Below are 53,055 nucleotides of genomic sequence, written 5' to 3'. Positions count from 1 at the left end.
CACTCTTTACATCCGTAAACAGCCGCAGTGAAGTGTAAGCGACACCGGATGCGATAGCCATCAGCAAGATTCCCGGCAATAAATAATTGACGTAGTTGTCCGTGCCTGTCTCTATGGCGCCGCCAAATACGTAGACAAACAGCAGCATCATCATAATCGGCGTAATCGCCACCGTGATAATCGTATCCGGGCTGCGCATGATGTTCCGCATTAAACGCCCTAGTAATACCCCTGTTTTGCTTTTCATTTACATCTCCTCCTTTTTGCCGATAATCGCGAGGAAAATTTCCTCCAATGTCGGCTGCTTCTCGATGTACTCCACTTTTGCTGGCGGGAACATCTCTTTGAGTTCAGTAAGGGTACCAGTCGTGATAATTTTTCCGCCATGCAGGATAGCGATACGGTCCGCCAGTTGCTCGGCTTCCTCCAGGTACTGGGTTGTCAGCAAGATGGTTGTGCCGCCGCCGGCAAGCTCCTTGACGGTATCCCAAACTTCAATCCGCGCTTCGGGATCAAGCCCTGTCGTCGGTTCGTCGAGAAAAATGACTGCTGGCGTCCCGATCAGGCTCATTGCGATGTCAAGCCGGCGCTTCATCCCGCCGGAATATTTGTCCGCCCGGCGGTTGGCCGCATCGGTCAGGCTAAATCTTGCAAGCAGATTGTCAGCGACTTGAGCGGGATTGGAAACTCCACGCAACTTGGCAATCATCATCAGGTTTTCCCGCCCGGTGAGCATGCCGTCTAAAGCTGCGAACTGCCCTGTCAGGCTGATGTTCTGGCGAACATGATCCGGTTGACGCTGGACGTCAAAGCCACAAATACCTACTTCGCCGCCATCGGGCCTCATCAGCGTCGAGAGGATGTTGACCGTCGTCGTCTTGCCCGCTCCATTTGAGCCCAGCAGTGCGAAAATCTCGCCACGCCGCACCTCAAAATCCACCCCCTTTAAGACTTCCTTGTCTTTAAAGGATTTTTTTAACCCTTTTACAGAAATCGCTGCATTGCTCATACTTTTTTCCTCCTTATAAAAAGCGCCTTGCGGAGCTAGATTGCCTATACTCTTCTATTTAGTCTGACTGATAATCTGTATAACTTACTACCGGATTGAAAATATAACTGAATAGCGAAGGTGGCAATTCACATTTGTAACCAGCTATTCAGTCGGTATTATCTATTGCATTTATTTTTTTCCCAATCGTTTCATGATACTCTGATTCAAATCTTCACGATACTTGGCGACATAGGTTTTAGCGTTTGCCACTAGTTCGTCGGCAAATGACGCCACGTCGTCCCCAGTGATTTCCAGCACTTGTCTGCCTTCCGCCGCACCGGCTTCGAATAACTCGATTAATTCATATTGTATGTGCAGCATATCCATCCCGTTGCCCGCTGAGAAATTCCACATGTAGTTTTGAATTTTCTTAAATACAAACTGGTAGTCCTCTGGAAGGGCTTCAACCCGTGCCATCATCATTTTGTACTCTTTTTTATCACCAATCATTTTTTTAAACATTTCCAACATGTTATTTTTCCTCCTTTTTTATAAAGCTGAACAAGACACTCCAAAAATATCGGACGGAATATCTTATGAAGCTAGATTGACTTCAAGACGTTGATTTTTGATGATACAAAATCCCATTTTCTCCAAAACAATTCAAGTTCCTGGCGGCCAGCCTCATTAAGTGAGTAAAACTTGCGGGGCGGGCCCATATCTGACGGTTTCTTTTCTATGTTCACAAGTTTTTTCTTTTCTAATCGCACGAGGATGGTATAGACCGTCCCTTCCACGACTTCGGTGAACCCAAGCTCGTTCAGGCGGCGGGTAATCTCGTAGCCATAGGTTTCATGGCGGCTGATGATTTCCAGCACGCAGCCTTCCAGCGAACCCTTCAGCATTTCAGTTAAATTTTCCATGTTTAGATCCTCCTCTCCCTCCTCTATTTTGTCTGACTTATATTCAGTATAACAGAGTACTAAGGTAAATTTTTACTGAATAGCTTTTGGGAAATCACACTATTCAGTATTACTTATTACATGTATATTGTATCACCGAGTAGAAGGTGTCAACTATTTTTCTTAAAAATATTTTTGCAACCTCACTATTCAGTGTGACCTACTACAGGTATATCGTAACACGCAGTAGATGAACTGTCAACTGGATTTTCTAAATATTTTTAAAACCGGCTATCTTCATTGGATACAGCCGATTTTCTTTACGGAGCTTTTACTTCCTCCTATGCTTCTTTCACAATGATTATACCGCGGATCATCCCCATCCAGCAGCTGTACATTTAGGTTCCCGGTTTCTCTGGTGTGAAAACGATGAGGTTTTCTCCTACTTCCAGTGACCAATTCCTTCCGAAGAAATGTTAAAGAGTATTCCCGAAATGAAAGAAGAACTTCGTAGACCTATGTTCTTAATAATCTCAGCAGAAAAGTAAATGTTTATTATGCGTTCCTGCACGATGTGGGGACGTTTTTTCTTTTTGGGTTCACGGGAGCTTAGTAAAATAACTGCGGATTATTAATGTAACTCCTTCGCGTTCTTCACTTTTCCACTATCGAGCGCGATTATGAAATAACTCTTAGATTTAAACAACTTTATTGTTATATTTTTAAGTGCGGTGAAGTAATCTACATCAAAAATTAAATAACTTTATTGTCACTCTACAAATAAAAAAACTTGATTTTTTTACACTAAGCAGAATAATCAAGGTTTTTACTTCCAAAAAATATCTTAGCCTATAAAATTCGTGTTTCTTTATTTTTTGTATATCGTAGATATGGAAAAAAATAAAGCTTATGGCCCGTTTTTACACGTATCTCGGCTGAACCCCGTATACATCTGAAGTTTACATAACCCCACTTCTCGGTAGCTAAGTTCTATTAATAATCCAAAAGGATTTATGAAATAAAAAGATGAAAATATATTTAAATACAAATTCTATCTAAAGAAAGGTGATAAGAAAAAATGGAATATCTAACAGTCCCTGAGCTTTTTTTCTTACTATCTGTAGATGATGATACTCAAACTATACAACCTCCTTTACAATCAAATATAGAAATATTCATTATAATAAACATATTGCTAGAACTTTACCTTCAAAAGTATATTTATATAGATCATAAATTTATTGTACATAGGACTAGTAAGTCATCTGATATCCCTTATTTACAACATACCTTAGATTTAACACAACATTTAGATGACAATCACAATATAAGAATGTGGATACTAACAATTTGCGGAAAACAACGATCAAGTCACAAACTATATAATTCTGTTTTAGATTGTATACAGCGAAAAAAACAAATAAAAGTAATTGAAAGACGAATATTAGGTTTATCATTTCAAAAACGTTACATATGTCTTCAAACCAAAGAGCAAATCCTTACATTCTTACGAAAAAGAGCTTCAAAAGGAGGAACACAATACTTATCTATGTTAACCCTTTTCCTAGCCATGGATTTGAACGAACTTTTAAAAGATACAATGTTTCAAAATGATTATGAATATCTAATTCAATTAGAAGAATACAATAAACAATTATCTGAAATTCAATTCATACAAAAGCTAATAACAAACATTAAAAAGACTTTGCCTACCCTTTTAATATGGAAACATGCCCCATTTTCAGGTATATAAAAAAGGGAAACCTCTGATTATCTAAATCAGAGGTTTCTTATAGTTCACATAACCCATCATTATCAGTAGTCAATAATGAATAGAATTTTCGTTTTGGGGGTGTTTTTCTTTTTTAGTTTGATGGGCATGTTGCCGTGCCCCTTTTTCGAATTTTATAGGTGTATTTTTCAATATATTGAACCCAACGGCGTATTGTATGCGCCTTTTATAAGAAAAGGACAGGATTAGTTGTAGAACTTTATTGGCATGTATTTGTTTTTATTAATAACTACGGTACGTGAATTTTTTTAGATATAACTTAAAAAAGCTCCCCTAAAAGGAGCCAATTATTTTACAAGATTCTTCTGTAATTCCTCTATTATAAGTTCTGCACCTGCTGGGCTTAGCGTAATCTTTCCGTCTGCTAAAGAAATATTTTTATCAGATACTTCTCCTGTTATTGCACAAGCACCATTCGCTTCATATTTTTTCAAGATAATCTTTTCACCTTCTACATAAATCTCTAATGGTGTCTTTTCTTCAATTGCCAGCGTGCGTCTTAACTCCATTGGTATAACTATACGTCCTAATTGATCTAATTTTCGAGTTACTCCTGTTGATTTCATGAAACCTCTCCCTTATATATTCTATAGCTCTCTATTTCATACCCTATGTCATTTTCTCATTGTAACAGGCTTTCTCTATACATGAAAAACATAATGTTCCAAAAACTCTCAAGCCACAATATAGTTACGTGATTTCTCAATATATCTCTTGTATATAAATCGATCTAAAGATGTAAAATATCCAAGTAATTACTTAATAATTACATTACATCTAAATTTAAATTAAAGAAGGAGCTATATACCATGGATAAAAAAGATTTAGTAGGTCTTCAAGTCAACAACATGCCGTCAGATGCTCTGAATACTCCTAGTAAGTCCCAAGAGCAAATGCAAGATTCAGCTCAAAAGCTATCTAACGGAATAAAAATAGATTCATCAGAAAACGAAACTGCAACTCTAAATAAAGACGAATAGAGAGTTTTTGGCGTGAAAATAAGCTAAAAAATCGAAATGAAGCAATTCGACAGATCGTAGAGAAAGGGCTAGGTTGCAATTAGCGACTGCCCTTTTTTATTTCACTTAAAAATCTGCATATCAAATTTAAACCTATTATCTCCCCAAAAATCCAATCATCCATTATTTAAGACCTATTGCATTACCAATCCGTCAAAAACGTAGTACAAACAAATCTGAGAAGTCATTTTCAAATAAGAATAGGGCTTTTAAAAATATATTCATGAAAATAACAAAAGAGCTGGATTTTCATCACAGCTCACTTATTAATTGGTTCTTTATGTGTACATGTAGGATATTGAGAACATCTAAAGAACTTGTTTCCAGTTTTATTTGAATTTCGTACCACTCAATGATTTTTACATAACGGGCATTTCCTTTCTGCAGGATCTACACCACGATACACATCTTCAGCCGAATACTCTGGATTTACTTTGTTAATCAATTTTTGAAGCTCTATACGATCTATTAGTTTTACATGACATGCTTCACCTAATCCTTTCGCCTGCTTTGTATATACGCTGTTCGTGACAACCCACGCCTCATGAGCCTTGTAATAGGCTTTTGCTGCATAAATCTCCTGTACAGCACGAATACCAACTCGATTTTTCACACCATATATTTTCGCTTGAATTACAATACGATTGTTCCCTTTTAATCCGAGATCGGCTGTTGCTTTAAAATAAAGTTTGATCAAATTGATACTAATAACCTTGATAAATGTTCATAGAAAAGAGCGTGTTTTCAGTTGGTTCATTCTTTTATAAAAAAGTTTGATCATTTCCTATCTATGTTGCTCCACAATCGCGCCCGATAGTTGAAGAATGAAATGAAAACTTTCCCTTAGGTGAGATCCGTTCTCAAATTCAATTTTAGCTGTCTGTGCAAAATTTAGACCCTTAGCGAGCCACGAAAACCCCTGGCGGCATAGTAGGATTCTGCTCCATTGTGATACACGAAGACGTGCCCGAAGCGACAATCGCAAAAAAGGGCACCGCCGAGTTCTCTAATATCAGAGGGTGTTTGCACCCAACTCGACGTTTTCATATCGAAATTTTCAAGATTCTGCAACGTCCGATATTGTTCTTCCGTTAATAGTTCAATGCCCATGGCAGTTGCCATATCAATAGCGTTATTTTCTGGTTTATGTTTTTTTCTTGACTCTAACCCTTCACGATCGTAACAAACACTTCTGCGACCTTTAGGACTTTCCGCTGAACAATCATAAAAAATGTATTCGTCCTTCTCTTTATCATGACCAACAACATCCGGTTCGCCGCCAGTTCTTTCCATTTCATTGAGCGACCACAGTTTTTCAGTATTAGCATCCAGCTTTGCTTGGACTTTAGCCCATTCAAGACCTTTATGGCGGTTCATGTTTTTCTCAAAACGGGCTTTCAATGCTCTGAGTAATTCTTCACGTTGTTCTAGTGACAACTCCTCTTTATTGTTGATTTTATTTCCCTTTGTCATGTCAGTTCCCCCCTTATTGTTTTTACTCATAATGGTTTAAGTATATATAAATATTTGTTTTATAATAAATCGTTTAAATAATCGTGTGAATTCAGTTTACAATAAATTATATGATTTAGTAAATCCATTTCTCTACAATCTGGCCCTTTAACGGAACAACTTATTGTCACTCAACAGTTCCTTAATCGTTCTTTCAATTTCAGATGTTCTTTTCCTTTTCACTATAAATACACTCCTTTAGATAATCTAAAGGAGGAGTTTACGCTAGTTTGACGAATTTATATTGATATAATTATAAAAGGGTGGTCTAATTGAACATTTTATGGGATTTTGATGGAACTTTGTTTGATACGTATCCTGCGTATACAAACATACTCTCTTTGGTACTGGGAGAAGCAGTAGATAAACAGGAAATTTATGAAAAGCTAAAAATTTCGTATTCGCATGCAATTGATTACTATAACATTTCCAGGGATCAAGAAGAAGAGATAAAAAGATTAAAGAAAACATTATCTCCAAAAGATATAAAACCATTTGATGGTGTAGAAGAAATCTTAAAATTTGCAAATAAAAATGTAATTATGACACACAAGCATAGGGACGGAGTTTTAGCCATCTTAAAATACTATGGATGGGATAAATACTTTGTGGATATGGTTACAATTGATGATGGTTTCCCTCGTAAACCTAATCCATTAGCATACATTCATTTACATACAAAACACGGAATCGATCTAGTTATTGGAGACCGGGAGTTAGATTTATTACCTGCAAAAGAATTAGGAATTGCAACGTGCATGTTTCAAAGTCAAGGTGATGTTGCTGATTATCATTTACAAGACTACTCGAAATTTTTTAATACGGATATTCCATTAGCGAAACGGGTGTTCAGTTAGTAATAACTACTGTAAATGGACCGAATTTTGATTTTCTTATTTTTATAATTATCAGCATAATTGTTTAACACAGCCAAAAAATAAAGACACTTCACATATTAGTCATTTTTATATTTAGGTTGTAGAGGCTAAAGTCAATAACGAAAAGGCAGGGACATATTTAATATGTAAAATATGTCCCTGCCTTTTCATTATTGTAGACTTGAAATAAGTTTTGATTAAATAAACCCTATAAAAATTGATAAAAGCGTAAATAGAAAAAGCTTGTTTTGAAAAAAGAATGATCAAAACAAGCTCTTAATATATTCGATTGAATCATTCTTTTATAAAGAAATTTGATCATTCCTGTAATCTTTATTTCATTAGAGTGCCCTTTAGTTGAACAAAAAAATATTCTCATAATATCGTTATGATTTAGTTGTCATAATAATTGAACGTGGATAGAATCCCAACTTCTGATAAAACGATACAGCTTCATTCCCGTACACTACTGTTAATTCGATTTCATATATTTGTTTTTCTTTAAACCATTCCACTGCACTATTCATTAATTTCAAACCCAATCCGTTTCTTCGATAATTTTCATCAACAAATAGAACCTCGATCTTCCCGCTTACTTTTTTACTATATGCTATACAAAATCCTAATATATTGTCTGTTTCTGACTCAATCAATAATTCAATTCTGTATTCTCCATACTTTGAATTTTTTTTATATTCTTCAATACGTTCCTCAAATGTAATTCTTGGATAATCACCAGAAAAAAATTTTGATTTACTGTTATGGTATTCATGCAATTTATCTAATGAGTTTCTTATTATCTCTATTTCATCGAGAGTGATATGTTTATTAATAATTCTCATACTTCAACATCTCCAATAATATATATTTATTTAAGCATAAGTATAGCGGTGTAGGGAATTTAATACTTATCATTACATTGTTAAAGAAGTTACTATTATAGCAATACCGTTACATAGCAACCAGGCAACTATGTTTTATATCATGCTCACAAAAATAAACTGTTGGCGATTCGTAATTTTTTAGGGCTTCAAATTCAACGTATTTCACGTATAATCCTTCCTTTCAGTGGGTATCAAATCAGTTAGCATTCCCCTAGTTCTTATAGTGTAAAATCTTCCATCGTTTTCCGAATTTCATCCGCTTCAATTCCAATGTATCGTAACGTTTACCCTTGTGATGTATGGCCAAACAATTTCATCAAATAGTACACGTCTTTTTTTCGTTGGTAGTAGTGATATCCAAAAGATTTACGCATACAATTATTTATTATTTTTTGTACTGTGCTTTGTAATCTACATATTCTTTTTTAGCATCTTGCTCATTATCTTTTTTACTATTAAAATATGTGTGTGTCTGCAATGTATATTTTACTAACTTTCCTTCATCATTCTTCTTCTTATAATTCATAACAATACTTACTTGCAATATCTGCATTGGACCGTTTGCAGCGTCAAGATGAAGCACAATTGTCGCCCCATCATATTCATCATATTGTATTTTTAGCTTGTCATTAATAATACTTTGAAACTCTGATTCAGTTAAGCTATATCCAACTGTTTTAGGCTGATCAAATTTTTTTGTGTCATCACCTGGCTTCATTTTTAATTTTCCTATTCCTTTTAAACGATCCACAATTAAGTTAACGTAAGAAACATCAACATTGGAATCACTTTGTACCTGCCCATTTTTATACATAATATTTGTACTATAAATGGTTTCGTTTTTATAATTTTTATTTGTCTTTTTTTCGTTTTTTTATCTATATTAGTAGCAATTTCTTGTGTTGTATCGCCATATAAACTTTTAGCTTTCGTATTATATACACCTTCCGTAGTTTGACGGATTGTTTTACTGTGCTCTCCATCTTCTTTTTCCTCGTACGCACTGTATATACCTCTTTGTGTCACATGCGCATACCCATCATCACTAGCAGACATAACCGTCTTCATATCCCCTTCATCCAACGCTTTTACAAATCTCTCATATTCTATTTTCGTTTCCCCAAAACTACACCCACTAAGTAAACCCGCAACTATCGTCATAACAATCATTACCTTAGCTTTCTTTTTCAGTTTCATATTAATTAACCGTCCCTTTTAATACTACGATTTTCTCTCCCATTCTCTGTCTCTTTTTTTCTAGTTGACGAATCCGATCAATAAAAGCATCACGACGTGTTTTCCCTTGCAAGTTGCTATCAATGCTGCTTTCTAATCTTTTAATATCACTCGTTAAAGCTGATGCTGCTTTTTCGAGTTGCATGACCACGTTCATAATTTGATCGCGTCCACCGTTATCTGGAAATGTACTATGAACTTTATTTGTTATCGCAATATTGTTTTTTATAATTTAAATATTCTTTTTTAGCATTTTTAGTGTTTTCTTCTTTACCATTAAATCTAACTGCTATTTGTTGAATATGTTTCAACATCTTGCCTTCCTCATTCTTTTTATCGTACGTTATTGAGATCGTAATTTCACTTATTCGCATCGTTTTTTCTTTTCTGTCTTTGGCAGAATTAAAATCTATAACAATCGATGCATCTTGAAATTTATCATATTGTAGTTTTAATTTATCATTTATCATGTCTTTAAATTGCACTTCTGTTAATCCAATACCAATACTGTTCGGTTCATCAAACCCCTTTGTATCTTTATCTGTTTTTAATTTCCCTATTCCTTCTAAATTATCTATAACTAGCTTAATCGAAGAAACGTCTAAGCTTGGATTCAAACTTTGCACTTGATCATTTTTATAAATAATATAGGTATTATATTTTTCTTCTGATTTATAACTATTGTTCTCCTTATTTTTATCATTAGTTGTTTTATCAGCTATTTCTTGTGTTGTAGTTCCATATAAACTCTTATCATTCGTATTGTATATACCATCAGTAGTTTGATATCTTGTTCTTCTATATTCTCCATCTTCTTTTTCTTCTATAATGGAGTGTATGATTTGTTCTTCTACATGCGCATACCCTTCATTCCCCGCAGACATTACCGTTTTCATGTCCCCTTCATCCAACGCCTTTACCAATCTTTCATACTCAATTTTTGTTTCCCCCACACTGCATCCACCGAATATTAAAATTAAGGTCAACATCTTAATTGTTAATTTCATTAACTTTCTCATTTTATCCCCCATGTAATATTCACGCTTATCCATTATTTTCATACTGCTTTTTATACTTTTCATAATCTTTTAACGCGTCTTGATTATTGTATTTTCTCCCGGCAAAATATGTATTAATTTGTAAAATACTCGTAACCACTTTCCCCTCTTCATTCTTTTTCTTATAGTTTACAGAGACACTCAGCTCTGATAACTCCATTGGTTTTTCTTTCGAATCTTTTGCAGCATCGAAATTAAGTACAATTGACGCACCACCATATTCGTCATATTGTAGCTTCAATTTATCATTTATCATTTGTTGGAATTCCGCTTCAGTTAATTCATATCCTACTAAATTAGGCTCATCAAACCCTCTTTTATCATCACCCGGTTTCATCTTTAGTTTTCCTACTCCATGAAGACGATCCATAAGAAGCTTCACTTGAGAAACTTCTAAGCTTAGATTTGTACTTTGTACTTGGCCGTTTTCATACTTAATATTTGTACTATATACTTTTTCTTTGTTATAGTTTTTAATTTTATCTTTTTCTTTTCTTTTATCAATATCAGTAGTTACTATTTGCGTTGTACTACCATATAAGTTTTTTCCTTTAATGTTATATACTCCATCAGTGGTTTGATAGATATTTTTTTCGTGTATGCCATCTTCTTTTTCTTCAAATGCACTATATATAACTCGTTCTTCTAAATGCGCATACCCATCATCACTAGCAGACATAACCTTCGTCATATCCCCTTCATCCAAAGCTTTTACAAATGGTTCATATTTAATTTTCGTTTCAAAAAAGCTACACCCACTAAGTAAACTCCCAACGATCGTCATAAGCATCAGCACCTTAGCTTTCTTTTTCATACTGTCACCTCATTCGTTACTCTTGGCATTTTAAGTTTCATAATGCTTCCTTTTTGGTAGTAATACACTTCGTCTTTCCCTAAAGATGCTTCGTTACTTACGTATTTCACATTGAAAACACTTTGGTCGTTTAATGGCATTGCGATGATGCCCGCTGTTAGTTTACTTCTCATTTTCAAATTGAAGTCTGCCAACATCTACATAATAATAATAATATACCTACTTAGCTTATTGTTACTGATCTTAGCAAATGCATATAAAGAAAGAGCATATTTTGAAAAAAACGATTAAAACATGCTCTTACACTCTTAATACAAATGATTCATTTTACAAACTGATATCATGCTTTCACACCAAATAATAAACGTAAAAAGTGCTTTAGATTTATTCTTTAGAAGACCGTTATTTTATAAGTTCTTCGATGTTATTACTTTTTTTGATTGTTTCTGATGATAGCCAGAGTGAATATCTTGTTCCATCCTTGTTGGTTAAAAATATGTCAAATTCTTCATTATATAGTTCTTCTTTAAGGATAGTGACCACCTTTGTCAGATCCTCAATTACAGGAGGCTTGTTGTTATATTGCATCTTACTGTCCTTAAAAACTAAAGTCACCTTATACTTCGGACACTCCCCGTCTTTCGGATGTGGACAAGTAATACCTTCAATTACAAAATCGTCGTTTTGAATTTCTTTCAATCTGTCACCTACTTTTGTTTGAGTTTGAATCAAATATGTCCAATAACTTCTTACAGTGTTTTTCATAGCTAATAGCAGTTCTTCCTTCGTTATAACTTTTTGTACGTTTTCAAAAGGGAGACCTATATATTCACCATTATGATCTTTAATTTCAAGTTCTGTTATCTTTTTATTACTCTTCTGAATGAGTTGGAATAGAGCATATAAACGATCTAATTCTGCTGATTCAAATTGACTATAATCAATCTTGTTACTTGTTTTTAAAGTTAATAACAACTCATCAGTTGGTTTGTCTTCATGATAATCAACTATATACTGAAGAACATTTTCTTTTTCAAATTCCTCGTAGCCTAATTTTTTAATTTCTTTTAAAATTGGTTTAAATTTCTTATATTCCTCATATGTGTTTTTTCCGTATTGGTATTCATCACCTTTTATTTTTGAATATAAGAAGCCATCTACCTCTACTCTAAATTGAATATTTTTGTTGTTTTTTGCTTGAACAGTATGGTATGTATGTCCCATATTCCCTTCATGCATAGCGCCCCAATCTGTTACAACAACATCGATTCCATGTTTTTCTTTTATCTATTTTTTAACCTGTTCTTCATTATTACTAATACAGCCACTCAAAAATAAGAAACATAACACTAACAATATTACATTTTTCATTCTTTTCATATAACCCCTAATACCCCTTCCTTACGTAAGAAATGATTCCTGGTTGTGTAGTATATTCAAAGCCATCTTTTCCCACAATCAAAATAAGCTTTCCTCTTTCCATATAGGAAGAGGAAAGCTTATTTCCCTTTTACTTTATTGTTGCTCTTGTATTTCTACCGCTTGATTTTGTTGCTCTCTTTTATTTTTCTCTATTACTTTTTCAACAAACTCATTCCGCCATATTTTAAATTTAGCCGCAAATTGACTTTCAATTTTATTTCGATATCCTTCAAATTTCACTTCAACAATGTCAGAGTGATTAAATAGTTTATATGTTTCTGCTGTCAAGCCTACTGGATATAATACTCCTCCATAATCATAGAAAGTATTATCATCTAACAAAAGACCTCTTGTAGTGATTACATAATCTACATCTTTCTCTTCTTCCAAACTTACTCTCACTACACTACCTAAAGGTAATACTTTATCCATATAATCCTTCATATTAATTAACCGTCCCTTTTAATACTACGATTTTCTCTTCGATTTTTTGTCTCTTTTTTTCAAGTTGACGAATTCGATCAATAAAGGCATCACGTGTTTTCCCTTGCAAATTGCTGTCGATACTACTCTCTAAGCTTCGAATATCACTCGTTAAAGCTGATGCTGCTTTTTCAAGTTGCATGACCACGTTTATAATCTGATCCTTACCACCATTATTTGGAAATGTACTATGAACCTTATTCATTATCATATGTAAATCCATACCAATTCCCCTTTCTTCTTTCTCTTCCAAAGTCCGCGTATTGAAAAGAAATATATTTAGCTAGAAAAAATATTAATAATATGTTACTGCTCCTAACTCCTCATCTTTTGCAATCATAGAAAAGATTGCTTCTGAAACATCTTCATTCAATTGTTTCAAATCTTTTGAAAGCTCTTTTACATCTTTTGAGATTTCACCTAACAATGAACGGTTTATTCCTCTACTACCATCATTCATAAAGAGATGAAGCAATGAGTGTCGATGAGTTAAAATATGCTCTGCTACAATTGCAGTAACATTTGTATCTATGTGAAAATCCCCTTTAAACATATCTAGTAAATCCTGCACATAAGAACCCGCTACTTCCTTGGCAATCTCTAAAATTTCACTTGCCGCTAAGTACACAACGACACTTCCTGCTAAAAAGTCTACAGCTGCATTAAATACAGATTCTAATACTTCTAACACCTTTTCTTTACATTTAGCTAGAGTTGTTTCAATCCAATCTACAGCGGTATCTACTGCGCTCTTAATTTCTATCGTAGCTGCCATACTAAACTTAATAGCTTCTATTGTAACTTGAGACTTTAGCCCTTCATACTTTTTATTTAATCTAGAAATACTTTCTTCCACTTGACCCTTTATTTTTCTAAATTCTCCTACAGCTTGTACACTATCTGAATATGTTAACAAGGTCGCTATGAAAGGTGCAAGTGGTGTCCCTGTTAGTATAAACTTTACTGCTGAACCTCCTGCCGCTTCCTCTACTGGAGAAACCTTTCTGTCAAACACTTTATATATAGTTCCTGTATACAAAGCTCCTGACGATTGGGCCAGCTCTAAGGATCCAGGAATCCCATCAAATCCTGTATCGTTAGAACTTGGTAATTTATCACACCATACTAGCTTATCATTTTTACCATAATCTTTTTTTGTAAAAACGTAAGAATGCCATGCTTGGTTCGGGACTGTATACATTCTTCCAGGAATGGTAAAATCAGCTACTTTTATCCCAATGTGCAGTGGATCATTTTCATTAATAATGTTCCGAATGTTTTTCATATCAAATCCGTTACCGAATGTTTCAACATCTCGCTTTAGAACAGGAGCTGGATTTAATGTTAACGCTTCAATATTATCTTCTCGGTGTCTTAATGCTACCGTATCAGCTATACCACCACCTAATGAATGTCCTGTTACACTAATTTCCGCATCAGGGTTATCATGTCTCATCTTCATATAAAACAAATCACCTTGATCGTACTGCTTTACCGCAAGATCCTCGTTCCAATCTCCCAATGCTATTTTATTTGCACCCGTTATATTGTGAACACCAATTTCACCGTCTGTTTTTGCATCCGTTCCATCTTCTGTTCCTACATATGATATTACAATTTCTCCTGTGGTCTTATCTTTAAAAGCATATGCTGCAAATCCTGTCTTTTCATCTACTTCATGATACATAAGCTCTGCATTAAAATTCGCTTGTAATCTATCTGTATTATCTTGTTCAATTGAATTATTATACGGATATCTCCCCGCTTGATAATCATATATATCCTGACCAGCTAGCTCCAATTTTCCCCAATCAGTAGCTACTTTTAACCTTTTAGTTGGTTCCTGTTTCTCATTATTCTCCATACTAGGTTATCTCCTTTCTTAATTATTTATTATTTTTTATACTGTGCTTTATAATCTACATATTCTTTTTTAGCGTCTTTATTGTTATCTTGTTTTCTATTAAAATATGTTGTTATCTGTAATGCATATCTTACTAAATTTCCCTCATCATTCTTTTTCTTGTAGTTTATATCAACACTTACTTGCAATATCTGCTTTGGATTTTTTGCGGCGTCAAGATGAAGCACAATTGTCGCCCCACTATATTCATCATATTGTATTTTTAATTTGTCATTAATAATACTTTGAAATTCTGATTCAGTTAGTTTATATCCAACTGTATTAGGCTGATCAAACTTTTTGATATCATCGCCTGGCTTCATCTTTAGTTTCCCTATTCCTTTTAAACGGTCCACAATTAAGTTAACGTAAGAAACATCAACATTAGAATCACTTTGTACTTGCCCATTTTTATACATAATATTTGTACTATAAACGGTTTCTTCTTTATAATTTTCATTTGTACTTTCTTTCTTTCTATTATCTATATCAGTAGTAATTTCTTGTGTTGTACCTCCATATAAACTTTTATCTTTCGTATTATATACACCTTCCGTAGTTTGATAGATTCTTTTAATGTGCCTCCCATCTTCTTTTTGCTCGTACGTACTATATATACCTCTTTGTGTCACACTCGCATACCCATCATCACTCGCAGACATAACCTTCGTCATATCCCCTTCATCCAAAGCTTTTACAAATCTCTCATAGTCTATTTTCGTTTCTCCAAAACCACACCCACTAAATAAACTCGCAACTATCGTCATAACAATCATCACCTTAGCTTTCTTTTTCAGTTTCATACGGTCACCTCGTTCGTTACTCTTGGCATTTTGAGTTTCATAATGCTTCCTTTTTGGTAGTAATACACTTCGTCTTTCCCTAAAGATGCTTCGTTACTTACGTATTTCACATTGAAGACACTTTGGTCGTTTAATGGCATTGCGATGATGCCCGCTGTTAGTTTACTTCTCATTTTCATAGGTAAGGCATCTCGGTTTCGATCCATATAGTCATGATGTCCTGCTAGGACGAAGTAAATACCAACTGCACGAGATAGATCCATTAAAGTTGTTGCATCGTCTGTTTCTAAGTAAACGAGTCTGCTAAATTCTTCAACGTTTGTCATAATGATAAGTTGTTTTGTAAATACTGGTATTTCTCTACCTTCTTGTCTTGCCTGTGATAATTCAAGAGATCGTTCACGAATCACTTCCATCCAGTATTTCACGTGAACGTTTACTTCATTTTCTTCTACGATGTAATGAGTCACATTGTCTTTATACTGAACGAAGCTATACTCAGCTGTATCTACTAATGTTATACTCTCAAAATAGTCTTTATTCATTTGGGAGAGTATACTTGATATGACTTGTTTTCTAATACTATCATCTGCACTGTAAACCATTAAATGATCATTAACTGCAATATCATGCGCAACGACTTCTACATTTGTGAAGTCAAGTCCCAGTGGAACTTTTCCTGCTTGTAATGCTTTGGTAACGTCCTTGTTTTTACGATATGTTACAAGATCAATGATTTCTGGCATCATTGGAATTGCCTTCGGACGTTCTCCATCCCATTCTTGATCCATTTCACTTGCTTCTTGTTGCAATAATTGAATTTGTTGTAATTCATCTTCTGCTTTTGTTGGTAACACTGACTGGAATAATGTCGGTGAATCTAGTTTTATAATTGCTCGTCCTGCCATTTCTTCCACTTTTACATCAGATCGACCTACAATGCCTGAGATTTCACTTTGATCAATCATATATAGACATGTTTGCAATTTAATATTGTTATATAGCTGAATACGCAGTGCATTTTGTCGACCTGCACTGATTAGTGTATGAATACCTAAGCTTGCGCCATCGCGAACAATTTGTATCATTAACATTTCAAAGTCTTCGTAAAATCTAGCTTCTTTTACCGCATCGTAATTATCAATCGCAACGATGATATTCGGCATTTGTTTACCGCTAGCTTTTTCATACATTTCTATGCTTGCAACGTCATATTCACTTAACATACGTTTACGTTGTTTCATCTCTTGCGTTAATCTTTCAACTAATTTTAAGCACTTTTCTGCTTCGTCAATCGTAATCGTATCCGCAACATGTGGCAGTCCCTTTAATGGTAAGAGACCATTCGTACCAAGGTCTACTAAATACACATGCAAATGCTCCGGGCTATTTTGACGCGCTACATCCATAATGACTGATTGTAAGAACGTCGATTTACCGTAACCTGGACTTGAGAAGACGGCTACATGTCCATCTTTACTTATGTCTAATGTTAATGGTGTTTGTGATTGTAATTCAGGTTGGTCTAGTAAACCAACTATTGCTTGCAATGGTTTCTTTGCTTCATTCCATGCTTCTTTAAAGTGCACTGGGTGTAAGTCTTGCAGGAATATTTTTTCTGGAAGCGGTGGTAACCACGGTCTTGCGAGCGCTTCAATTTGTCTTTCTTCTGTATAATCATGAATATAATCGATAACTGCATCAAGTTCAGACGGCACCGTCGCAACTTCTTTGTTATCTCCAAGTCCACTTAAGTCTTCACTTAAGATTTCATATTGACCTAAGTCGTTGATTGCATAAATTGTTGTATCGAGACGATCTTGATCATCCTTATCTTCTACATAGTCAGCACCGCTCCATGCAGATTGGAATAATTCATAGATTTCATTATTTCCGACTTGTAAGTACGCACGTCCTGGCAATGTAATTTCTGCTGCGTCAGGTGTTTTTAATATTTCATTACTGTCTGATGTATTTTGTACTTTAAGCGCTAGTTTAAATTTCGAGTTACTCCAAATTTGATCATCGACAACCCCGGTTGGCTTTTGTGTAGCCAGTATTAAATGAATACCAAGAGAACGCCCGATACGCGCTGTTGAAACTAATTCTTTCATAAAGTCTGGCTGCTCTGCCTTCAACTCCGCGAACTCATCACTAATTAAGAATAGATGCGGCATCGGCTCTGTTACAGCGCCTTCTTTGTATAATTTTTGATATTGGTTAATATGATTCACATTATTCTCGCCAAATAAGCGTTGGCGTTTTTGTAATTCTGCCTTAATCGAAGCGAGTGCACGCATACTTTGCGCACCATCTAAGTTCGTAATCGTTCCTAGTAAGTGAGGTAGATTTCTAAATAAGTTCGCCATTCCTCCGCCCTTATAGTCAATTAATAGAAACGCAACTTCATAAGGATGGAAATTGACCGCAAGAGATAGAATATACGACTGAATAATCTCTGACTTACCAGAACCTGTAGTACCAGCAATTAACCCGTGTGGTCCGTGTGCTTTTTCATGTAAGTTTAAGTTCACAAGATCTTCTTTACCGCGAAGGCCAAGCGGAACAGCTAATGATTTATGAGCAGCATTTTTTGCCCAGCGGCTTGTAATATTTAATTCATCAATTTTTTCAACGCCATACATTTCTAAGAATGTAACACTTTCTGGAATACTATTTTTCAAGTTTTGCAGGTGATTCAGTGGCGCAAGTGCTCTAGCTACATCTTCTAAATTAAATCCTTCTGGAAAATGATCCGGTGCGAACTGACGATTTACAAGTTCCCCTTGTTCTAAGATGATATTTCCTTTTTTCGAGTCTCTTATGTCAACAACTGTCTTCACATGCTCCGGTAAGCTTTGCATCACATCTTGAACGAATACGAGTGATACACCTAAATCACTTGGATCTTCATTAAAGAATTCCATTACAACGTGATCTAAGATGAGTTTTTCATCCGTTATAAGGACAACATAATGCGGTGAAAAATGTATTTTTTCACTTGAATTGCTTTTTTCATCTACTTTCAGTTTGCGTTCTTTCAATATTTGATACAAACTATTCAGTACTTGGTCTCGGCTTCTATCATGATATACAAAACCGCGTACATTAATATCACGTACACTTGCATGAGGCAACCAGCGCATCCAGTCCCACTTCTTCTTCTCCTCTTCAGGAAAGACCGTAATAAACTGCAAGTCATAATAACTATGGAATAAAGCTGTTTGCATCACTAATAGTTGTAATTGTTCGAGCACTAACGAACGCTGCCCAATATATCCAACTGGTCCATTCATTAAATCTGTTACAACCGGAACATCGGCTTGAGAAAGATATTGCTGTCTTAGCTCACGTGCCATGGCAATAAGCTCGTCTTTAAACTGGCTAAATTCCTCTTCATTAAATTCAATTTCAAAACTAGTATCTACATTCCCTTTTCCCACTCGGTATGTTAAGAAATCATGATGCATGATTGTTTTTTCATATATACGAGGGTTCACTTCTATCGCCATTTCTCTAATTTCGGTAACATCTGGATAATGATAATGAAGTGCATGACGCTGCTTCTCACTTTCAGCATGTAAATCCTTTGTTTTTTGCATTAAGTATTCTCGATAACTCTTATCTCGCTCGGCAATATCAATTTTGTATTGCTTTAAGTTTTTTATGTACGATGTGATCGAAACAACGACAGTCACGACTGTCATTGCTAGCGATGCGAAAATAAATAAACCGTATGATTGAAATATAGATAACATGACAGTTACAACAATCATTACGAGAGATGGAACAATAATCCTTGCTAGATGCTCTGTTGGTTTTGATGGTTTTGATGATGGTTTTGCAATTATCATTTTTTCAACTGGCTCACGATAAATAATCCGTGGTGAACGATGATAATCTGGATACTCATCATGATAAAAGCTGTCCGCTTCTAGTAAACGAGGTAATGTCGATTCTACCCGTTTTTCTGCTGCGAATATTTGAACATCTTCACTTCCAATTTGAATTGTTACGCCATCAAAATACAAGTGATCTCCAGCTTCTAAATTCGCTGTACCTTCCAATTTAGAATAATTATGAAAGACGTTCCCCTCATACACGTTAATTTTAAACGGCTCATCTAATGTTTCACGAATGAACAGAAAATCTGTAGTAGCATCATGAACTGTTATATCATCGTAGTCATTTTTACTAATTGCTATCGAATATTTCGTTGATGTATCATATACAATTACTTCTTCTACAGTTGCAATCCAAATGCGCATAGCCTTGTTATTCTTTAATTGAATTGTATTCGCCTTATTAAAATAAAGGACCTGCTCTCCTATCTTCCAAGCTTCTAATTCGCTATCCCAATTTAGCAAAAGTGATTCATCTAAATCAAAGTCAGTAATATGATTTGACCATTCTTTCCCAACCGTCACTGTAGGACGTTCGGATGGATGTAAGCGGCATTTATGTAATCGATTGCCGTAACTTAGTGCAAGTAGTTGCTCCATACTTCTCCACTTCTCCTTTTGTTCGCTCTATCTGTAAGGAGTTTCCATACATATATATCCATTTTGATTTTCCAACATATAAGTCGCTGCTATGAAAAATAAAAGGTATCCTACACTCGTTTTCTCTTTTTGTTTTCACTTAGCATGGGCTCCATGGACGGACGCTCTTTCCCACCTAAAAAGAAAGGGTTTATGTCGGTTTTTCATTTTGTATTTATATAGATTGGATATATACGTACTCCCTATCTTTTCTTGTTGTTTATATATCCATTTTCATATAGATTCAGCAAAAGTCTTCATCCTTTTACTTTGCTTTTTTTGTATTAGATATATCTTTTTCATTGGATGAATCACTATATTTTTTCTTATATTCATTCAATTGTTGTTCAAATGTTTTTAGCTTTTCATCGCGCTCTTTTCCTGGTAAATCCGGATTATTTTTCACTGCTTCTATTTGTTTAATTAAGCCATACATGATTAATTGTGGATCATCCACACTTTTCGCTAAATCTAATGATTTATCAAAATTACCTTTTCCGTTGTAAATCCAGTACAATAAATACTTTTCATCACTTTTTAAAGTAACATTTTTCATAATTGCTGCTTTTTGCTCATCAGATAATTTCTCTACTTTCAAGTAGGAATACGCTAACTCATATTTAGATGCTAGCGGTAATGATTCAAACTCTTCCTCATTCAAATTACTAATTACCTTATCGTAATCCGTTGCTAAGAAATTTTTATTAGCTTCTAGAAGTGTATTTTGATACGGCACTTTCATAAATGTGTAGTAAACGACTGGTGCTGCTAAGATAACTGTAGCTGCCGCAAATGAAAATGCTAAGTATTTAAATAATTTAAACTGCTTTTTCGGAACAAGTTGCATTGTTTTTTCTGCTTTTGCTTGCTCCTTTAAAAAATTCACTTCGATAAACTGTTTCAGTTCCTCAAAGCTTTCCATATTGACCACATTCTGTTCAAATGTAGTTTCTTTTGCGCTTTCCAATAAACCAGCATATAGATCATCATAACTATGTTTTTTGGAAAACAAAGCAATAATAAAACATTTGTAGTGGAGTAAAAATTGATTTTCTGTTAGTGGTTTGGGCGGGGCAATCTCTCGAATTCCGCGATGTATAATAAAAGGCATTAAATTTGCATCAAATACTAAATTATCCGGGTGTAAAAAGAAAGTTATTCTTCTATGCAAATACTCTTGAAAATGAGATAGATTTCGGATTAAACGTAATTTCTCATTTCTTTCTAATTTCTTTACATCTTCCCATTTCAATAATTTCTTTTCTACCGTATATGTAAAAGTAAATGTATCATCATGCTCTTCTATTGTTACTGGTAGAAACATTGATGATTTTTCCGTTAATAACTCCAATTGACGGGTATCTTTTACTTGCGTTTGAGATTTAGCAAGTTCTAATTTCCAAGTATCTTCTTCTATTTCAAATCGATACTCCATTGAATCAATCTGAATTGTTTTCTCCGTCATGTTCTTCCTCTTCTCCTTTTCACCATAAACCTATTCTGATTTTACGAATTCACTTGAGTAGGTTACATGCTGCGTTCATGATTATGTAATTTATATTACTTGTAATATATCTCCATCTGTTACTTGGTGATCTACCAATCTATCATCATCTGTTAATAATAACGATTTATTCACAACTTTAATTACGTAGTTTGATGTATCGTATTTTTCAATTTTTAATGTTTCAATTAAATTTTTAAGCAAATATTTAACAGACTGATGATTGGGGATTCGTAAATCGTATGTATTTCCATTCCATTTATGAAAATCAACAGTGACGTTAATATGTGTCTGTATAGCCATTTGTGATTCTCCTTACATCCAAATTTTCCGAATGATGATTCCAAATCCAATAAAAATGAATATAACGCCAATAATAATTAATCCAATCAATGTCGGACTAATTGACTCTTCTGTTTTGGCTTGGCTATGATCCATTTCACTAGAACTTGCTCTCACGTTATAGTTTTTTGAAAACAAACTCTTCTGTGTGTCTTTCATTTTATCTATTTTTTTCGTATTCAAAAATAAAGAGTCATTCAACTCTTTCATTTCTTTCTTTTCTTTCTTTTGTTTTTCATTAATTTGTTTTTCAACTTCTTCATTAAATAATTGAATTGCTGCTTTATCGAGCTCTGTCTCTTGCTGTCCTTTTTCATTTCTTTCTTGGTTATCTTCATGTAGCCGATCTACTTTAAAATCAAGTTTACCATTATCATTCAGGTAACTGTCTGCTGCGCTACCCATGAGGGGCGCAGCAAACAAGAAAAGAAAAAAGACAAATGATAATCTAGCCAGCTGTATGCATTGTTTCATCATCGTCAATTTTTTCCTCCCACCTTTTATGCCATACAAATAGATTGATAATAAATCCAACAATTGCTATTACAAGAAGGACTGCGAAAGTGACATGACCATCATTTTTACCACTTATAAAATTATTTAAGAAATCTTCTATATATTGAAGTGGTGAAAATTCACGTAACTTACCAAGATATGATGTCTTAGTTACCTTAACTCCAACAGCTTCTGTTAAAAATAGATACAGACTTAATGATGTTAATAAGATAAACATGCCTATCATTTTTGCTTGGCGTAATAGATATGTTGAAACGAAGACAAAAGCCATCATTGTAATTGTTATAAAAGCAATCCAAATTAACCTTTGATTTCCGCTGAATTCTAATAATTTCCCAGCGATGATACCAATTATAACTCCTTCAACAATAGCTATTCCGAATGTAATTGCCGTGATTGGTAAGTTCATATCTAAAATTGATGATTTTTCTTCAAAATCATCTTGTTGATGACGCTTTCTTTCCTGATTCGCAATAGCGTATGACGTAAATAAAGAAACAATAAAACATACTAATACAATTAAATATGGTGTAAAGGCATTGCCTGCTGTAATAACACCGTCATTTTGTTTTAAAACTGGATTCGCTAAAAACTTGTATAACTGTTCATTCTGACGTTCGCCAACACGGCTATTCGCTAATACTTTACTGAAGTTTTTCGCGAATGACTTATCATCCGATACTTTATCAGTTAAATCGTTTAATAATGTATCAGCTTTTGACACCATCGTTACACCGCTGTCTTGAATTTCTTTTGCTTGATTATTAATTTGATCAAACGTTTTATATACCTCGTCAGAAGCTAGCAAAGTACCTTTCGAACTTTCAGCTAACGATTGACTCTGTGTCACTAATGATTTCAATCCAGTGTCTAATGCTAATATAGCTGTCTGTTCTCCTTCACGACTACTTACTATTGTTCTTTGTTCCTCCATCAGTTTTAGACTACCTTCACGCCACTTCATTGCACCGTTTAAATACTCAGCCAGATTCGTATTCATTACATTAGCTTGTTCTGATGTTTGTTTTAATGTTTCTGCCAAACGGTCTGAATTTTGGTTAACATTTTTAGCTAAGAGCTGCAAATCATTAATTTTTTGTTTTACTTGATTCATCTCAGATGTTACTTCCGCCTGAATTTCAGATGAAACAAGACCTGTAATGATATCTAACACATTTTGTTTATTTAACATGTAATAAAGAGATTTTGATGTGGCAAGATCTTTTAAAGCTTGTTTTTCTAACTTTCCTGATAAATCTTCTGTTTTCATATCAAGCCCATAATACAGTTCATATAAGCCTGATAATTCTTCATAATTTTTCACTGTGTTCACAGCGTCTTTTATTAACCCCTCAGATGATGCTGGAGATAAAACTTCCATTTTTTGATGAACAATATGATCATTAGTACGTTCTATTGTTTCAACTTTTTTATCTCCCTCACCCGGATTAGTTGTACCACCGCCTGGGTCTGTTGTGCCACCGCCTGGGTTTGTCGTACCACCGCCTGGGTTTGTTGTGCCACCGCCTGGGTTTGTTGTGCCACCGCCTGGGTTTGTTGTGCCACCACCTGGCTCTGTTGTGCCACCACCTGGGTTTGTTGTACCACCGCCTGGGTTTGTTGTGCCGCCACCTGGCTCTGTTGTGCCACCGCCTGGGTTTGTTGTACCACCACCTGGGTTTGTTGTGCCGCCACCTGGCTCTGTTGTGCCACCGCCTGGGTCTGTTGTGCCACCGCCTGGGTTTGTTGTACCACCACCTGGCTCTGTTGTGCCACCGCCTGGGTCTGTTGTGCCACCGCCTGGGTTTGTTGTACCACCACCTGGCTCTGTTGTGCCACCACCTGGGTTTGTCGTGCCACCACCTGGGTTTTTGTTTCCATCTTTATTTGGTTCTTTTGTTTCACTACCAGTCTTACTATCTGTCAATTGTTTAATTGAATGTACTGGCGTTTTTGTGCGATTTGTCAGTTTGACAACTTGATTACTTTGTTTATTATTTTCACCAGTTGTTTCTTGTCCCTCGGTCGGAGGATCAACTGGCTTCGTTTCCGTTGGTGTTTTTTCATGCGTATGAGTTAAATTCCATTTCCATGTTACTGGTGTAAAAACATCAATCTTTGCGTTTTCATCCGACAATTTGACACGCACACCAACAGATAATTCTCCTTCTTCTCGAGAAGGCAGCTTGACACTCCCATTACTTAAATAGTCTGCAGTATAGTCTTGTCCGTTAATCATTAATGCTTCCGTACTTGAATACAGTTCAAATCCCTCTGGAAGTTGCAAATTAAACATTTGCTCTCCATCCATTTTTGTAACTTTTTCTTTATCTTCAAAAATAATTCCATCAGTAGCTAGGCCTTTCTTAATATTCTTGATTGTATTTTCTAATGGAATATCGTTAGAGCCTTCATAATGGAAGCTATTCTCTTCCCCATACTTCTTAGAAACTTGAACTACATTTTTCAGCTGCGTCTTTGTCTCATCAGGTAATGTGAGTCTATCAATTTCTTCAACATCCATACTTGCTAACTTATTGATTAAACTTTTAATCTGTTCGTTAATTTGATTGTCTGGTTGTTGCATTAAGGTATTTAAATATATCTCTTTTGTGTTATTACCCGAAAGTTTTGCTTTTAATTTCTCATTAATTGTTTCTTGAATATTCTTCTTGAGCTTATCTGCTAGTTCTTCATCATAGCTTTTCATTTTATTTATGACATCTGCTAAATACTGTTGAATTGCTGTTGAGTCAGTTAAAGCATTAGATTGTTTATCTGAGTCATTGAAATGGCTTGCGATAACTTTATTCGCCGATTCCAATGCACTTAATTGCTTTAGCACATCATTTGTACTAAGGTCACTGTTAAATTGATTAAGCTGATTTGAAAAATTATTTGCTAACAAATTATTGCCTGTTTGCAAATTTTGAAGATTATCGAAACCACCTAAATAGGTAGCATTCGATTTCGCACCCTCATCGATTGTTTGACCAAATCTTTGTAATACCCCTTCAAACCCTTTAAAGCTATTAACAGAGACACCTGTATAATCTTGTACTGTTTTAAATTGTTGTGTATAGTTTGCCAAAGGATTATGTACATCTGTTTTATATACTTTCATGTGGGCTTGTTCTTTATCTACGATTGTCCCAATATTATCCTGCGCAGCTTGTAATTTCCCAATTATGCTAGCAAAATATACATCTATAATACGTCTATTAAAATCTTCTAAAATCGATGCGGCTGTCTTTTCCGCTTCTGTTTTTAATTCTTTATTTCCAGTTGCATTTACTTTATAACTTAATGTTAGTTTCTCTGGTGCTTCAGCATGAATTGAAACAGCCTTTCTAGAAAAGTCATTCGGAATTACAATCATCATATTATAGTTATTGTTTTTCAAACCATTTTCTGCAACTCCACGACTGACCACATACCATTGTTGATTATTGTCTTTATTAATATTTTTTATAAACTGATCTCCAAATGCTATTTTATTTCCTTCAAATACCGTCCCTTGATCCTCGTTTACTAAAGCAACCGTCATTTTTGGAGTGCTTTTTTCATCTTCTTTTTTTAACTTTTTATTTAAAGCTAAATAGGAAGTCCCTGTTGCAAATACAAGTGCTAAAATGATAAACAACAAGATACTCCACTTAATTTTTTTCAATACTTATCACTCCTGCGAATAAAAAAATCTAAAAATAGCCTATTATACATAAAAATTAAAATTCATTCTTTTCTTAAAAGTAAGTTAGCCATACAACAGAAGTCGCATGGCTAACTTTGAAACCTTCTTTTTATGTAGAGAATATCAACGTTTCTTATTTCAAGCCGAAATTACGTGATAACTCTTCATCATGAGAAGCAACAGCATCTGCAGTTTTAGTAAGTTGAACATCAATCTCATGTAATAATTGTGAGAAGCTTTCTACTTTTGGTCTTAGATCGTTGAATTGTCGATCAAAACCATCAAAAGCACGGCCTTCCCATTCTCCACGTAATTCATTTTGTAATCCTTGTAATTTTCCAAGAATATCTTTAATTTCATCAGAGCTTCGTCCGTATAGTTTAGCTTTTGATTTTAGCTCCTCAGGACTCATACGAATTTGTCCAGCCATTAAATTTTCCCCCTTAATAATGAATGAATTGGTTAAATTGATAGAATTTACTAAAATTCAATTCTACTTGGATAATTATAGAATAATAATAAAAATTTGAAAAGGGATTTTTTTCACTTTCATGGAAAAATTTTATAAATTTTATTTATTCTATTTATTTATATATACAGATATAATTCAACATTTAAGCTTCAATGTCATAACTACTTGCCTCTCAACAAATCCAAATTCTTTATACATCTCTTTGGCGAAATTCCCAGCGAATACATTTAAACGTATTTCTTTATACTTTTCTTGCAATCTATCGATTCCTGCTTTCATTAGTTTTCGGGATAACCCTTTTCCTCTATACGCTGGAAAAATATATAATTCATAAATGAATCCCAGTCTTTCTCCTGAAAAATAATCTGTATTCTCTCCAATTAAAATCCATCCTGCTAGCACATTCTCTTGTTTTACAACTGAATAATACGCTCCTTTATCTAATAGAGGCTGTGTAATCTCAATCGCCTTTTCTTGGCTTAACTGACACGTTTCTTTTGTTCCTTCAAAAAGTGATTGTGCTGCAAAATTTAATATTTGCTGAACTTCCTCTTCGTTCGCCTTTTGAATCATCCTTTCATCCTCCTATTCCTTCGCCTTCTCTTTCTACAATCGGCATTCGGATATTATTTTCTAGATTCTCTGACTCAATTACAATTGCCATAAGCCCAGTTTCAGTAGTTGTTTTATGGAATTCCCCTTTATCCCATAAAACAGCTTGACCCGGGTGCACTTTCTTTTTCTTTTTATCTGCGCCACAAACAAGTCCTTACCCTTGCACAATTAGAAGAAGCTGAGAAACAACTGCTTCATGATACCCGATTATTCCTTTTGGTTGTAAATGCATACAACCAATATGTACCTCTCCTTGATGTTTTACTATTTTTGACATAATAAAGTTAGAATGAAACACTGATATGTGATTCCCTGCCATTTCACCGAAATCGAATATCTTCATCTCTTCTCCTCCTAAACCATTTACTATACATGTAACACCATTCTTACCGTTTGCATCATGTGTCCCTCAAAGTCTTCTTCAAACTGTTCTAAAGCGGCGAAACCTTTTGCTTTATAAAACTGTTTTCCTTTTTCATTTTCCGCTTCTACACAAATATAAATCTTCTTAGCACCGTCTAAAACCGCGATACCTCTTTGCAATAAAGCTGTCCCAATTCCTTTTCCTTGATGATCCGGTAATAAATAAATGGCTCCTAATTCCGCTTCATTTTGATGTTTTACAGGTGAAAAGTTAGCAAATCCAACAATTTGGTCTTCTACTTCTGCTACGAGTAAGTATGAATGTTCTAAACGTCGTTTCATTATTTCATTTGAATATGCTTGCTTTAAAAATTCATCTTGAATTTCCTGTGGAATGATTCCTTTATATGTATCATGCCAAGCTATTTTTGCCACTTCTTGTACAGCTGTAATGTCCTCTACATTCATTTCTCTAACTACATACGTCATATCGATATCTCCACTCTTTTCAAAAAGTATTCTGCTACTATGCTACAAGAAGCTGAATTCCGATTTTCATAGTTCACTTTAATTAACTTTAAACTTTCTACAACTGCCGTTTGTGCACGAAAACCTTTATATACAAAATCCATTACACGAACAAATTGCTCCCGCTCTAAACGATTGGCAATTGTACAATGTGGTACCCACTTCTCAGGTACATAATACGACTGTGGCTGATCATGAAAATCCGTAAAATGATTATGAAACGATTGATGCAACTCTAGTAATCTTCTTGTTACTGTTGGCGCCAGAAAGATTGTTCCATTTGTAGGGAAGGTGCCAACAGAAGAGAATTCAACTAGAAAACGCTCTACACTCTCTGTAAACTTTTCAAATTCATTTCTATATGTTTCCAAATCCAAAGTATGATAATCAGCTAATGTAATATGAGGTTCTAAACCCTCGTTATGTACAACGTCTGTTAGCCCTTCCCATATCTCCTTCACACGCTCCGAAAACCTCTCATCAAATGTAGCAATAACGGCATACATCTTACTTTACTCCTCCACTTCTCTTAATGCTTCCCACTCTTCACGAATCATTCCCATTCGAATAGAATCATAATATGCCCCATTATAGTAACGACATTTTCGCATTCTACCTTCTAACTTCATCCCAATTTTTTCTGCGACTTTCATCATTCGTTCATTTCCAGACCAAGTTGTTAGTCCAACCCTACCAATCTCCATATTTTCGAATAATAAATCTCTATATAGTTGCAAAGCTTCTGTACCATAACCGCCATTCCAATATGCTGGGTCATAAATGGTGATCCCTATTTCTAACCAGCGTGACGCCTTATATTCCCAATAGAAACCAACTGTCCCTATTATTTCGTTATCGGCTTCAATAATAAGTTGCGACAAAGGTTCCTCTTTTAGCTTAGCTTGCAAACTTCCCTTATACACTGGGTATTCCTGAATAGAAAATGGAAAGTATGGCGCATCCCACTTTTTCCATTCAGGGTTTTCTTCTTTGTATATTTGTGAATATAAAGAATTTATATCTTTCTCTTCTATTTTTCTTACTATCACTTTTTTACCTTGTAAATATATCTGTTCCATATTGCCTCCTATGCTATCAAGTAGAATATTAGAATTTAATGTATCACTAATAATAACAATAATATATATTCTTCTGAAAAATCAAACAATAATTCTCACTTTGTTGTATAATATTGTAAAAAGATGACGGAGGGATTTGATGTTACACAAAACATCTCAATTTATGATAAAACTTTCATCGATTATTTTATCACTCTTACTATTATTAAATTTACCTTATTTATTTATCACTCAAGGGGGATTCACCTTTCAACCGATTCAATTTTTCAAACAGATTTTTACTATGTTAAAAGAGGTTTTCTCTCCCGAGTCTCTTATAGTTCTATCATCAGAAGCGAAGTTCGGTAATTTCAAAAAAACACCATTATTTCCAACCGTATTAGAACCTTACATATATTCATTTACTGTTTTGTTTGTAGCTTTCGTTCTTGCACTCTTTATTTCATCTAGCATGGCGTTTTTCTATTTTTCAGCAAAGGATTCTATCAAAAAATGGATTAACAGATTTATTTTTGTATTAGAAGCTATCCCTGATATGATGATGATGATTTGCTTACAAATGTTTTTCATTTGGTTACTTCAGAAATTCGGGGAATCTCCTGTCACAATTATTTCTTTTAATGAAAATCGCGCTTATTTACTTCCTATTTTATCTTTAGCGGTTTTGCCTACATTACAAATGTTCCGGATGATGATTTTATATATAAAAGAAGAACATGGAAAACAATATGTAGAAGTTGCTTACGGAAAGGGCCTTTCATCAAGATATATACTGTGCATTCATTTATTCAAAAATATATCTATTCATTTCTTCCACCACTTAAAAACAATTTTCGTTTTCTTACTTTCTAATTTGTTCATTTTAGAATTTATTTTTAATATGCAAGGTATCATTCAATTTTTATTTAGGAAGGCGTTTATTTCACCTCCCGCTACATTTATCATACTTATCATGATTATCTTACCGTTTTATATTATTTTTCAAATCACTTCTTTTATGATGAATAGGTGGCAAAAACAAATGAGAGGAGAAGTTATATGAGGTCTATTTGGAAATCAAAACGCTTTTTAATCGGATTCATTTATCTTTTTGTACTACTTACAGCTAGCTTTATTTATAGTTGGTTCTTTAAAGATAGCATACCAGAAGCACCTCTATTGCTTTACAATGACAATAATGAATTACTTGGCAAGGCACCCTTTTCACCATCTTTAATGCCACCTTTTGGCTCTGACCGTTTTGGAGAATCTATTTTCTTACAAATTTTAGAAGGAGCGAAATTTACAATTTTATTTGCTGTCGGAATTAGTTTATTACGTATTTTATTTGGGACATGTTTAGGTATCCTATTAAGTTTATACGCTGCAAAATGTAAAAGATTTTTCCAGGCATGTTCAGAAGTATTTTATTATATCCCAACTGTATTTATCGCATTTATACTCATCACACCGGTTAATATTGTAATTACATCAAATGCGGATCGGCTAAGTCCAAATATTCCATTTACACTTTATCAAGCTATCATACTCATTTTTATTGCTCTACCTACAATTTCTTTATATATTTCATCAGAAGTTGATGAGTTTATGAAGCAAGATTATATAATGAGCTCACAATTAATGGGGGCAAGCCGTTTTCATATTATAAAGAAACACTTGCGTGTCTTATTATTAGACCGAGCATTTGTTTTATTTATGGAGCATATTGTCCAAACACTCATACTTATGATCCATCTAGCATTACTTAACATTATAATCGGTGGGATACAACTGAAAGAAATGGACCAAGGTGAGTTCAAACCTGTTTCACTCTCAAATGATTGGGCAGGCCTTATTGGATTAAATCGTTATGAAATGAATCTTTCATTATGGATTATCTTTTATACACTCATCACATTCTTTATTACTATACTTTTCATTAAACTCATGACTATTGGAATACAAGATGCCCTAAAAACAAGAAGTTCACAAGCAGTAATGGTGCAACCTGTTCAAGACCAAAAAATATATGTAAAAAATAAGGATTCTTTTTCATTTGCTTCTTTAGAGGAAAGAAAACGTTCTTCGTTACATTTGTAAAAAAGTGATTAGACTAAAGTAAAAAATTAGAGGAAGTACGGAGTCGATATCAAAAACAAAGAAGAGGTAATCCTCTTCTTTATTTCAATTTCTTATGAAATGAATAACTAACTTTATCATATCCTTCACGTTCATAAAAACGATGTGCGTCAACCCGTGGAAAAGCTGATGTCAAAACAACAGAACTACATCCCTTTTCTGCTCCCCACTCTTCTATATATGATAATAACGCTTTACCATAGCCTTTTGAGCGATGGGCCCCCGCTGTAACAAGATCATATACAAAAACATGTTTCTTATTATAGAAATTCGTACATACCGCTACCCCTGCAAGGCTTACCACCTCATCTGCGTCATTACACAAAGAAAATAATTGATAGCGTTCCTCTTTCATCTGACGAAATAAAAATTGTGCTTCCTCTTTTGTAAGCGCAGTTCGTAATTGTTGTAAAACGGATAATACCGCATCTAATTGATCTTCTGATTTTATTTCCTTAACATTCATCGCGAATCTCCCCTAACTATTTATAAAATTTTCTAAATGTTATATTATTATTATAAATAGAGACTGCCCTTTCCTTAAGTGGCAGTTCATCCCTTTTTTATAAGGCCAGTTTTAAAGGAGAGCGCATGTAATGGATTTAACCATTCCTCTACAATTAGAAAGTAAAACACCCATCTATATACAAATTTATGACTACATGAAACAAGAAATCTTAAAGGGAACGCTCCCTGCCAGAACACGTCTCCCTTCTCACCGAAATTTAGCATTACAACTTGGTGTTAGCCGCATTACAGTCGAATCAGCTTATCAGCAGTTATCCGCGGAAGGCTATGTGGACAGTAAACCGAAGCGTGGTATATTTGTTACGGAAGTAGATGTAGATGTTATACCATATAAACAACATGCTCCATTTTACCAATTTGAAAAAAAACAAACAGAATCGCTCTTTTTTGATTGTAATCAAGGAAACATCGATCAAACAGCCTTTCCACTCTCAAATTGGAAAAGAGCCCTACAAGAATGTTTACTCCAATATGAAAACGAATTATTTACAAAAGAAGATCCACAAGGAGAATATATACTTCGTACTCACATTGCAAAATATTTGTATCATGCTCGCGGGGTTCATTGCACACCTAACCAAATTATTATTGGTGCTGGTACACAACCCCTTCTTTGGTTACTTATTCAATTACTTGGGCAGCAAAAATCATACGCAATCGAAAATCCTGGGTTTCACCGCGTAAAAGCTATTATTCAAAGCTGCGGCCTTCCTTTTCATCCTGTTTCATTAGATGAGCAAGGAATGAACATTTCATCTCTCAATAATTGCGATGCGAATGTTGCTTATGTTACGCCTTCTCATCAATTTCCATATGGCATGATTATGCCTTTATCAAGGCGGCTTGAGTTATTAAACTGGGCTAATGATCGCTCTGGTTATATTATTGAAGACGATTATGACGGGGAATTTCGCTACGTTGGAAAACCTATTCCCTCACTGCAAGGGCTTGATACAAATGAACGTGTTATTTACATGGGAACTTTTTCAAAATCGTTTTTACCTTCCTTAAGAATGGGCTATATCGTTCTTCCTAATCATCTTTTGGAAGTCTATAAAAACTTAGGCGGCATTTTTAAACAAACTGTTTCTAAAATACAACAGCTTGCTCTTGCTAACTTCATCCAAAAAGGAGATTGGGATCGGCACTTAAACCGCGTTCGTACATTATATAAGAAAAAACATCATAAACTAGTCAAATCACTTGTGAATCAAATGGGCACTGGTGTTAATATACTTGGGGATCAATCTGGACTTCACATTGTACTACATGTTCATAACGGCATGAATGAACAAGAACTCATTCAATCAGCTGCTGAAAAACATGTAAAGCTTTACCCTCTATCCATATACGATCCAGTAAATAATTTGCAAGAAGAAGCTCATGTATTATTAGGTTTCGGAGGGATACCGATTGATGCAATCGAAACTGTTGTAACATTATTAAAAGAAGCTTGGTTTGCAAAAAAAAGCTGTTCCCTGCAGAAATAATTGCAAGGAACAGCTTTTTTACATGCCTAATCATTTGATGTTTGCCCTGAACGTGATGAGATACCTGGGCGTTTTACGCCAGTTGTTTCCGTTGAATAAGAAGCTTCAATGATGGCACTTGAATCTACAGAGAGAACGAGATCTTTCATCTTTGGATAAATAAAACGGTTTGTAATACAGTAGATAATTCTCTGGTGCTCTCCTAAAAAACCACCTTCTCCATGTAGATACGTAACTGAAAGTTGTAACTCCTTCATAAGAAGTTCACCAATTTCTTTATTCTTACTCGAAATAATCATGACACTCTTGCCTTGATTAATGCCATCTAATATGAAATCAATCATCTTCGTAACAATATAGAAAATTGCAAGTGAGAACATTGCTTGCTCGATTGAAAACAAAATAGCGACAAATACAAAAATAACAGCATTTACAGCAAGTAAAAATGTACTAATCGGCACTTTAAAATGTTTGTTCATCCAGACCGCTAACATTTCTGACCCGTCAATTGCACCACCCATCTTCACAACAATTCCAACACCAATTCCAAATAATACTCCACCATACAATACAATTAGTAATTCAGACGTTGTGATAGCTGGAAATGGCTTCAAATAAATTAATCCGAGAGTTGTTACAACGTTGGCATAGGACGTACGAATAAAGAATTTTTTCCCCATTACTTTTGCAGTAAATAATAAGATAGGAATGTTAAGTCCTAAAAACACACCATAAAGCGGTAATCCAGCAACTTTATTCGCCATAATAGAAATGGCTGTTACCCCACCATCTACCAGTCCATTTGGTGCCAAAATCAGCTCCAATGAGCCAGCTACAATAATCGATCCAATTGTTAATAAAACATATTCAAATATTTTTTTCATTGATTACCCCCAAAACAGATATATTTTCTTAGTATTATCATACTAAAAATTCTCTATTTTTTCAAAGAAATGGCTTTATTTACACAAATTCGACACTAATTTGGAAATTTTTATATATTCTATTTCTAGATGATATATAATTATTTTATTGAATTTTTAGAGAAAAGGAGTTTTCTTATGTTACAAGGCCTATTTACCTCCCCTATCCTATCTATAGACACATTACACCCAGGTTATGAAGATCATGCATTCCGACAAGGTTACGAAACAATTATGCCTCTTCCTAATTTAGAACAATGTAGGGCACCGTACCGATATTTATATCGATTATTATCCGTTCAAGGAAATGTGGATTTAGAGGAGTGGCTACAACACCCCGTCTTCTTCTAAAATACTCTTAAGGAGATTACACTATGCAAATTCAAAAAAAGAAACGATTAACAATACCTGAAATACAGCACATCATAGATTTAGCTCATATTTGTAGGCGAAACGATGGCATCGATTATCCAGCAGATTTGCATGTCAATATTCTTAAGAATCGAAAAGAAAACCGGCTAAACGATTTTCTTTTTTATAACAATGAACAATTAATCGGTGTGTTAAACATGTATGAATTTGAAAGACCGACAAAACTTGAATTAACAGGATTTGTCCACCCTCATTTCAGAAAACAAAAAGTAGGAACTACTCTTTTACAAACGGCCATGGAAGAAATACAACAACGAGATGTTGATGAAGTCTTGCTCATCATAAACGGGGCATCAACATCTGGAAAAGAATTTGCCGAACAAGCTAACTTACCATACTTATACAGCGAGTACGGTATGGAGTTTCAGTTAGATACACAACAAACGACTATACAAAAACATACGATTGAGCTTATCCCTGTATCGACTGCGACATTTCTTACTCTTTTAGAAATATCTAGTAAAGCTTTTGGTGATTCATTGACAAATACATCCTCCTGGTTACAAAAAATAATGTCTTCTCCTACTCACCAAGTATATATTTCTCTCATCCATAAACAGCCAATTGGGACCATTACAGTAAATAAACAAAACGGATTTACTTCCTTATCCGGATTTGCTGTTCATCCTTCTTATCATGGAAAAGGATATGGAAAAAGCATTTTGCAGTACATCGTACATCAGCTATTAACTGAGGGAAGAACGAAGATTGAATTAGAGGTTGAAACTAAAAACGATAATGCTCTAAAACTTTATAAACAGTGTGGTTTTGAGATTACAACAAGGTATGATTATTATGATTTACTAAATTGAACTACCCCCACCTCCACTTCGTTTAGAGGAGGGGGTCTTCTCGGTTAAAATGAATTAGTAAAGGACTGAATCTTAGCGATTCAGTCCTTTACTAATTCATTTGTTTCTTAATATATTCACAACAGTAGTCGTTTCATCATTTTCTTTATATACGCGTGGAATTCTTCGATCTAGCATACAAGTCACTTCATAGTTAATTGTACCCAATGTATCCGCGATTTCTTCTACAGAAATTTCTTCCTCACCTTGTCTACCGTAGAAAACAACTTCATCTCCTACTTGTACAGGCATTGCTTTTGTAACATCTAACATTAACTGGTCCATACAAACGCGCCCAAGAACTGGTACACGAATTCCATTAATTAACGCATGCCCCTTATTCGACAGCTGACGGTTATACCCATCTGCATAACCAATTGGAACAGTCGCAATCCATTCTTCTCCTGTTGTTACATACGTATTCCCATAACTTACACCACGATTTTTTTTCGCGTGCTTAATATGAGCCAGTTTCGACTTCAATGATAGTGCTGGCTGTAAAGAAACAACTGTATGATCTACTTCTTTCGAAGGATACATACCATAAATCCCGATTCCAACACGAACCATATTTTGAAATGTATTGCTTAGCTCCATTGATCCAGCACTGTTTGAACTATGGATATACGGAAGATGAATATCCATTTCCTTCGCTGTATTTACAGCTTTCTCAAATAAACTCGTTTGCATATTTGTATATGTTTTATTAATTTCATCAGCTGTAGAGTAATGTGTAAACATACCTTCTATTTCTATATATTTCATATTTTTTAGTTCTTCTAAAAATGGCGCAACCTCTTCTTCTTGTAAACCAATGCGACTCATTCCTGTATCTATTTTCACTTGAATATGCGCTTTCTTTTCAAGTTGCTTAGCAATTTCATTGATACCTTTTAGATCCTCTATTCTATATACCGTCATCATAATATCATACCCAATAGCATCTTTAGCAACATCCACTGGTGTATAACCTAAAACTAAAATCGGCACAGTAACTCCTGCTTCGCGTAGTTCGATTCCTTCATCTACAAAAGCAACAGCAAGTTGATTCACTCCTGCCTCAATTGCCGCTTTTGCAACTTCAACCGCCCCGTGTCCATACCCATTTGCTTTTACCGCTGCCATCATTGCAATATTTTTATCATTCACACGTTTTTTAAATTCTCTTACATTATGTTTTACAGCATCTAAGTTAACTTCAACAATTGTATCTCTTCCATATCTCGAACTCATGGGTCTAAACTCCTAACTCAATAATTGCTTTCCATTCTATTTCTCGTTTAATTATGACCTTTTACAATATAATACTTTTCATTTTCCTAGTCAAACTACTAGAATTTTCGGAATTTTGAATATGGTATAATACTCCTAAGACACTATTATATACGGAGATGAGGAGAATTACAATGTTTGTTCAAGCTGCATGAATCGACTTTAAGCCTCATCAAAAATAGATTCATTGTTAATGAAAAGAGAAGAAATCAATCCTACGAAGAGTATTAAGCCTAGTAAAACAAAAGTCTGAGAATATCCACCAATATCCATAAGATAAATAGAGATAACAGGCCCTATACTTGTTCCTAAAAATAAAATGAAAGTATAAATTGAAACTGCTATTCCCCTTGATTTCCCACCTAACTCTCCGACAAGAGTGACCAATGCCGGGACAGATAAAGCAATTCCGACAACAAAACACACACTCATAATTATAAGAAAAGGAAGACTAGAAATAAACCCCAATGAACTTAAACTAAGAATGGCTATTAATAATCCTCCCTGAAGAACCTGCTTAACACCAAATCTCATTGTTAGACGCCCTGCAAGTGGTGAAAGCAACATTCCAAATAATCCAGCTAAGCGAACGTAGAGAATTTGTTCTGCATATAACTGAAAGTTAGAAGAACTTAAATAGTTTCCTAAAACAGTATACATATTTACAAAAGCCATTAATAAGACAAATGCAATCATATAGCTTAATACTAAGTTTTTTTGCGTGAAGACCTTACCCATTTGTTTCACTGGTCCTAATATATCCGCGTATGATTGAGACGATTCTCCTCTTGGAAGAGCATAATAAATCCATAAAGCAGTAACTATATATACACTACTAAGAAGAAAAAACACCATATGCCATCCAAAATACTGACTAATTACAGCACTCATAACTTGACCTACAATTCCCGCTACTAAAAAACCAGTACTAACAAATCCTATGGTTGTAACCTTCTTTTCTACCGGAAACGATTCTACAACGTAAACTAACGCTACTGGAGAAAAAGTAGCTGCCGTTATACCTTGTAACCCGCGTAGCACAACAAGCCAAGATAGGCTATTGACTAAGCCCAATAATAAGGAAATAATCGCCAACCCAATTAGTCCAATCAGAATAACATTCTTTCGACCATACTTATCAGATATCGCACCAAATAGCAAACAACCAATCGCAAAACCGAGTGAAAACATACTACCAGTAATTGCAGATTGCGTTAGTGAAACATGAAAAAAATCTGCAAATAGCGGAATCAACGGAATTGTGACATAAAGACTTGACATAACTGCCATACCCGACCAGCATAAAACAGCTGTCATTAACGCATAATTCTTTATAGAATTCACTTCTTTTGAAATTTGCAACTTAAATCCTCCTCTTTAATAAAGTTGTCATTTAAATTCATAATATTTACATTCCGCGCCTCAAACGTGCCTAAAATAAAATCATAAAAAATTATTGCTTTTTACGCCCTCTACTTAACTTAACCCTTTTCAACTCCTTTACCGAAAATACAATATTGATTTAATTATTTCATCACCTCCTCTCATTTTGTTAGCCACACATATAGTTAGGTAACCTAACTATATAACCGAATAAATAAGTTGATTTTTATAATCAACTTATTTACCTACCTTCTCCCACTTTCAATCGCATGTTTATTTGCATCTTATTTAATAATTTCTCTAATATTTGACGTTCTTCTTGATTAAAATCTTCCACCAATGATGCACACGAAGACCAAAAAGTTGGTAAGGAAAGAAAAACAAGTTCTTTTCCTTTCGGAGTAATCTTCACCTTTAATCTTCTGCGATCTTCAGCATGGTGGTACCTTACAATTAATGCGCGTTTTTCCATCCAATCTAATAATCCAGTGACTGAAGCGCGCGTAATTCCTAAGCGGTTTGCAATAGCTGAAGGACTCATACTAGCTTCTTCCTCATTCAATTCAATTTCACGTAAAATAAACAACAATAAAAAATCTAATTTACTTTCAGAAATTCCAAGTGGCGCTAAATCCAGATCAACTGCATCCAAAACATCATCAGATGTCCATAGCATCAGTAAACCAAGTTTTGCTGCGATTGGGTCCGTGTCTGCTGATGCTGTCGTTTTTATCAACTTTGCATAAGGCTCTATCCCTAAAGGATGAGAATCGTTTTTTGAAGTCATTGCTCCCAGCTTCTCCTTTTTTCAATATCCTTCTCCAAAGTAATTAGTTTGACTAACTACTTTTTCATTATACTCATTTTTTCTATTTTATTGCAAGAGCATCCTTATAAAAATTCCCTATAATTTAGACACCTTATCCAAGTTAGATGAAGCGTATCACCATCTAACCCTCTTACTTTCGCGCTACAAACAAAAAGTAATTCTTATTAAAAATAAGAATTACTTTTACTCAACAACACTATTTTTCTTCCACACTACCTTTCGCCTTTCCTCCGACACCCCAATGCGAACCCGGAATCTCATTTACTAGTACACGTACACGTTCAACATCTACATCCAAACTTTTTGCAACTGCATCTGTAACATTTGAAATGAGATTTTGAATCTGCTCCTGTTTTCTACCCTCAATAACTTGAATTTGTACAATTGGCATACCCATCTCTCGCTTTGCTCTTTATTCACAAAACATCGATACACTACCCAATCCTTCAAACTGCGCAATAATAGCGTCTCCAGTTTTGAAAGCAACCGCTTCAGATAATGCCCCACTTAGCACAATATCACCTTTTTTTAACCCTTCATTTTGTAATCCAAGTTTATTTACCGCCCAAGCAATTGCTGTTGCCGGATGTCCAAGTACAGCTGCCCCTGTACCAGTTGTCGCCGTTTTACCGTTTTTCGACATAACCATTCCAACATTAGCTAAGTCTATTTCCTGAGCGTTAATCCATTTGCTTCCTAATAGAAATTTTGAGGATGAACAATTATCTGCAATTACATCAGGCAATGTAAATTTAAAATTCAAATAACGACTATCAATAATTTCCAAAGCTGGCGTAACATATTTCGTTGCCTTTAATACATCATCCGCTGTAACGCTAGTACCTTGTAAATCATCTCCCATTAAAAAGGCAATCTCTGGTTCTACTTTTGGATGAATCAACGTTTCATACTGCACAGGTTCCCATTCAAACGCTAACATATCATGTAATAAATAACCGTAAATTGCTTCCTCAATCCCCATCATTTGTTGTTTCGCTTTACTCGTTAACCCAAGCTTTACACCAACTCGTTTGGATCCTTCTTTCATCTTTTGCTCAACTAATTGTTTTTGCAATATGTAAGCATCTTCTACTGTTAAATCCGGATGCTGATCTGTTACCTTTACTACTTCTTTTCGTTCCCTCTCCGCCTGAAGTAAATATTCAATAATCTCTGAATCTGCTCCTTTAACTAAAGCCATATTTTACACCCCCGTTTTTATCTTTGCTAATTCAGCTGCTACATCTAAAATCATATCTTCTTGTCCACCAACTACTTTTCTCTTGCCAAGTTCTATTAAAATATCACGAGCATCTACACCAAATCTATGAGCAGCTCTCTCAGCATGTAGTAAAAAGCTTGAATATACACCAGCGTATCCCATGACAAGACTACCTTTTTGAATTTCTTGTGGCCCTGGTAACAGCGGTGCAACAATATCCTCTGCCAAATCCATCATTTTATACAAATCTACATCTAGCGTATATCCCATCCGATCCAATACAGCTAACAATACCTCTGTTTGCGCGTTCCCAGCTCCAGCTCCAAGGCAGCGGACACTTCCATCAATTCGGGTTGCTCCTTCTTCAATTGCAGTAATCGTATTCGCTACTGCAACAGAAAGGTTATTGTGGCCATGAAAGCCGATTTCGATATTTAGAGATTGACGTAATGCCTGGATACATTCACGTACTTCATGAGGCAATAAAGCTCCAGCTGAATCTGTTACATAGACAGCTTGTGCCCCATAACTTTCCATAAGTTTTGCTTGTTCTACCAATTTCTGTATCGGTGCCGAATGTGCCATCATTAAAAAACCACATACTTCCATACCCAATTCTCGTGCAAAATGAATATGTTGAGCGGAAACATCCGCTTCCGTTACGTGGGTTGCTACACGAACAAGTCTTGCTCCAATGCTTTCTGCTTGTTTTAATTCATGGACAGTGCCAATACCAGGAATAAGTAACACAGCTACCTTTGACTGTCTACATTCTTCCACTGCCGCTTCAATGAGTTTCATTTCATCTACTAACGATTTTCCATATTGCAAAGTGGAACCACCTAATCCATCCCCATGACTAACCTCAACATAATGCATACCAGCCTCATCTAACGACCTAGTTACAGACCGAACTTGTTCCTCTGTAAATTGATGCCTCATTACATGACTTCCATCACGCAAACAAACCTCAGTTATTTTGATTGACATATCACTATTTCTTTTCACTCATCACACCTCGCTTCTGCTCTCCAATTATTCGAGATGCAAATCCTTCACCAATTTTTAATGCCGCTGCTGTCATAATATCTAAATTACCAGCATACGGCGGAAAGTAATCTCCAGCTCCTTCTACCTCTAAAAATACAGTCACACGGTTCCCATCAAACATCGGTTCCTGTTTCAAAGAATATCCTGGAACGTATGACCTAACTACTTCAACCATCTTACAAATTGCTTGCCCAATAATGAATTCATCCATATGCTTAACTTCGCAATATACTGTATCTCTCATTAAAATAGGAGGATCCGCAGGATTTAATATAATAAGTGCTTTCCCACAGTCTGCTCCCCCAACCTCTTCAATCCCACGCTTTGTTGTAATCGTAAATTCATCAATATTTGCCCGTGTACCTGGACCTGCACTTAAACTAGAAATCGTAGCAACTATCTCCGCATACGCAACGTCCGCTACTTCATTGATTGCATGAACAATTGGAATTGTTGCCTGCCCACCACATGTAATCATATTGACATTTCGCATTTCTACATGAGTAGCATCTTGTATAGCTGGACAAACAAATGGGCCACATGCTGCAGGGGTCAAGTCAATCACTAGCTTCCCTAACTCTCTTAAGACTTCCGCGTGACGAATATGAGCTTTGGCTGAAGTTGCATCAAATATAATATCCGCTATGCTAGGATTCTCAATAATTGCTTGTATACCATTATCAAAAATCTCATATCCTTCTTCCTTCGCTCGCCTTAATCCATCTGATTCAGAATCTATCCCTATCATGGCAGTCATTTCAATTACTTCACTTCTTCTTAATTTATACATTAAATCCGTACCGATATTTCCGGAGCCTATAATAGCCGCCTTCACTTTCCCCACATATATCCCCTCCTTTTCACACAACTATAAAACTATACAAATTTAATAGAAACCGAACCAAGAGATCCGAAATCGGCTTGAATTACATCATTACATTGAACTGAAACAGCGCCCGATAATGCACCTGGCAAAATTAATTCCCCTGCCTTCAATGAAATATGAAATTCACTAAGTTTATTCGCTAGCCAAGCAACCGCTTGTGCAGGATGTCCTAATGCCGCTGCTCCTGCTCCAGTAGCAATTAAACTATTATTTTTATAGAGGGCCATTCCAGCCGTACGCAAATCTACTTCAGATACATTGGACATCTTTTCACCAACAACTACTTTTGCAGAAGAACCATTATCTGCTACTGTATCGACAAGCTTAATCTTCCAATCTGCAATACGACTATCAAGAATTTCAAGTGTAGGTACAATATATTTCGTTGCCATTAGCACATCTACATATGTAATATTAGGTCCACTTAAATCCTCAGCTAAAACAAATCCAATTTCCGCTTCTACTTTTGGAGATACAAACGAATCTACCGAGATTACACTTCCACTTTCTATTTTCATATCATCTAGTAAATGTCCGTAATCTGGTTCATCTACCCCAAGCATTTGCTGCATTGCACTACTCGTAAGTCCAACTTTCTTCCCAATCACTGTGCGGCCTTGTCTTAACTTTCGTCCCACTACTTCGAGCTGAATGTTATACGAATCTAAAACTGATAGATTTGAATACCTTTCCGTGAAAGGCGAAATTGGTCTACACGTTTGTTCTGCCTGTATAAGTTCATCTGCTAATTCCTTTATTAACACTTGCATTTATCTCACCTCATTTTTAAAATCTATATTTAGAACACATCAGTGGAAATACCATTCCACTGATGGAACATTCATTTTACCCAGCTATTCGCAGGCAGTAAGACCCCCACCTCAGGTTTCAGAGAGAAGCAAAAAAGATAGGCGGGGGATAACTGCCCGTAAAAGCCCGATTGGTGAAGCCCCCACTGATGGAAGTTTCACTTTATAATTTCATCGTAACTGTCTTTGCTTCTGTATAAAATTCAAAACTATGGCGTCCACCTTCTCGGCCAATACCACTTGCCTTAGAACCACCAAATGGGGTACGTAAATCTCGCACATACCAACAATTAATCCATAATAATCCCGAATCAATTTGCGAAACAACTCGTTGTGCTCTTCTAAGATCATTTGTCCAAACAACTCCCGCTAAACCATAAATAGAATCATTTGCAATACGAATTGCATCTTCTTCTGTTTTAAATGGTATAACAACTAAAACTGGACCAAAAATCTCTTCTTGAGCTACACGCATACGATTATCGACATCATATAATATAGTCGGTTCATAAAAGTTCCCTTGTGCTAAACTCTCGATTCTTTTTCCGCCATGGGCTAATTTTGCTCCTTCTGAAAGACCTATTTCCACGTACTGATCAACTGTTTCTAGATGTGATTTCGAAACAAGCGCTCCCATATCTGTATCTTCATCAAGAGGGTCTCCCACTTTTATGTTTTTCACCGCTTTTACAAATTTCTCTAGAAACTGTTCATATACGCTTTCCTGTACAAGTAATCTTGAACCAGCTAAACAAATTTCTCCTTGATTCCGATAAATTGCTTCAATCGATCCTTGTACCGCTTCATCTAAGTCAGCATCTTCAAATACAATGTTTGCTGATTTTCCGCCTAATTCTAATGAAACTGGTATTAAGTTTTCTGAAGCATTCCGCATAATTGTTTTCCCTGTATTACTTTCCCCCACAAATGAAATACGTCTTACAGACGGGTGCGTCGTCATTTTCGTTCCTACCGTACTGCCTGGCCCTGTAATAATATTCAGTACACCTGGAGGTAGCCCGGCCTCATTCGCAATTTCACCAAGCATGACTGCACTTAGCGGCGTGTAAGATGCTGGTTTCACAACTACTGTATTACCAGCGGCTAGTGCAGCTGACGCCTTCCACGTCATCTGCATAAATGGCAAATTCCAAGGAATAATTAAGCTCGTTACTCCTGCTGGTGCGTATTTTGCATATGACATAAAGTTATGCTTATCATAATGTTCATGTACTATATACTTTGCCATCTCGGCAAAGAAACGAAAATTATGTGCAGAACGCGGAATATCAAAACCACGACTTTCTTTTATTGGCTTTCCGACATCAAGTGTCTCTATATACGCTAATTCATCTACTTTTTGCATAATCAAATCTGACATTTTGCATAAAATAGCTGAGCGCTCTTCCACAGGCATTTTACTCCAGATACCACTTGTGAATGTACGCCCCGCCACGTCTATTGCTCGCTTAGTATCCTCTTCATTTGCTTGTGCAACAGAGGCAAGTTTTCTATTTGTCGATGGATTGAACGTATCGAACGTTTCGCTGGACATCGCATCGACATATTGACCATCAATAAATAACTTCGCATCTTTTACTTTCATTTTTTCAGCTAATAGTTCTTTATTCACACTCTTTACCTCCTACTCTACAATTTCTAAAACCATCTCGATTTCAATTGTTGTATTATTCGGTAGTTGAGCCATTCCAACAGCGGAACGAGCATGCTTTCCCTTTTCACCAAAAACATCTACTAATAAATCGGATGCACCGTTCATCACTTTTGGCTGATCAATAAAATCTTCTGTACTATTTACAAATCCAAGTAACTTCACAACTCGTTTCACCTTATTTAAATCACCGAGTTCATTCTTTACAGCGCTTAATAAGTTCAACATAGACTGCCTAGCTGCCTTATATCCATCTTCTATTGATACATCTTTACCTAATTTCCCATGGTACTGGTCAACACCTTGTCCAGCAGTAAACAATAAGTTTTCGACCCTTACACAACTTACATAATTACCTACCGCTGGACGAATAGCTGGTAGTGTGAGTCCCATTTCATTTAATTTACTCTCTGGTGTTTGTACTTTCTGCATATACTACACCTCTTTTTTTCATATCAATATTTAAGAAACTCGCTGCATTTCCGCCAAGCATAGCTTCCTTTTGCTCCTCTGATAAATCAAGTGTCTCGTCAATTACTTTACCTGGCTGAATTTCTCGTAGTAAAAACGGATAATCCGACCCCATAAAAATCTTTTCATGTCCAAATCGCTCTATCATATATTTAAGGTTGATAGGATCATAGTTTAAAGAATCGAAGTAAAATTTCTTTGCGTAATGGCTCGGAGGATATGTAGTTAATCTCAGATGTGGCCATACTTGCCACCCTTGATCTAATCGCGGCAAAATATATGGAAAAGAACCTCCACCATGAGCAAAGCAAATTTTTAACCTAGGAAACTTCTCCATTATCCCGCTCCATATAAGTGTGGCTGCGGCAAGAGCCGTTTCACTTGGCATCCCAACTGTATACATAAAATTATGATGCGGCATTCTATCTCGCCCTAATGTTTCCCACGGATGAATAAAAATTGGGACTTGCCATTTTTCAGCCATCTGGAAAAACTCAATAAATGATGGATCATCTAAATTTTTCCCATTGACATTCGTTCCAATTTCAATTCCATGTAAGTTTAATTCTGTTATGCATCGCTCCATCTCACGAACTGCCGTTTCTCCATCTTGCATTGGCACTGTTCCTAATCCAACAAAACGATCTGGATATGCCAAGACGGTTTCCGCAATAAAATCATTTTGAATACGCGCCATTGCTTCAGCTTCTTCTGGTTTTGCCCAATAGGAAAATGTAACAGGAATTGGTGATAATACTTGTATATCAACACCTTCACGGTTCATATCTTCAATTCTTTTCTCCGGACACCATACTTGATCTGTCACATCGCGAAAGTTTTTCCCACCAACCATAATCGCAGCACCACATGTACAAGTGCGATTTAATATCGGCCAACGTCCACCACCAAACTTCTCCTCAAAATCCGGAAATGTTTCAGGAATAATATGTGTATGAAAATCTATTCGCACTTCCATTCCTCCACTTCTTCTGGCATAATATGTCCGCAGTTTTTACACGCACGAACTTCTTTATTTGAATTAAAACTATGAATCGCTTCTTTCACTTGTTTTTCAATATCGGTTAATTGAACCCGTACGCGATGCATTTCATGATTACACTCATCACAGAACCAAACAAAATCTTCAAGTTCTCCTTGGTTACGTTTCCTTTCAATTACTAATCCATATGTGTCTGCAACGCGGTGCGGTGAATGTGGCACCATCGCTGGTAACATAAACACATCTCCTTCTTTCACTGTAACAACTTCACGTTTCCCTTCTTCCGTAATATATTCCACATAACATTCGCCTTTTATTTGATAAAAGAATTCATCTGAAGGATCAACATGAAAATCACGTCTTCTATTTGGCCCTCCTAAAATCATGGCAATAAACTCTGAGTCCTGCCAAATTACCTTGTTATTTACCGGTGGTTTCAATAACTCTTTATTTTCATCAATCCATTTTAGTAAATTAAAAGATTGTAATGTTTTTGACATGTTTTTTCCTCCTTATAATTCATTCGCTTATATTGTTTTAAGAGGCCATCCTAATAAGGATTGAGACCTTTGTAATTCTCCTTGAAATAAGTGATTCCGTATCCTCGTTGATGAAATTCGTTCACCTTCTTCGCAGCAAACCTCTTCGACGATAGAAACATCAAAGTATTTCATCAGTAGCTCTATATCACCCTCGCGATTTTTTCCAAATCGAAAATCTTCTCCGACATAAATTTCAATTGGGCATAATCTTTGTAATTCTTGAATAAAGTAACTAGCCCTTCTCGTTACATACAACTCATCAAAACGAATAACAATTACATGTTCAACACCGAGCTCCTGAAATCGATTTAACTTCTCATTAATTGGCGTTAGCACTTGTGCTCCCTGAAAATAAGAACGTGGTGGTGGATCAAATGTATACACGACATTTGGAATCTGTAGCTCTTTCCCTTTCTCCACCGCGTTTCTAATAACGGTCTGATGTCCTTTATGCACACCATCAAAAGCACCAATAGAAACAATCGATTTTTCCAATTCAGGTACACTATAATCATGTATATAAATGATTCTCACCTCTCTTTTACAGTTATGATTAAATGTCTAAATAACCAAATTCCTTTGAAATTAAATTTGCAGTATTCATCACACTTCGAATCATGACTTGACGATTGCTTCCTTGCATATACGTTTTCGGACCAACAATATTAAGAGCCGCAATAGTTCTCCCGGTGTAAGAACGAATAGGAGCCGCAATGCCATATAATCCATGTTCATTTTCGTTATCACTTATGGAATAACCTTGCTTACGAATTGTCTGTAACTCTTCTTGAAATCTCTTCATACAAGTAATTGTATTTGGTGCTCGAGGCAGCAGCCCATTTTCTGAAGTATACTCTAAAGAAGAAGGATTAAATGAAAGAAGAACTTTTCCTGTACTTGTGCAGTATGCAGGTTTTCTTGATCCGACATGAGTTGATATTTGAACAGAATCCTTTGATGAAATTTTCAAAATAAATACAACATCTCCACGGTCAAACATACCGATATGCACCGTCCCATTAAATTTCCTTACAAGTTCTTCAACGATTGGAATCGCCCCGCTATAAATCTCTTGTTGAAACATCACTTGATTGCCCCACTCCAACAATTTCCATCCCAGTCGATATTTTCTCTGCTCATCTCGAATTAACATTCCTTCTTCACACAATGTACGGACAAGATGGTGAACTGTACTCGGGTTCATATTTAATTTTGCAGCAATTTCAGAATTTCCTAACACCGGCTCACCACTCGTAAAACAATTTAGAATTTTACAAATTTTACTGATAGATGCTATCACAATAACTTACCTCCTCTATTCCAGTTACATATTTTCCGGTTCATATATAGCTAAAACATGTAAGAAGATTTACATCCTAACAGTAAAATTCTTGTTATCTATTTGCCACTCCTTCCTTTTTTATTTTAAAATGTAAGCGCGATCATTTTATTGTCACCTTAATGAATTTCCAGATAATTCCGTTCGCAAGGCACTGTCCACAAGTGACAGCGATTGTTGTTTTTTGTACGCATTATAAAACATGCCCATTTTTCTCACTGGATCACCAGAATAATAACGCTCATATTGTAATAGGCGTTGTCCAAACGCTTCACCGCATAAGTCCCAAGCTAATTTAAATAATCGAACGCGTTCCTCAGAAGATACTCCTTCACGCCCGATATAATATTTATACATATCCTCTTGAATCTCTGGATTCATAAAGTCGGCACCTGTTGGCGACATTAGTAGGCCACCAGCCCCAATGGTTTGAATAATTTCAATAGCACGTGGATACATTTTAGGTAATAAGCTACGTATTGTATCAAGCGGTAGTCTCGCAGGAACAGCTTCACCATATGCATTCGTTTCATACTCATATTCTGCTACTTGCAAGAGTGCACGGATTGTTTCTACATCTTGTATTAATTCTGCTAACTGATTTTGTACATTTAAAAAGCCGTCTACTCCAATTGAATCTGCTAGTTTTATAGCCACTTCTGCTGCAAAAGAAAGTTTCACTAATCCTCGTACTCCTGATTGATGTGCTGGTTGATGACCAATTCCTGTTTTTGGATACAGCTGATTTCCAGCCTCTACACTTTGATAGATAAACACTTTATCCCATGGAATAAACACATTATGAAATACAAGGAGTGCATCCATTTCTTCAAACCTTGATGCAAGTGGATGATCAAACAAGGATCGTTTTCCATCTTGCATTGGCTCGCGACAAAGGATCCTTAAACCCGGTGCATCAATAGGAACTGCAAAAGAAATTGCATGACGTTCATCACCCGGCTTAAAACTTGGATAAGAATAAATGATTACCTCATCTGTAATTGGTGCAAGTGTCGCTAACATCTTAGCTCCGCTTACATACATTCCCTCTTCTGTTTCGTTCACTACACCTAAATGCATCGTTGCATCTTCTTGCTGATGTGAGGCTTTACTTCGATCATTTTGTGGATTGATAATCGCATGTGTTAAAAACAAATCTTGATCACGTATATGTTTATAATAATTTTTTATATTAGTCCCCCATGAGGAATCAAATTTTTCAAAAAACCATGCATTGCTCGCCATTGAAGTAACTGTAACATTTAAAAAATCTGGTGTTCTGCCCATTAAACCAAATGTAGCCTTTGCCCATACTTCAAACAATTCGCGGCGTGCTTTTAAGTCCTCATAATTTTTTGGCACTAAAAATGCATTCGAAACCCGCTCTCCTGTCTCTTCGCATATATGGGTAATCTTGTCCTGATACTCTGGATCATGCTGCATATCATATAATTTAGCAATTTGTAAAATCGGTTCTCGAAAAACATCTTCATTCACAACATCGGTTATTCTTCTTCCACCAATCCAAATTTCAGGATTTCTTGCCTTTAATCCTTCAATATACTGAGCCCCTGTTCGAATCGCCATTTTTACCCCTCCAATATATACATTTTGAAGTTTACTATACAAATAAGTTTAGAAATTCTGTCACCCTTTTAAATTGACAGAATTTTAAATTATTATAAAACAATCTCAACTCAAAACTACTGCCTTATTTCACATTATGAAATTCTAGTAAAATTTTTAAGGGACATGTAAAAAAGGAACAGTTCCCTGTTCCTTTCACATCATTCATTCACCTTCTCCGCATCCCAATAATATTTACTAAATGCTTCAGTTAACACATCAATTGTGTTATATAGCTCTTCTAAAGTATTATCAACGCCACCAACTTCGATAAGCATGGCATTTTTCGATAAATCTTGATTATAGACTCCATTTCCATCCTTTTTATACTTTGGAAAAATCCCTCTACTTAACCCATAATAGTTTTCGTCTAAATACGAATTTATCGCTCTTGCAATCTTTTCATTATCAGAACGCCTTGCATTTTCCATCCCTATTATAAAATATAACCTCGCATAGGATTTGCCATTAATCACTTTTGTCGTAACATTCTTCCGCTGATCGTCCCTGTGAATATCAATTGGAAACATAATCTTATCATTTTGTGCCAAGGCTTCTTTCACATATCCATGAGATGCGGTATATGCTTGATACCATTTCCATTTCTTATTCGCCAATAAATCACCCATGTTTATTTTGTCATGAAGAACCGGTATTCCCTGCCCTTCCAACTGTTCTTTTAGACGCTCTCCCAAAAGCGAGACATTTACATCCGGACTTGATGGACTCTTCGCCCCAGGTAACAATGGATAAAAGGACTCCCAACTATGCGTGTGATAAATATATACAGCTTTTTCACCTTTTGCATCGTTTTTATTTTTTTGTACAGGATTCTTTTTGTCTGCTTCTGTGACTTTATCTTTCGCTACTTCCCGTTCTTTCGTTACCTCTTCAATCGGTACACTAGATTCATTCGGAATATTCGTATAGTCCGTTCCTTCTCCAGCTACGATAATATTAGAATAGTACTTTGACATCCCCGGTACTTCTTTGCCAACGAACGTTCGTAAATCATGTATTTTCAGATCTGTTGTGATAGAAAACAATAAATTCCCAACAGACTCTCGTTTATTTGTTTTAAAATAATCCGATGCAAAATAACGATTTTCACTCTCAAACATTTGAATAAATCCTTGCATTGATACTTTTCCAAACCACTGACTCGCATAATAAGATTTCATAGTATGTAAAAGCGAGGTCACAATAGACGCCGCCACTATCACTACAAATACATATGATAAGATTAAAAATAGAAATTTCTTTCCATGTATACGAGTTGCATACTTTTTCAATGTATCACCTTCTTTATCATTTTAGGTGAGAAGCCCCCACCTCAAGGAACGTGAAGAGCACAGACCAATGAGTAAGTGGTGGTAGTTCAAACATGGATATGTACAAGCTTTATGTAATATATATTTACTAGACTTTTAAATTAGACCTTACATACTAGAATTCCATTTTCAATTTGTGTTGCACCAAAGTTTAAGTGTAAGTTAAAAATAATGTCTTTTCTTACCTAGCCTCACTTAGAGCAAATATAAATGATATACAAATCTTCAAAATATCTACAGCCTGTTTTGTACAATTCTCCCTAATTGAACTACCCCCACCTTCACTTCGTTTAGAGGAGGGGGTCTTCTCTGTTAAAATGATAAAAAAAGAGAAATGGCAGCCCATTTCTCTCTCATTAGTTATTGTTCTTTCGATGTATCCGACGAAGGTGATTTCTTCGCTTGTTTTTCTTTAAAAATTTCACCGATTGCACCAAGTGTGCCAAGTGTTTCAATTGCATTAGATGGGATGAAGACCTTATTTGCTGGTCCTTTTGCTACTTCAGCTAACGATTCAAATGATTTATAAGCAAGAACGCGTTCATCTAAGTCCGCTGCACGTATTAATTCGATTCGGTTTTGTTCTGCTTTCGCAATCGTTTCAATTGCTCTTGCTTCCCCTTGTGCTTCTAATTCTTTCGCTTCTCGTATACCTTCTGCTTCGCGAATACGCGCTTCTTTATCCCCTTCAGCCATCAAGATTTTACTTTGTTTTTCCCCTTCAGCACGAAGAACTTTATCTTGTTTAGCCGCTTCTGCTTCTAGAATAATCGCACGCTTATTACGCTCTGCTTTCATTTGTTTTTCCATGGATACCTGCACATCTTTTGGTGGATTAATATCAACAACTTCCACACGTTCAATACGAACGCCCCACTTCTCTGTTGCTTCGTCAAGAGCTAGACGAATTTCTGTTGAAATCTTTTCACGCCCTGATAATGTTTCATCCAGCTCCATCTTACCAATGATTTGACGCATTGTTGCAGATGTAATATTACGAACACCATATTCATAGTTAGAAATACCATATGTCGCAAGTTCCGGTTCAACAATTTGATAGAAAATTATTGTATCAATTTCTACCTGTACGTTATCTTTCGTAATTACCTTTTGTGGTGGCACATTTGTTTGTTGAATACGTAAATCATGGTATACACGTATACGATCTACAATTGGGATTATTAGATTTAATCCTGGCTGCATGATGCGTTGGAATTTACCAAATCTTTCAACCACACCTACCTTTTGTTGGGGCATGATTTTAATTGTTAACGCGATAAATACAATGACAATTAATGCAAAAATAATCGTTAATGTTAATGCTACCATTTTTATTCACTCTCCCTTTTCACATATAAAACAGTGCTGCTCCTCTTTATAACAATGACTCTTTCCCCAGTAGAAATGGGAACATCTGAAATAGCAGTCCAAGTATCGCCATCCACTTTCACGATCCCATTCCCTTCACTTGTAATCGCTTGCAGGATAATTCCTTTTTTACCAGCTAATTTATCGACAGTATCGATAAATCCTTTTGCCTCTCGAAAATTTTTAGAGATTCGTTTCGTAAAGAAAGTCAATGTTAAACTTACAATTGCTCCTACAACAACTTGTAAAAATAGTGCATCTGGAGCAAACAATGCAATAAGACCTCCGACAACCGCTCCAATTCCAAGCCATAACATGTAAAAGGTAATCGATAACATTTCTGCTATAAATAAAATACCGGCTATAATAAACCAAACTACCCATCCAGCCATATGCAACCCTCACTTTCTTTTTTATTTTCTATATGTATATGAAAAAAAAGAATTGTTTATCACGTCCTCCTAATTAAGGCGAGACGTTTCATCGGAAGCTACTATACATATTCACTGTTATAATGAGTATTATTAAAATATTATATTAATATATTCTTTATTATACATGAAAA

51 protein-coding genes and 8 pseudogenes are annotated in these 53,055 nt (G+C 35.4%); 9 read left to right on the top strand and 50 right to left on the bottom strand.

The window, feature by feature from the left end; all coding sequences use genetic code 11:
* The 4 genes from C564_RS0112255 to C564_RS0112240 all read right to left on the bottom strand — a co-directional run.
* A partial coding sequence (locus tag C564_RS0112255) for an ABC transporter permease (protein ID WP_018765523.1) occupies positions 1-247 on the bottom strand: 247 nt, incomplete at its 3' end.
* Positions 248-1,009: an ABC transporter ATP-binding protein gene (locus C564_RS0112250; RefSeq protein ID WP_018765522.1), complete on the bottom strand. Its 762-nt coding sequence runs from the start codon at positions 1,007-1,009 to the stop codon at positions 248-250.
* A 171-nt stretch (positions 1,010-1,180) separates the two neighbouring features.
* A complete protein-coding gene (locus tag C564_RS0112245) occupies positions 1,181-1,522 on the bottom strand; it encodes a DUF1048 domain-containing protein (protein WP_003207016.1) in 342 nt (113 codons plus the stop codon).
* 71 nt (positions 1,523-1,593) lie between these two features.
* On the bottom strand, positions 1,594-1,914 hold the full coding sequence (locus C564_RS0112240) for a PadR family transcriptional regulator (protein WP_018765521.1): 321 nt from the start codon (positions 1,912-1,914) through the stop codon (positions 1,594-1,596).
* Positions 1,915-2,348: 434 nt separating this feature from the next.
* Between C564_RS0112240 and C564_RS37420 the strand changes: the two are divergent.
* Positions 2,349-2,441: pseudogene (locus C564_RS37420) on the top strand (class I SAM-dependent methyltransferase); the annotation flags it as partial.
* A 530-nt stretch (positions 2,442-2,971) separates the two neighbouring features.
* Positions 2,972-3,646 carry a hypothetical protein gene (locus tag C564_RS0112235; protein ID WP_018765520.1) on the top strand — a complete coding sequence of 225 codons (675 nt, stop codon included), beginning with the start codon at positions 2,972-2,974 and terminating at the stop codon, positions 3,644-3,646.
* A gap of 326 nt (positions 3,647-3,972) precedes the next feature.
* On the opposite strand, the gene C564_RS0112230 is transcribed toward C564_RS0112235, so the two are convergent.
* Entirely contained in the window at positions 3,973-4,251 is a 279-nt protein-coding gene (locus C564_RS0112230; RefSeq protein ID WP_003197260.1) for an AbrB/MazE/SpoVT family DNA-binding domain-containing protein, read from the bottom strand.
* A 243-nt stretch (positions 4,252-4,494) separates the two neighbouring features.
* Here C564_RS0112230 and C564_RS36760 point away from each other — a divergent pair, with 243 nt between their 5' ends.
* Positions 4,495-4,665 (top strand): hypothetical protein, encoded by a 171-nt coding sequence (locus tag C564_RS36760; RefSeq protein ID WP_018765519.1) that lies wholly within the window; start codon positions 4,495-4,497, stop codon positions 4,663-4,665.
* Between the two features lie 298 nt (positions 4,666-4,963).
* Here C564_RS36760 and C564_RS33465 read toward each other — a convergent pair.
* Positions 4,964-5,374 (bottom strand): annotated as a pseudogene (locus tag C564_RS33465) (restriction endonuclease); the annotation flags it as partial.
* Between the two features lie 221 nt (positions 5,375-5,595).
* Positions 5,596-6,177 (bottom strand): DUF4256 domain-containing protein, encoded by a 582-nt coding sequence (locus C564_RS0112215; protein WP_018765517.1) that lies wholly within the window; start codon positions 6,175-6,177, stop codon positions 5,596-5,598.
* Between the two features lie 311 nt (positions 6,178-6,488).
* On the opposite strand from C564_RS0112215, the gene C564_RS0112210 reads away from it, so the two are divergent.
* The gene (locus C564_RS0112210) at positions 6,489-7,073 is read left to right on the top strand and encodes an HAD-IA family hydrolase (RefSeq protein WP_003197256.1); all 585 of its coding nucleotides are present in this window, start codon (positions 6,489-6,491) and stop codon (positions 7,071-7,073) included.
* 407 nt (positions 7,074-7,480) lie between these two features.
* Here the strand turns inward: C564_RS0112210 and C564_RS0112205 are convergent, their stop codons facing one another.
* From C564_RS0112205 to C564_RS0112100, 23 genes and pseudogenes are all read right to left on the bottom strand, one after another.
* Entirely contained in the window at positions 7,481-7,936 is a 456-nt protein-coding gene (locus C564_RS0112205) for a GNAT family N-acetyltransferase (RefSeq protein ID WP_003197254.1), read from the bottom strand.
* A gap of 427 nt (positions 7,937-8,363) precedes the next feature.
* Positions 8,364-9,175, bottom strand: a pseudogene (locus C564_RS33460) (DUF3952 domain-containing protein).
* A gap of 1 nt (position 9,176) precedes the next feature.
* Positions 9,177-9,371 carry a hypothetical protein gene (locus C564_RS0112195; protein ID WP_018765516.1) on the bottom strand — a complete coding sequence of 65 codons (195 nt, stop codon included), beginning with the start codon at positions 9,369-9,371 and terminating at the stop codon, positions 9,177-9,179.
* Positions 9,372-9,414: 43 nt separating this feature from the next.
* Entirely contained in the window at positions 9,415-10,266 is an 852-nt protein-coding gene (locus C564_RS0112190) for a DUF3952 domain-containing protein (RefSeq protein WP_306473178.1), read from the bottom strand.
* Positions 10,259-11,086 (bottom strand): DUF3952 domain-containing protein, encoded by an 828-nt coding sequence (locus C564_RS0112185; RefSeq protein ID WP_003206999.1) that lies wholly within the window; start codon positions 11,084-11,086, stop codon positions 10,259-10,261. Before C564_RS0112185 ends, C564_RS0112190 begins: the two co-directional genes overlap by 8 nt.
* Positions 11,083-11,265: pseudogene (locus C564_RS32020) on the bottom strand (hypothetical protein); the annotation flags it as partial. The pseudogene C564_RS32020 and the gene C564_RS0112185, both read right to left, overlap by 4 nt.
* 223 nt (positions 11,266-11,488) lie before the next feature.
* Positions 11,489-12,466 (bottom strand): annotated as a pseudogene (locus tag C564_RS0112175) (hypothetical protein).
* Positions 12,467-12,601: 135 nt separating this feature from the next.
* A complete protein-coding gene (locus C564_RS0112170) occupies positions 12,602-12,952 on the bottom strand; it encodes a DUF4176 domain-containing protein (protein WP_003206994.1) in 351 nt (116 codons plus the stop codon).
* Between the two features lies 1 nt (position 12,953).
* A complete protein-coding gene (locus C564_RS0112165) occupies positions 12,954-13,214 on the bottom strand; it encodes a hypothetical protein (RefSeq protein WP_018765513.1) in 261 nt (86 codons plus the stop codon).
* Between the two features lie 72 nt (positions 13,215-13,286).
* Positions 13,287-14,855: a lipase family protein gene (locus C564_RS0112160; RefSeq protein ID WP_003206989.1), complete on the bottom strand. Its 1,569-nt coding sequence runs from the start codon at positions 14,853-14,855 to the stop codon at positions 13,287-13,289.
* Between the two features lie 29 nt (positions 14,856-14,884).
* The gene (locus tag C564_RS0112155) at positions 14,885-15,697 is read right to left on the bottom strand and encodes a DUF3952 domain-containing protein (protein ID WP_018765512.1); all 813 of its coding nucleotides are present in this window, start codon (positions 15,695-15,697) and stop codon (positions 14,885-14,887) included.
* A pseudogene (gene essC, locus C564_RS0112150) lies at positions 15,694-19,923 on the bottom strand (type VII secretion protein EssC); the annotation flags it as partial. The pseudogene essC and the gene C564_RS0112155, both read right to left, overlap by 4 nt.
* A pseudogene (locus tag C564_RS38420) lies at positions 19,921-20,199 on the bottom strand (FtsK/SpoIIIE N-terminal domain-containing protein); the annotation flags it as partial. The pseudogenes essC and C564_RS38420, both read right to left, overlap by 3 nt.
* Before the next feature lie 304 nt (positions 20,200-20,503).
* A complete protein-coding gene (essB, locus tag C564_RS0112145) occupies positions 20,504-21,703 on the bottom strand; it encodes a type VII secretion protein EssB (protein WP_003197233.1) in 1,200 nt (399 codons plus the stop codon).
* A 90-nt stretch (positions 21,704-21,793) separates the two neighbouring features.
* Positions 21,794-22,045, bottom strand: coding sequence for an EsaB/YukD family protein (locus C564_RS0112140; protein ID WP_018765510.1), 252 nt, complete (start codon positions 22,043-22,045; stop codon positions 21,794-21,796).
* 12 nt (positions 22,046-22,057) lie between these two features.
* Positions 22,058-22,561, bottom strand: a complete 504-nt coding sequence (gene essA, locus C564_RS0112135; RefSeq protein WP_018765509.1) for a type VII secretion protein EssA — start codon at positions 22,559-22,561, stop codon at positions 22,058-22,060.
* Positions 22,533-26,270, bottom strand: coding sequence for a type VII secretion protein EsaA (esaA, locus tag C564_RS0112130; RefSeq protein WP_018765508.1), 3,738 nt, complete (start codon positions 26,268-26,270; stop codon positions 22,533-22,535). Before esaA ends, essA begins: the two co-directional genes overlap by 29 nt.
* 154 nt (positions 26,271-26,424) lie before the next feature.
* On the bottom strand, positions 26,425-26,721 hold the full coding sequence (locus C564_RS0112125) for a WXG100 family type VII secretion target (protein ID WP_018765507.1): 297 nt from the start codon (positions 26,719-26,721) through the stop codon (positions 26,425-26,427).
* Positions 26,722-26,898: 177 nt separating this feature from the next.
* Complete coding sequence (locus C564_RS0112120) at positions 26,899-27,336, bottom strand: GNAT family N-acetyltransferase (protein ID WP_018765506.1); 438 nt, start codon at positions 27,334-27,336, stop codon at positions 26,899-26,901.
* Between the two features lie 4 nt (positions 27,337-27,340).
* Positions 27,341-27,721: pseudogene (locus C564_RS37415) on the bottom strand (cupin).
* Between the two features lie 23 nt (positions 27,722-27,744).
* A complete protein-coding gene (locus C564_RS0112110; protein ID WP_018765504.1) occupies positions 27,745-28,230 on the bottom strand; it encodes a GNAT family N-acetyltransferase in 486 nt (161 codons plus the stop codon).
* Entirely contained in the window at positions 28,227-28,775 is a 549-nt protein-coding gene (locus C564_RS0112105) for a 2'-5' RNA ligase family protein (protein ID WP_018765503.1), read from the bottom strand. Before C564_RS0112105 ends, C564_RS0112110 begins: the two co-directional genes overlap by 4 nt.
* A gap of 6 nt (positions 28,776-28,781) precedes the next feature.
* The gene (locus C564_RS0112100; RefSeq protein WP_018765502.1) at positions 28,782-29,348 is read right to left on the bottom strand and encodes a GNAT family N-acetyltransferase; all 567 of its coding nucleotides are present in this window, start codon (positions 29,346-29,348) and stop codon (positions 28,782-28,784) included.
* A gap of 139 nt (positions 29,349-29,487) precedes the next feature.
* Between C564_RS0112100 and C564_RS0112095 the strand changes: the two genes are divergently transcribed.
* Positions 29,488-30,390: an ABC transporter permease subunit gene (locus C564_RS0112095; protein WP_018765501.1), complete on the top strand. Its 903-nt coding sequence runs from the start codon at positions 29,488-29,490 to the stop codon at positions 30,388-30,390.
* Positions 30,387-31,427 carry an ABC transporter permease gene (locus C564_RS0112090; protein WP_018765500.1) on the top strand — a complete coding sequence of 347 codons (1,041 nt, stop codon included), beginning with the start codon at positions 30,387-30,389 and terminating at the stop codon, positions 31,425-31,427. Before C564_RS0112095 ends, C564_RS0112090 begins: the two co-directional genes overlap by 4 nt.
* Before the next feature lie 79 nt (positions 31,428-31,506).
* On the opposite strand, the gene C564_RS0112085 is transcribed toward C564_RS0112090, so the two are convergent.
* Positions 31,507-31,932, bottom strand: coding sequence for a GNAT family N-acetyltransferase (locus tag C564_RS0112085; protein ID WP_006094644.1), 426 nt, complete (start codon positions 31,930-31,932; stop codon positions 31,507-31,509).
* A 130-nt stretch (positions 31,933-32,062) separates the two neighbouring features.
* Here C564_RS0112085 and pdxR point away from each other — a divergent pair, with 130 nt between their 5' ends.
* Positions 32,063-33,484 carry a MocR-like pyridoxine biosynthesis transcription factor PdxR gene (gene pdxR, locus C564_RS0112080; RefSeq protein ID WP_018765499.1) on the top strand — a complete coding sequence of 474 codons (1,422 nt, stop codon included), beginning with the start codon at positions 32,063-32,065 and terminating at the stop codon, positions 33,482-33,484.
* Positions 33,485-33,510: 26 nt separating this feature from the next.
* On the opposite strand, the gene C564_RS0112075 is transcribed toward pdxR, so the two are convergent.
* Entirely contained in the window at positions 33,511-34,368 is an 858-nt protein-coding gene (locus C564_RS0112075) for a YitT family protein (RefSeq protein ID WP_003197206.1), read from the bottom strand.
* A gap of 177 nt (positions 34,369-34,545) precedes the next feature.
* On the opposite strand from C564_RS0112075, the gene C564_RS0112070 reads away from it, so the two are divergent.
* Positions 34,546-34,758, top strand: a complete 213-nt coding sequence (locus tag C564_RS0112070) for a hypothetical protein (protein ID WP_018765498.1) — start codon at positions 34,546-34,548, stop codon at positions 34,756-34,758.
* 23 nt (positions 34,759-34,781) lie between these two features.
* Positions 34,782-35,651 carry a GNAT family N-acetyltransferase gene (locus C564_RS0112065; RefSeq protein WP_018765497.1) on the top strand — a complete coding sequence of 290 codons (870 nt, stop codon included), beginning with the start codon at positions 34,782-34,784 and terminating at the stop codon, positions 35,649-35,651.
* A 96-nt stretch (positions 35,652-35,747) separates the two neighbouring features.
* On the opposite strand, the gene alr is transcribed toward C564_RS0112065, so the two are convergent.
* The 18 genes from alr to C564_RS0111975 all read right to left on the bottom strand — a co-directional run bounded on the left by alr (position 35,748) and on the right by C564_RS0111975 (position 52,882).
* On the bottom strand, positions 35,748-36,923 hold the full coding sequence (alr, locus tag C564_RS0112060) for an alanine racemase (protein WP_006094640.1): 1,176 nt from the start codon (positions 36,921-36,923) through the stop codon (positions 35,748-35,750).
* Between the two features lie 201 nt (positions 36,924-37,124).
* Positions 37,125-38,324, bottom strand: a complete 1,200-nt coding sequence (locus C564_RS0112055; protein WP_018765496.1) for an MFS transporter — start codon at positions 38,322-38,324, stop codon at positions 37,125-37,127.
* 262 nt (positions 38,325-38,586) lie between these two features.
* The gene (locus C564_RS0112050; protein WP_003197200.1) at positions 38,587-39,132 is read right to left on the bottom strand and encodes a MarR family winged helix-turn-helix transcriptional regulator; all 546 of its coding nucleotides are present in this window, start codon (positions 39,130-39,132) and stop codon (positions 38,587-38,589) included.
* Positions 39,133-39,370: 238 nt separating this feature from the next.
* Positions 39,371-39,571 carry a 4-oxalocrotonate tautomerase gene (locus tag C564_RS0112045; RefSeq protein ID WP_006094637.1) on the bottom strand — a complete coding sequence of 67 codons (201 nt, stop codon included), beginning with the start codon at positions 39,569-39,571 and terminating at the stop codon, positions 39,371-39,373.
* 15 nt (positions 39,572-39,586) lie between these two features.
* The gene (locus tag C564_RS0112040) at positions 39,587-40,375 is read right to left on the bottom strand and encodes a 2-keto-4-pentenoate hydratase (protein ID WP_006094636.1); all 789 of its coding nucleotides are present in this window, start codon (positions 40,373-40,375) and stop codon (positions 39,587-39,589) included.
* A gap of 3 nt (positions 40,376-40,378) precedes the next feature.
* Positions 40,379-41,404, bottom strand: a complete 1,026-nt coding sequence (gene dmpG, locus C564_RS0112035) for a 4-hydroxy-2-oxovalerate aldolase (protein WP_018765495.1) — start codon at positions 41,402-41,404, stop codon at positions 40,379-40,381.
* On the bottom strand, positions 41,391-42,290 hold the full coding sequence (locus C564_RS0112030; protein WP_018765494.1) for an acetaldehyde dehydrogenase (acetylating): 900 nt from the start codon (positions 42,288-42,290) through the stop codon (positions 41,391-41,393). Before C564_RS0112030 ends, dmpG begins: the two co-directional genes overlap by 14 nt.
* 32 nt (positions 42,291-42,322) lie before the next feature.
* The gene (locus C564_RS0112025) at positions 42,323-43,102 is read right to left on the bottom strand and encodes a 2-keto-4-pentenoate hydratase (protein WP_018765493.1); all 780 of its coding nucleotides are present in this window, start codon (positions 43,100-43,102) and stop codon (positions 42,323-42,325) included.
* Positions 43,103-43,304: 202 nt separating this feature from the next.
* Complete coding sequence (locus tag C564_RS0112020) at positions 43,305-44,774, bottom strand: aldehyde dehydrogenase (protein ID WP_003197186.1); 1,470 nt, start codon at positions 44,772-44,774, stop codon at positions 43,305-43,307.
* 12 nt (positions 44,775-44,786) lie between these two features.
* Entirely contained in the window at positions 44,787-45,245 is a 459-nt protein-coding gene (locus C564_RS0112015; protein WP_018765492.1) for a RidA family protein, read from the bottom strand.
* Positions 45,217-46,260, bottom strand: coding sequence for an amidohydrolase family protein (locus C564_RS0112010; RefSeq protein WP_033794804.1), 1,044 nt, complete (start codon positions 46,258-46,260; stop codon positions 45,217-45,219). Before C564_RS0112010 ends, C564_RS0112015 begins: the two co-directional genes overlap by 29 nt.
* Positions 46,245-46,784: a 3-hydroxyanthranilate 3,4-dioxygenase gene (gene nbaC, locus C564_RS0112005; protein ID WP_018765490.1), complete on the bottom strand. Its 540-nt coding sequence runs from the start codon at positions 46,782-46,784 to the stop codon at positions 46,245-46,247. The genes C564_RS0112010 and nbaC overlap by 16 nt, the downstream gene beginning before the upstream one ends.
* A gap of 27 nt (positions 46,785-46,811) precedes the next feature.
* Positions 46,812-47,360 (bottom strand): FAD synthetase family protein, encoded by a 549-nt coding sequence (locus C564_RS0112000; RefSeq protein WP_003197178.1) that lies wholly within the window; start codon positions 47,358-47,360, stop codon positions 46,812-46,814.
* A gap of 19 nt (positions 47,361-47,379) precedes the next feature.
* Positions 47,380-48,126 carry an IclR family transcriptional regulator gene (locus C564_RS0111995; protein ID WP_016114611.1) on the bottom strand — a complete coding sequence of 249 codons (747 nt, stop codon included), beginning with the start codon at positions 48,124-48,126 and terminating at the stop codon, positions 47,380-47,382.
* A 153-nt stretch (positions 48,127-48,279) separates the two neighbouring features.
* A complete protein-coding gene (locus C564_RS0111990) occupies positions 48,280-49,752 on the bottom strand; it encodes a 4-hydroxyphenylacetate 3-hydroxylase family protein (RefSeq protein WP_018765489.1) in 1,473 nt (490 codons plus the stop codon).
* Positions 49,753-49,952: 200 nt separating this feature from the next.
* Complete coding sequence (gene spoIIP, locus C564_RS0111985; protein WP_018765488.1) at positions 49,953-51,083, bottom strand: stage II sporulation protein P; 1,131 nt, start codon at positions 51,081-51,083, stop codon at positions 49,953-49,955.
* 399 nt (positions 51,084-51,482) lie between these two features.
* On the bottom strand, positions 51,483-52,451 hold the full coding sequence (locus tag C564_RS0111980) for an SPFH domain-containing protein (RefSeq protein ID WP_003197170.1): 969 nt from the start codon (positions 52,449-52,451) through the stop codon (positions 51,483-51,485).
* A gap of 2 nt (positions 52,452-52,453) precedes the next feature.
* Positions 52,454-52,882 (bottom strand): NfeD family protein, encoded by a 429-nt coding sequence (locus C564_RS0111975; protein WP_003197168.1) that lies wholly within the window; start codon positions 52,880-52,882, stop codon positions 52,454-52,456.
* Between the last annotated feature and the right edge of the window lie 173 nt (positions 52,883-53,055).

Source organism: Bacillus sp. 105MF (genome assembly GCF_000374885.1).
Classification (GTDB): domain Bacteria; phylum Bacillota; class Bacilli; order Bacillales; family Bacillaceae_G; genus Bacillus_A; species Bacillus_A pseudomycoides.
This window is presented reverse-complemented; position numbering and strand designations above follow the sequence as displayed.

Bases quoted from the DNA above. Each gene is read 5' to 3' on its own strand.
- C564_RS0112250 (WP_018765522.1), bottom strand. From the start codon at position 1,009: ATGAGCAATGCAGCGATTTCTGTAAAAGGGTTAAAAAAATCCTTTAAA.
- C564_RS0112245 (WP_003207016.1), bottom strand. From the start codon at position 1,522: ATGTTGGAAATGTTTAAAAAAATGATTGGTGATAAAAAAGAGTACAAA.
- C564_RS0112240 (WP_018765521.1), bottom strand. From the start codon at position 1,914: ATGGAAAATTTAACTGAAATGCTGAAGGGTTCGCTGGAAGGCTGCGTG.
- C564_RS0112235 (WP_018765520.1), top strand. From the start codon at position 2,972: ATGGAATATCTAACAGTCCCTGAGCTTTTTTTCTTACTATCTGTAGAT.
- C564_RS0112230 (WP_003197260.1), bottom strand. From the start codon at position 4,251: ATGAAATCAACAGGAGTAACTCGAAAATTAGATCAATTAGGACGTATA.
- C564_RS36760 (WP_018765519.1), top strand. From the start codon at position 4,495: ATGGATAAAAAAGATTTAGTAGGTCTTCAAGTCAACAACATGCCGTCA.
- C564_RS0112215 (WP_018765517.1), bottom strand. From the start codon at position 6,177: ATGACAAAGGGAAATAAAATCAACAATAAAGAGGAGTTGTCACTAGAA.
- C564_RS0112205 (WP_003197254.1), bottom strand. From the start codon at position 7,936: ATGAGAATTATTAATAAACATATCACTCTCGATGAAATAGAGATAATA.
- C564_RS0112195 (WP_018765516.1), bottom strand. From the start codon at position 9,371: ATGAACGTGGTCATGCAACTCGAAAAAGCAGCATCAGCTTTAACGAGT.
- C564_RS0112190 (WP_306473178.1), bottom strand. From the start codon at position 10,266: ATGGATAAGCGTGAATATTACATGGGGGATAAAATGAGAAAGTTAATG.
- C564_RS0112185 (WP_003206999.1), bottom strand. From the start codon at position 11,086: ATGAAAAAGAAAGCTAAGGTGCTGATGCTTATGACGATCGTTGGGAGT.
- C564_RS0112170 (WP_003206994.1), bottom strand. From the start codon at position 12,952: ATGAAGGATTATATGGATAAAGTATTACCTTTAGGTAGTGTAGTGAGA.
- C564_RS0112165 (WP_018765513.1), bottom strand. From the start codon at position 13,214: ATGGATTTACATATGATAATGAATAAGGTTCATAGTACATTTCCAAAT.
- C564_RS0112160 (WP_003206989.1), bottom strand. From the start codon at position 14,855: ATGGAGAATAATGAGAAACAGGAACCAACTAAAAGGTTAAAAGTAGCT.
- C564_RS0112155 (WP_018765512.1), bottom strand. From the start codon at position 15,697: ATGAAACTGAAAAAGAAAGCTAAGGTGATGATTGTTATGACGATAGTT.
- essB (WP_003197233.1), bottom strand. From the start codon at position 21,703: ATGACGGAGAAAACAATTCAGATTGATTCAATGGAGTATCGATTTGAA.
- C564_RS0112140 (WP_018765510.1), bottom strand. From the start codon at position 22,045: ATGGCTATACAGACACATATTAACGTCACTGTTGATTTTCATAAATGG.
- essA (WP_018765509.1), bottom strand. From the start codon at position 22,561: ATGATGAAACAATGCATACAGCTGGCTAGATTATCATTTGTCTTTTTT.
- C564_RS0112125 (WP_018765507.1), bottom strand. From the start codon at position 26,721: ATGGCTGGACAAATTCGTATGAGTCCTGAGGAGCTAAAATCAAAAGCT.
- C564_RS0112120 (WP_018765506.1), bottom strand. From the start codon at position 27,336: ATGATTCAAAAGGCGAACGAAGAGGAAGTTCAGCAAATATTAAATTTT.
- C564_RS0112110 (WP_018765504.1), bottom strand. From the start codon at position 28,230: ATGACGTATGTAGTTAGAGAAATGAATGTAGAGGACATTACAGCTGTA.
- C564_RS0112105 (WP_018765503.1), bottom strand. From the start codon at position 28,775: ATGTATGCCGTTATTGCTACATTTGATGAGAGGTTTTCGGAGCGTGTG.
- C564_RS0112100 (WP_018765502.1), bottom strand. From the start codon at position 29,348: ATGGAACAGATATATTTACAAGGTAAAAAAGTGATAGTAAGAAAAATA.
- C564_RS0112095 (WP_018765501.1), top strand. From the start codon at position 29,488: ATGTTACACAAAACATCTCAATTTATGATAAAACTTTCATCGATTATT.
- C564_RS0112090 (WP_018765500.1), top strand. From the start codon at position 30,387: ATGAGGTCTATTTGGAAATCAAAACGCTTTTTAATCGGATTCATTTAT.
- C564_RS0112085 (WP_006094644.1), bottom strand. From the start codon at position 31,932: ATGAATGTTAAGGAAATAAAATCAGAAGATCAATTAGATGCGGTATTA.
- pdxR (WP_018765499.1), top strand. From the start codon at position 32,063: ATGGATTTAACCATTCCTCTACAATTAGAAAGTAAAACACCCATCTAT.
- C564_RS0112075 (WP_003197206.1), bottom strand. From the start codon at position 34,368: ATGAAAAAAATATTTGAATATGTTTTATTAACAATTGGATCGATTATT.
- C564_RS0112070 (WP_018765498.1), top strand. From the start codon at position 34,546: ATGTTACAAGGCCTATTTACCTCCCCTATCCTATCTATAGACACATTA.
- C564_RS0112065 (WP_018765497.1), top strand. From the start codon at position 34,782: ATGCAAATTCAAAAAAAGAAACGATTAACAATACCTGAAATACAGCAC.
- alr (WP_006094640.1), bottom strand. From the start codon at position 36,923: ATGAGTTCGAGATATGGAAGAGATACAATTGTTGAAGTTAACTTAGAT.
- C564_RS0112050 (WP_003197200.1), bottom strand. From the start codon at position 39,132: ATGACTTCAAAAAACGATTCTCATCCTTTAGGGATAGAGCCTTATGCA.
- C564_RS0112045 (WP_006094637.1), bottom strand. From the start codon at position 39,571: ATGGGTATGCCAATTGTACAAATTCAAGTTATTGAGGGTAGAAAACAG.
- C564_RS0112040 (WP_006094636.1), bottom strand. From the start codon at position 40,375: ATGGCTTTAGTTAAAGGAGCAGATTCAGAGATTATTGAATATTTACTT.
- C564_RS0112025 (WP_018765493.1), bottom strand. From the start codon at position 43,102: ATGCAAGTGTTAATAAAGGAATTAGCAGATGAACTTATACAGGCAGAA.
- C564_RS0112015 (WP_018765492.1), bottom strand. From the start codon at position 45,245: ATGCAGAAAGTACAAACACCAGAGAGTAAATTAAATGAAATGGGACTC.
- C564_RS0112010 (WP_033794804.1), bottom strand. From the start codon at position 46,260: ATGGAAGTGCGAATAGATTTTCATACACATATTATTCCTGAAACATTT.
- nbaC (WP_018765490.1), bottom strand. From the start codon at position 46,784: ATGTCAAAAACATTACAATCTTTTAATTTACTAAAATGGATTGATGAA.
- C564_RS0111990 (WP_018765489.1), bottom strand. From the start codon at position 49,752: ATGGCGATTCGAACAGGGGCTCAGTATATTGAAGGATTAAAGGCAAGA.
- C564_RS0111980 (WP_003197170.1), bottom strand. From the start codon at position 52,451: ATGGTAGCATTAACATTAACGATTATTTTTGCATTAATTGTCATTGTA.
- C564_RS0111975 (WP_003197168.1), bottom strand. From the start codon at position 52,882: ATGGCTGGATGGGTAGTTTGGTTTATTATAGCCGGTATTTTATTTATA.